The organism is Bacillus sp. P14.5 (assembly GCF_003316765.1).
Taxonomy (GTDB): domain Bacteria; phylum Bacillota; class Bacilli; order Bacillales; family Bacillaceae_B; genus Rossellomorea.
The window spans coordinates 57,672-115,342 of sequence record NZ_NIJF01000017.1 but is presented as its reverse complement, the minus strand read 5'-3'; the positions used below and the strand labels follow the sequence as shown (position 1 = coordinate 115,342).

The 57,671-nt window shown below is 43.7% G+C and carries 54 protein-coding genes, 2 pseudogenes and 1 riboswitch (2 of these 57 cut by a window edge); of the genes and pseudogenes, 21 read left to right on the top strand and 35 right to left on the bottom strand.

What is annotated here, in order from left to right; translation table 11 throughout:
- The 3 genes from hutI to B9Z54_RS02595 form a co-directional block, all read right to left on the bottom strand.
- Nucleotides 1–716, bottom strand: partial view of an imidazolonepropionase gene (gene hutI, locus B9Z54_RS02605; RefSeq protein ID WP_113926965.1) — the 5' portion only. Its footprint begins 550 nt before the window's first position; only the first 716 of its 1,266 coding nucleotides appear in the window; it begins with the start codon at nt 714–716; its stop codon lies off the left edge, out of view.
- Nucleotides 717–734: 18 nt separating this feature from the next.
- Complete coding sequence (hutU, locus tag B9Z54_RS02600; protein WP_481747770.1) at nt 735–2,396, bottom strand: urocanate hydratase; 1,662 nt, start codon at nt 2,394–2,396, stop codon at nt 735–737.
- 161 nt (nt 2,397–2,557) lie between these two features.
- Nucleotides 2,558–4,048 (bottom strand): helix-turn-helix domain-containing protein, encoded by a 1,491-nt coding sequence (locus tag B9Z54_RS02595; protein WP_113926963.1) that lies wholly within the window; start codon nt 4,046–4,048, stop codon nt 2,558–2,560.
- Between the two features lie 706 nt (nt 4,049–4,754).
- On the opposite strand from B9Z54_RS02595, the gene B9Z54_RS02590 reads away from it, so the two are divergent.
- Both B9Z54_RS02590 and B9Z54_RS02585 read left to right on the top strand, forming a co-directional pair.
- The gene (locus B9Z54_RS02590) at nt 4,755–5,738 is read left to right on the top strand and encodes a DUF4003 family protein (protein ID WP_113926962.1); all 984 of its coding nucleotides are present in this window, start codon (nt 4,755–4,757) and stop codon (nt 5,736–5,738) included.
- Between the two features lie 14 nt (nt 5,739–5,752).
- Nucleotides 5,753–5,950, top strand: a complete 198-nt coding sequence (locus tag B9Z54_RS02585) for a DUF3951 domain-containing protein (protein ID WP_113926998.1) — start codon at nt 5,753–5,755, stop codon at nt 5,948–5,950.
- 1,099 nt (nt 5,951–7,049) lie between these two features.
- Here B9Z54_RS02585 and B9Z54_RS02575 read toward each other — a convergent pair.
- The gene (locus B9Z54_RS02575) at nt 7,050–8,729 is read right to left on the bottom strand and encodes a sulfite exporter TauE/SafE family protein (protein WP_113926961.1); all 1,680 of its coding nucleotides are present in this window, start codon (nt 8,727–8,729) and stop codon (nt 7,050–7,052) included.
- Between the two features lie 444 nt (nt 8,730–9,173).
- On the bottom strand, nt 9,174–10,580 hold the full coding sequence (locus B9Z54_RS02570) for an MDR family MFS transporter (protein ID WP_113926960.1): 1,407 nt from the start codon (nt 10,578–10,580) through the stop codon (nt 9,174–9,176).
- Between the two features lie 234 nt (nt 10,581–10,814).
- Here B9Z54_RS02570 and B9Z54_RS02565 point away from each other — a divergent pair, with 234 nt between their 5' ends.
- Entirely contained in the window at nt 10,815–11,489 is a 675-nt protein-coding gene (locus tag B9Z54_RS02565; protein ID WP_113926959.1) for an NAD(P)H-dependent oxidoreductase, read from the top strand.
- A 199-nt stretch (nt 11,490–11,688) separates the two neighbouring features.
- A pseudogene (locus B9Z54_RS02560) lies at nt 11,689–11,901 on the top strand (KGG domain-containing protein); the annotation flags it as partial.
- Nucleotides 11,902–12,217: 316 nt separating this feature from the next.
- Here B9Z54_RS02560 and B9Z54_RS02550 read toward each other — a convergent pair.
- Both B9Z54_RS02550 and B9Z54_RS02545 read right to left on the bottom strand, forming a co-directional pair.
- Nucleotides 12,218–12,400, bottom strand: a complete 183-nt coding sequence (locus B9Z54_RS02550) for a Fe3+ hydroxamate ABC transporter substrate-binding protein (RefSeq protein WP_113926956.1) — start codon at nt 12,398–12,400, stop codon at nt 12,218–12,220.
- A gap of 16 nt (nt 12,401–12,416) precedes the next feature.
- Nucleotides 12,417–12,602 (bottom strand): hypothetical protein, encoded by a 186-nt coding sequence (locus tag B9Z54_RS02545; protein WP_113926955.1) that lies wholly within the window; start codon nt 12,600–12,602, stop codon nt 12,417–12,419.
- Nucleotides 12,603–12,779: 177 nt separating this feature from the next.
- Between B9Z54_RS02545 and B9Z54_RS02540 the strand changes: the two genes are divergently transcribed.
- The gene (locus tag B9Z54_RS02540) at nt 12,780–14,228 is read left to right on the top strand and encodes an MDR family MFS transporter (RefSeq protein ID WP_113926954.1); all 1,449 of its coding nucleotides are present in this window, start codon (nt 12,780–12,782) and stop codon (nt 14,226–14,228) included.
- A 65-nt stretch (nt 14,229–14,293) separates the two neighbouring features.
- Here the strand turns inward: B9Z54_RS02540 and argH are convergent.
- From argH to B9Z54_RS02510, 6 genes and pseudogenes are all read right to left on the bottom strand, one after another.
- Nucleotides 14,294–15,675: pseudogene (gene argH, locus B9Z54_RS02535) on the bottom strand (argininosuccinate lyase).
- Nucleotides 15,676–15,710: 35 nt separating this feature from the next.
- Entirely contained in the window at nt 15,711–16,949 is a 1,239-nt protein-coding gene (locus B9Z54_RS02530; RefSeq protein ID WP_113926953.1) for an argininosuccinate synthase, read from the bottom strand.
- Between the two features lie 785 nt (nt 16,950–17,734).
- Nucleotides 17,735–18,745, bottom strand: a complete 1,011-nt coding sequence (locus B9Z54_RS02525) for a FecCD family ABC transporter permease (RefSeq protein ID WP_113926952.1) — start codon at nt 18,743–18,745, stop codon at nt 17,735–17,737.
- On the bottom strand, nt 18,742–19,749 hold the full coding sequence (locus B9Z54_RS02520) for a FecCD family ABC transporter permease (RefSeq protein WP_113926951.1): 1,008 nt from the start codon (nt 19,747–19,749) through the stop codon (nt 18,742–18,744). The genes B9Z54_RS02525 and B9Z54_RS02520 overlap by 4 nt, the downstream gene beginning before the upstream one ends.
- 207 nt (nt 19,750–19,956) lie before the next feature.
- Nucleotides 19,957–20,877, bottom strand: coding sequence for an iron-hydroxamate ABC transporter substrate-binding protein (locus B9Z54_RS02515; protein ID WP_113926950.1), 921 nt, complete (start codon nt 20,875–20,877; stop codon nt 19,957–19,959).
- Nucleotides 20,828–21,673, bottom strand: coding sequence for an ABC transporter ATP-binding protein (locus tag B9Z54_RS02510; protein WP_113926949.1), 846 nt, complete (start codon nt 21,671–21,673; stop codon nt 20,828–20,830). Before B9Z54_RS02510 ends, B9Z54_RS02515 begins: the two co-directional genes overlap by 50 nt.
- Nucleotides 21,674–21,823: 150 nt before the next feature.
- On the opposite strand from B9Z54_RS02510, the gene B9Z54_RS02505 reads away from it, so the two are divergent.
- Complete coding sequence (locus B9Z54_RS02505; protein ID WP_113926948.1) at nt 21,824–22,873, top strand: NAD(P)/FAD-dependent oxidoreductase; 1,050 nt, start codon at nt 21,824–21,826, stop codon at nt 22,871–22,873.
- Between the two features lie 183 nt (nt 22,874–23,056).
- On the opposite strand, the gene B9Z54_RS02500 is transcribed toward B9Z54_RS02505, so the two are convergent.
- The 3 genes from B9Z54_RS02500 to B9Z54_RS02490 are packed head-to-tail and all read right to left on the bottom strand — an operon-like array spanning nt 23,057 to nt 26,848.
- Nucleotides 23,057–24,094: a ribonucleotide-diphosphate reductase subunit beta gene (locus B9Z54_RS02500; RefSeq protein ID WP_113926947.1), complete on the bottom strand. Its 1,038-nt coding sequence runs from the start codon at nt 24,092–24,094 to the stop codon at nt 23,057–23,059.
- 24 nt (nt 24,095–24,118) lie between these two features.
- Nucleotides 24,119–26,359, bottom strand: coding sequence for a ribonucleoside-diphosphate reductase subunit alpha (locus B9Z54_RS02495; RefSeq protein ID WP_113926946.1), 2,241 nt, complete (start codon nt 26,357–26,359; stop codon nt 24,119–24,121).
- A gap of 21 nt (nt 26,360–26,380) precedes the next feature.
- Nucleotides 26,381–26,848, bottom strand: a complete 468-nt coding sequence (locus B9Z54_RS02490) for an acyl-CoA thioesterase (RefSeq protein ID WP_113926945.1) — start codon at nt 26,846–26,848, stop codon at nt 26,381–26,383.
- A 157-nt stretch (nt 26,849–27,005) separates the two neighbouring features.
- Nucleotides 27,006–27,189, bottom strand: a riboswitch (cobalamin riboswitch).
- Between the two features lie 235 nt (nt 27,190–27,424).
- Here B9Z54_RS02490 and B9Z54_RS02485 point away from each other — a divergent pair.
- Nucleotides 27,425–28,180 carry a uracil-DNA glycosylase family protein gene (locus B9Z54_RS02485; protein WP_113926944.1) on the top strand — a complete coding sequence of 252 codons (756 nt, stop codon included), beginning with the start codon at nt 27,425–27,427 and terminating at the stop codon, nt 28,178–28,180.
- Between the two features lie 397 nt (nt 28,181–28,577).
- Here B9Z54_RS02485 and B9Z54_RS02480 read toward each other — a convergent pair whose 3' ends face one another.
- The 3 genes from B9Z54_RS02480 to B9Z54_RS02465 form a co-directional block, all read right to left on the bottom strand.
- Nucleotides 28,578–28,961 (bottom strand): hypothetical protein, encoded by a 384-nt coding sequence (locus B9Z54_RS02480; RefSeq protein ID WP_481747769.1) that lies wholly within the window; start codon nt 28,959–28,961, stop codon nt 28,578–28,580.
- Between the two features lie 27 nt (nt 28,962–28,988).
- Nucleotides 28,989–29,198 (bottom strand): helix-turn-helix transcriptional regulator, encoded by a 210-nt coding sequence (locus B9Z54_RS02475; protein WP_113926997.1) that lies wholly within the window; start codon nt 29,196–29,198, stop codon nt 28,989–28,991.
- A gap of 715 nt (nt 29,199–29,913) precedes the next feature.
- Nucleotides 29,914–30,438 (bottom strand): helix-turn-helix domain-containing protein, encoded by a 525-nt coding sequence (locus tag B9Z54_RS02465; protein ID WP_113926942.1) that lies wholly within the window; start codon nt 30,436–30,438, stop codon nt 29,914–29,916.
- Between the two features lie 158 nt (nt 30,439–30,596).
- Between B9Z54_RS02465 and B9Z54_RS02460 the strand changes: the two genes are divergently transcribed.
- Nucleotides 30,597–31,640: an ATP-binding protein gene (locus tag B9Z54_RS02460; RefSeq protein WP_113926941.1), complete on the top strand. Its 1,044-nt coding sequence runs from the start codon at nt 30,597–30,599 to the stop codon at nt 31,638–31,640.
- Nucleotides 31,641–31,684: 44 nt separating this feature from the next.
- Here the strand turns inward: B9Z54_RS02460 and B9Z54_RS02455 are convergent, their stop codons facing one another.
- The 6 genes from B9Z54_RS02455 to B9Z54_RS02430 form a co-directional block, all read right to left on the bottom strand.
- The gene (locus B9Z54_RS02455) at nt 31,685–32,641 is read right to left on the bottom strand and encodes a calcium/sodium antiporter (protein WP_113926940.1); all 957 of its coding nucleotides are present in this window, start codon (nt 32,639–32,641) and stop codon (nt 31,685–31,687) included.
- Nucleotides 32,642–32,783: 142 nt separating this feature from the next.
- A complete protein-coding gene (locus tag B9Z54_RS02450; protein ID WP_113926939.1) occupies nt 32,784–33,092 on the bottom strand; it encodes an antibiotic biosynthesis monooxygenase family protein in 309 nt (102 codons plus the stop codon).
- Nucleotides 33,092–34,048: a siderophore ABC transporter substrate-binding protein gene (locus B9Z54_RS02445; protein ID WP_113926938.1), complete on the bottom strand. Its 957-nt coding sequence runs from the start codon at nt 34,046–34,048 to the stop codon at nt 33,092–33,094. Before B9Z54_RS02445 ends, B9Z54_RS02450 begins: the two co-directional genes overlap by 1 nt.
- Nucleotides 34,049–34,209: 161 nt before the next feature.
- Nucleotides 34,210–34,968 (bottom strand): iron ABC transporter ATP-binding protein, encoded by a 759-nt coding sequence (locus B9Z54_RS02440; RefSeq protein ID WP_113926937.1) that lies wholly within the window; start codon nt 34,966–34,968, stop codon nt 34,210–34,212.
- Nucleotides 34,965–35,918, bottom strand: a complete 954-nt coding sequence (locus B9Z54_RS02435; protein WP_113926936.1) for an iron chelate uptake ABC transporter family permease subunit — start codon at nt 35,916–35,918, stop codon at nt 34,965–34,967. The genes B9Z54_RS02440 and B9Z54_RS02435 overlap by 4 nt, the downstream gene beginning before the upstream one ends.
- Nucleotides 35,911–36,861 carry an ABC transporter permease gene (locus B9Z54_RS02430; protein ID WP_113926935.1) on the bottom strand — a complete coding sequence of 317 codons (951 nt, stop codon included), beginning with the start codon at nt 36,859–36,861 and terminating at the stop codon, nt 35,911–35,913. Before B9Z54_RS02430 ends, B9Z54_RS02435 begins: the two co-directional genes overlap by 8 nt.
- Nucleotides 36,862–37,499: 638 nt before the next feature.
- On the opposite strand from B9Z54_RS02430, the gene B9Z54_RS02425 reads away from it, so the two are divergent.
- Nucleotides 37,500–37,943, top strand: a complete 444-nt coding sequence (locus tag B9Z54_RS02425) for a S1 domain-containing RNA-binding protein (protein WP_113926934.1) — start codon at nt 37,500–37,502, stop codon at nt 37,941–37,943.
- A gap of 134 nt (nt 37,944–38,077) precedes the next feature.
- Nucleotides 38,078–38,245, top strand: a complete 168-nt coding sequence (locus B9Z54_RS25140; RefSeq protein WP_187444335.1) for a hypothetical protein — start codon at nt 38,078–38,080, stop codon at nt 38,243–38,245.
- Between the two features lie 546 nt (nt 38,246–38,791).
- On the opposite strand, the gene B9Z54_RS02420 is transcribed toward B9Z54_RS25140, so the two are convergent.
- Nucleotides 38,792–39,322 (bottom strand): helix-turn-helix domain-containing protein, encoded by a 531-nt coding sequence (locus B9Z54_RS02420; protein WP_113926933.1) that lies wholly within the window; start codon nt 39,320–39,322, stop codon nt 38,792–38,794.
- A gap of 228 nt (nt 39,323–39,550) precedes the next feature.
- Here B9Z54_RS02420 and B9Z54_RS02415 point away from each other — a divergent pair, with 228 nt between their 5' ends.
- The 3 genes from B9Z54_RS02415 (at nt 39,551) to B9Z54_RS02405 (ending at nt 42,093) form a co-directional block, all read left to right on the top strand.
- Nucleotides 39,551–39,952, top strand: coding sequence for an anti-sigma regulatory factor (locus B9Z54_RS02415; protein WP_113926932.1), 402 nt, complete (start codon nt 39,551–39,553; stop codon nt 39,950–39,952).
- Between the two features lie 205 nt (nt 39,953–40,157).
- Nucleotides 40,158–41,264 (top strand): aminopeptidase, encoded by a 1,107-nt coding sequence (locus tag B9Z54_RS02410; RefSeq protein ID WP_113926931.1) that lies wholly within the window; start codon nt 40,158–40,160, stop codon nt 41,262–41,264.
- Nucleotides 41,265–41,541: 277 nt separating this feature from the next.
- Nucleotides 41,542–42,093, top strand: coding sequence for a flavodoxin family protein (locus tag B9Z54_RS02405; protein ID WP_113926930.1), 552 nt, complete (start codon nt 41,542–41,544; stop codon nt 42,091–42,093).
- A gap of 171 nt (nt 42,094–42,264) precedes the next feature.
- Here B9Z54_RS02405 and B9Z54_RS24605 read toward each other — a convergent pair whose 3' ends face one another.
- Nucleotides 42,265–42,405 (bottom strand): hypothetical protein, encoded by a 141-nt coding sequence (locus tag B9Z54_RS24605; protein ID WP_162785058.1) that lies wholly within the window; start codon nt 42,403–42,405, stop codon nt 42,265–42,267.
- 181 nt (nt 42,406–42,586) lie between these two features.
- Here B9Z54_RS24605 and B9Z54_RS02400 point away from each other — a divergent pair, with 181 nt between their 5' ends.
- From B9Z54_RS02400 to B9Z54_RS02390, 3 genes are all read left to right on the top strand, one after another.
- Entirely contained in the window at nt 42,587–43,060 is a 474-nt protein-coding gene (locus B9Z54_RS02400) for a DUF2243 domain-containing protein (RefSeq protein WP_113926929.1), read from the top strand.
- Nucleotides 43,050–43,850 (top strand): cytochrome c oxidase assembly protein, encoded by an 801-nt coding sequence (locus B9Z54_RS02395; protein WP_240189766.1) that lies wholly within the window; start codon nt 43,050–43,052, stop codon nt 43,848–43,850. The genes B9Z54_RS02400 and B9Z54_RS02395 overlap by 11 nt, the downstream gene beginning before the upstream one ends.
- 77 nt (nt 43,851–43,927) lie before the next feature.
- Nucleotides 43,928–44,476, top strand: coding sequence for a YhcN/YlaJ family sporulation lipoprotein (locus tag B9Z54_RS02390; RefSeq protein WP_113926928.1), 549 nt, complete (start codon nt 43,928–43,930; stop codon nt 44,474–44,476).
- A 249-nt stretch (nt 44,477–44,725) separates the two neighbouring features.
- Here the strand turns inward: B9Z54_RS02390 and B9Z54_RS02385 are convergent, their stop codons facing one another.
- The 3 genes from B9Z54_RS02385 to B9Z54_RS02375 form a co-directional block, all read right to left on the bottom strand.
- Nucleotides 44,726–46,438 (bottom strand): ABC transporter ATP-binding protein, encoded by a 1,713-nt coding sequence (locus B9Z54_RS02385; protein WP_205207653.1) that lies wholly within the window; start codon nt 46,436–46,438, stop codon nt 44,726–44,728.
- A gap of 191 nt (nt 46,439–46,629) precedes the next feature.
- Nucleotides 46,630–47,568 (bottom strand): TRM11 family SAM-dependent methyltransferase, encoded by a 939-nt coding sequence (locus B9Z54_RS02380; protein WP_113926926.1) that lies wholly within the window; start codon nt 47,566–47,568, stop codon nt 46,630–46,632.
- A gap of 341 nt (nt 47,569–47,909) precedes the next feature.
- Nucleotides 47,910–48,110, bottom strand: coding sequence for a cold-shock protein (locus B9Z54_RS02375; protein WP_113926925.1), 201 nt, complete (start codon nt 48,108–48,110; stop codon nt 47,910–47,912).
- A gap of 579 nt (nt 48,111–48,689) precedes the next feature.
- On the opposite strand from B9Z54_RS02375, the gene B9Z54_RS02370 reads away from it, so the two are divergent.
- Nucleotides 48,690–48,908 (top strand): YuzF family protein, encoded by a 219-nt coding sequence (locus tag B9Z54_RS02370; protein ID WP_113926924.1) that lies wholly within the window; start codon nt 48,690–48,692, stop codon nt 48,906–48,908.
- 11 nt (nt 48,909–48,919) lie between these two features.
- Nucleotides 48,920–49,816, top strand: a complete 897-nt coding sequence (locus tag B9Z54_RS02365) for a manganese catalase family protein (protein WP_113926923.1) — start codon at nt 48,920–48,922, stop codon at nt 49,814–49,816.
- A 585-nt stretch (nt 49,817–50,401) separates the two neighbouring features.
- Here the strand turns inward: B9Z54_RS02365 and B9Z54_RS02360 are convergent.
- Nucleotides 50,402–52,645 carry a bifunctional diguanylate cyclase/phosphodiesterase gene (locus tag B9Z54_RS02360; protein WP_240189765.1) on the bottom strand — a complete coding sequence of 748 codons (2,244 nt, stop codon included), beginning with the start codon at nt 52,643–52,645 and terminating at the stop codon, nt 50,402–50,404.
- Nucleotides 52,646–52,826: 181 nt separating this feature from the next.
- Here B9Z54_RS02360 and B9Z54_RS25135 point away from each other — a divergent pair, with 181 nt between their 5' ends.
- The gene (locus B9Z54_RS25135; protein ID WP_205207652.1) at nt 52,827–53,000 is read left to right on the top strand and encodes a hypothetical protein; all 174 of its coding nucleotides are present in this window, start codon (nt 52,827–52,829) and stop codon (nt 52,998–53,000) included.
- A gap of 190 nt (nt 53,001–53,190) precedes the next feature.
- On the opposite strand, the gene B9Z54_RS02355 is transcribed toward B9Z54_RS25135, so the two are convergent.
- Complete coding sequence (locus tag B9Z54_RS02355) at nt 53,191–53,832, bottom strand: vWA domain-containing protein (protein ID WP_240189764.1); 642 nt, start codon at nt 53,830–53,832, stop codon at nt 53,191–53,193.
- Nucleotides 53,833–53,874: 42 nt separating this feature from the next.
- On the opposite strand from B9Z54_RS02355, the gene B9Z54_RS02350 reads away from it, so the two are divergent.
- Entirely contained in the window at nt 53,875–54,375 is a 501-nt protein-coding gene (locus B9Z54_RS02350; RefSeq protein ID WP_113926921.1) for an aspartyl-phosphate phosphatase Spo0E family protein, read from the top strand.
- Nucleotides 54,376–54,532: 157 nt separating this feature from the next.
- Here B9Z54_RS02350 and B9Z54_RS02345 read toward each other — a convergent pair whose 3' ends face one another.
- Nucleotides 54,533–55,495, bottom strand: a complete 963-nt coding sequence (locus B9Z54_RS02345; RefSeq protein ID WP_113926920.1) for an ATP-grasp domain-containing protein — start codon at nt 55,493–55,495, stop codon at nt 54,533–54,535.
- Nucleotides 55,488–56,552: an LLM class flavin-dependent oxidoreductase gene (locus B9Z54_RS02340; RefSeq protein ID WP_113926919.1), complete on the bottom strand. Its 1,065-nt coding sequence runs from the start codon at nt 56,550–56,552 to the stop codon at nt 55,488–55,490. Before B9Z54_RS02340 ends, B9Z54_RS02345 begins: the two co-directional genes overlap by 8 nt.
- Nucleotides 56,553–56,893: 341 nt before the next feature.
- Between B9Z54_RS02340 and B9Z54_RS25130 the strand changes: the two genes are divergently transcribed.
- Nucleotides 56,894–57,067 carry a hypothetical protein gene (locus B9Z54_RS25130; protein WP_187444332.1) on the top strand — a complete coding sequence of 58 codons (174 nt, stop codon included), beginning with the start codon at nt 56,894–56,896 and terminating at the stop codon, nt 57,065–57,067.
- Nucleotides 57,068–57,236: 169 nt separating this feature from the next.
- Here B9Z54_RS25130 and B9Z54_RS02335 read toward each other — a convergent pair whose 3' ends face one another.
- A protein-coding gene (locus B9Z54_RS02335; RefSeq protein WP_113926918.1) for a DedA family protein crosses the window boundary here: on the bottom strand, nt 57,237–57,671 show its 3' portion. The gene runs 171 nt beyond the window's last position; 435 of the gene's 606 nt are visible here — the last part of the coding sequence; the start codon falls outside the window, past its right edge; the stop codon is at nt 57,237–57,239.

Sequence of the window (57,671 nt, the reverse complement as noted above, 5' to 3'; positions counted from 1 at the left end):
TTAGACTGTTCAGGGGTAAAAACCCCGCGCTCGCAAAACACATCATTAAACTCCGCAAGCCCCATCTTTGCCACTTTTGGAATCATGTCTTTGATGACATGGTTTACAAAGCGGTCAGGATCATCTTTAAAATCAGCTGGAACTGCATGCGCTCCCATAAAAGTACTCACTATATCGATTGGGTGTTTTTCATTAAGCGCTTTAGCAACTTCAAGTTGCTTTAACTCATCTTCTGTCGTTAAACCGTATCCACTTTTCGCTTCTACCGTTGTCACCCCTTGAAGCATAAAACGGTTCAACCGCTCATAGCTCTCACTAAACAGCTGTTCATGAGTAGCTCTCCTGGTAGCCGATGTAGTCGCATGAATTCCGCCGCCTGCGTTCATGATTTCCATATAGGACGCACCCTTGAGTCTCATATCAAACTCATTATCCCGCGTTCCTGCATGAACAAGGTGAGTATGCGGATCAACAAACCCCGGTGTAACCAGCTTTCCGGATGCGTCTATAGTTTCCGCAGTTTCAATTTGCCCTTTATATCTTTCTGCTAATTCTGCATCACTCCCCACAGAAACAATCTTGCCATCTTCAATCCAAACGCTTCCATTTTCAATAATTCCCAGTTGTTCCATTTCACCGCCAACCCTCGGAGCATCTTCTCCTTTTAACGTGACCAATTGACTGGCGTTACGTACAAAGACTGTCTTTTTGCTCATCGAATCCTCCTCAGTTACTTAGTCGATCATCGGCATTTTGATGCCCTTTTCTTTTGCTGTTTTTATCGCAAGATCATACCCCGCATCAGCATGCCGGACTACACCCATTCCAGGGTCCGTCGTTAGCACTCTTTCAAGCCGCTTTTCGGCTTCTTTCGTGCCATCTGCCACAATAACCATACCGGCATGAAGGGAATATCCCATCCCTACTCCCCCGCCATGGTGAACTGAAACCCAGCTTGCTCCACCAACTGCATTGATGAGCGCATTCAGGATTGGCCAATCGGCAACAGCATCACTCCCATCCTTCATTCCTTCTGTTTCACGGTTAGGAGATGAAACTGATCCCGAATCAAGATGGTCTCGCCCTATAACAATAGGAGCTTTCAATTCCCCCCGGGCTACCATATCATTGATGATTTTGCCAAATTTCGCTCTCTCTCCATAACCCAGCCAGCAAATTCGTGATGGAAGGCCCTGGAATTGTATCTTTTCCTGTGCCATTTTAATCCAGTTGCAAAGGTGTTGGTTGTCGCTAAATTCACGCAAGATAACTTCATCCGTTTTGTAAATATCCTCAGGATCCCCTGATAATGCTACCCAGCGGAAAGGCCCTTTTCCTTCACAGAACTGTGGACGAATATAAGCAGGAACAAACCCAGGGAAGTCGAATGCATTCTCTTCGCCTTCATTTTTTGCAACCTGGCGGATATTGTTACCATAGTCAAACGTAATAGCTCCCTGCTTCTGCATCTCCAGCATTGCTTTAACATGTACAGCAATACTTTTTTGTGCTCTTGCTTCACACTCTTTCGGATCCTGTTTGCGTAATTCTGCTGCCTCTTCCAGTGTCAAATTGAGAGGAAGATAACCGTTCAAAGGATCATGAGCGGACGTTTGGTCTGTCAACACGTCTGGTATGAATCCCCTTGAAATCATTCTCGGCAGAAGCTCTGCGGCATTTCCTAAAAGGCCGATTGACAGGGCTTTTCCCTCCCGTTTAGCTTCCATCGCTGTATTGATCGCTTCATCTAAAGTGCCTGCATAAGTATCCAAATACTTTGTATCCAATCTCTTTTGAATCCGGGTGCGATCGACTTCAATACAAATGCTGACACCACCGTTCAACGTAACTGCCAACGGCTGCGCGCCCCCCATACCGCCAAGTCCTGCAGTCACAGTGATTGTTCCTTTTAAGCTCCCATTAAAGTGCTGACGTGCAAGCTCCCCGAAAGTTTCATAAGTTCCTTGTACAATGCCCTGGCTTCCGATATAAATCCAGCTTCCAGCTGTCATCTGGCCATACATCATCAGACCTTTTTTGTCCAGTTCATTAAAATGATCCCAGTTTGCCCAAGCAGGTACCAGGTTAGAGTTCGCGATTAGTATCCGGGGTGCATCTTCATGGCTTTTGAATACCCCTACCGGCTTTCCTGATTGAACAAGCAGGGTTTCATCTGATTCTAAGTTATGAAGTGTCTTGACGATCGCATCATAAGACTCCCAGTTTCGGGCTGCCTTTCCAATCCCTCCATAAACAACCAAATCTTCCGGCCGTTCTGCCACTTCTTCGTCAAGATTATTCATCAGCATTCTTAAGGCGGCTTCCTGAACCCATCCTTTAGCATGTAAATCAGTGCCTGTATAATTTTTGATTGTGCGCTTGTTATTTTCTTTAATTGTCACGGTTTTCACCTCATTTAAATTTTCTGACAGTTCAAGTATACCGAAGCAGCACATGTAAAAATAGGACACATGTTTTGGAAAAGAAGGAGTATTTTTATGTTTTATCCTCTCTGTAATAAAGCGCTTACATAAAAACGGATAATTATTTTAGATTCTTATAAATTCTTACTGTTTTTATAAGATCTTGGTGATATTCCTACCATTTCCTTAAAGATTCGACTAAAATAATTCGCATTCCGATATCCGGTTTTGTGGGCTATTTCCTGAATTGATAAATCACTTGACAAAAGGTATCCTTCAGCAGCCTTAATACGTATCTCGGTTAGTATCTGCCTGAATGAACTTCCCTTTTTAGTGGTGAATAACGAGCTTAAATAAGCCGGACTTCGATCAACATAGGCTGCTACCTTATTAAGGGACAGATCTTTGTCAGCAAAATTATTTTCCATGAAAAGGACTGCCCTCTCTGTAACATCGAAAATCTTATTATTCTGATGTTCTTTGGAGCCTTTAATTACTTCATTAATAAAAAGTATAAAATCCTGTACTATCCGATACAAAACGGGAGTATATAGAATCGTTTCAAAAATACGATGATAATGGTCCTCCAGTTTTTCATACTGCAAATAGTGAGACTTCATGAATCTGCGGACTTGAGCCAGTATGCTGGATAACCTTGTTCTAAGAAGTCCCGGATCAGGGTATGGCATCTCAAACGACAGAAATTCATTATACATCCATTCCTTAATGCGTTCGTAGCTGCCCTCATTTAGCATTTCAATCCAATCCTTCTGTTCATCTGAAGTTAAAAAAGGGTCAATCATTTGCCAGCTTATTTCTTCCCGTATCAATGTAAGCTGTCGATAGCCTTTAAAGAAGTGGATCTGCAGCAACTGTTTGGCATACACATAACTTTCATGCGGGGTTTGGTTACTTTTGGGTATGTACAGGACACCAGCAATCGGTTCATGAGATTGATTCTCCCACTGCTTCAGCAACCTTTGTCTCACTTGAATGACATACTCCTTTTTCCTCACATCATTCTGAACATCAAAAACACAGGCAACCATGTCACTTAGAGGAAATATAGTTGGATTGTGCTGAAAGGGATATACTTCAATAAAGTTCTGCAGCCTGACCAGATCATTCACATTTTCTGTTTGGATCAAAAGGACAGCATACGGCCCGCCGGCTGTTTCTTCATTAATAAATAAAGACTGGTAGGTAAGACCTGACTGAACCGGCACATTAGGAGCAGAATTTTTCTCCTGACCTTTAACGATTTGTCGATGGCAATGTTGGAGCGTTCTTTTGATTTCATCTGGTGAAAGAGGCTTTACCCACAGGTCAAATGCATTCAATTCAATTGCCTGCATCGCCCTTTCAAAGGTAGCTTCTGCAGTGGCTACAATCACTTCCCCAGAGTAAAGTTGAATTGCCTTTTTCACCCTCTCCCACTGTTCTAAAGGAATCATATCAATTTCAATGCATACAGCATCAGGAAGCTCCTGCTCAGCCAAATGGATTGTTTCTTCAACAGATTCCGCTAGAAGCACTTTTTTATATGGCAAGGAATAAGAAGAAATAAGCCAGTTAATCCCATTTCGCTCATTCTGATCCCGATCCGCAATCAATAATTTAACCATTGCCTTTACTCCTTTTATTAAGATATTAAGAGAAACCCATGGAAATGTTTCCGGATTGTATAGATTACTCTTTTATTTTACAGTACCAAAGGGATGAGATTTCACATGATGTTATTTTGTATTTTAAGAGATGGATTGTTTTCTGAGGCATAATCAATTTGGTTAGCTATCTTCTATTATTATATCATTAGACGTTTCCCCTACAGGATATACTCCTAAGCAAAGGGAACACAGGACAAGTCATTCTTTGATGGATATTAACCAGAAAACGAACATGGGCCTCAATCAAATGTTTGATTATGGCCTATGTTCGTTTTCTAAATAGCAACTATGTTATTTGAACGTGCCAAGGGTCTGGCACCGTTTTTTCTATCTTCACTTTTGGACATACTCATAACACCCCGGGTGTCCGGCCAATCCCCCAAACCTTCGATAAATTTCGGGACGTCACTGTGACCTTACCATTTATTTCTTGCCTGAAAGGGATGAGTTTCTGCGAACCGGCTTTTTTGAAGGGTTTCACCTTTTGCTTTTTTACAGAAAACCCTTCATACAGTATTTATTCACGTTTTACCTTCGATTCAAACCATTCCCGCATCTCCTGCTTGCATCAAGGGAATTTACCAATCTATTTCCTATTAAAAGGGAACTTCTCTAGCATTGAACCGTATATAAACTACTAAGAATTTATAAGGAAGTGTTATGTATGAGTGATGCGATGAGGAAGATTGACAGATATAAAGACATCTATTCAAAGTTAAAAAGCAATTTACGCTGGAAGGTATCCGACAATAGAACACTCATGATGGCTGCTTCATTATATGTAACAAGCCAGCGTGAGTTCAATATTGACCGATTTCAAAGGCTGGGTGATTTCATAAAAAATGAGGTCGGTATATTCTCAACATTGAAATCTCAGCTTCGCTTTACCATTGCCGCTATGCTGGATACCCGCTTTGACAATCCCGAATCTGCATTTGCCGATTTCAGTGAGAGCTATGAAATCCTCATAAAAGAAGGATTCACAAGGGGTGTTTACAGTTATATCGCAGCCGTCGTCTTATGTGTACATGAAAGCAAGGAAGAAGCTGCTTCGCTGGCTATGGATATTTATAGAAAAATGCGTGAAGAACATTTTTTCCTGACAGGACAGAGCGATTATCCTTTGGCAATGCTTCTGGCTGAACGAAATCAGGAAATCGATTCACTCATTGTTAGGATTGAGGATTTCTACAATACACTTGATCAGGCAGGATTTCGAAAAGGCAACGATCTTCAAAGCATGAGCCATATTCTGTCTCTTCACGAAAATCCCGATCAAAAGCAATTGATTGCCCGCTGTACGCACCTTTTTGACGGCATGCGGCAATTGGACATTAGGCCAAAGGCCAGCTTGTACCCGCAGCTGGCAGTGCTTTCTTTCTTATCAGACAGCGAAAATCACCTTATGGCCGTAAAAGAAATCTGGGAAACATTAAATGCTGAAAAACTGTTCAAATGGCATAAGGATATCAATTTCATGATGGCCGTCAGCTTTTATATTGCGGATAAAATTGAACACTCATCCATGGTTGAAACCAGCTTGTATACGACCATGGAGACCCTTATCCAAGCACAACAGGCAGCTTCGGTCGCTGCTATATCCGGTGCTGCAGCTGCTGCTGGCGCTGCAGGCGGAGGCTCCGATTGAATCCTGCCGCCATCATGGCCGTCTTTTTCCCTGCAGCCATCATCGTGCTTGTATCCATTGGTTTCTATAAAGTTTTTTTAAAGAAAAAAAGTCTCTCCCTTTTCTACACACCGTTTGACCAGGTAACCGGGCAGACCGAAGTTGAATTTCATGAAGAACAAGAGATGCCAGCCGAGGATGAAGATCAGGGGGATGGACGCACACAAGCGTAAGCGGCCTGCTTAGCCCCGACAGGCAAATGTTCCTAAGAGAAAAAAAGGCGCTCTTTCTTTTTATTCTCTGAGGGTTATTTGATCCCGAGGGACTTTGTCCGTTCCGGTGGGTACGGACCCTTGGCCGCTGAAGCTGGACGGCGACAAAAGCACAAGCGGCCTGGTCAGCCCCGACAGGCGACTGTTCCTCAGAGAAAAAAATGCACTCTTTCTTTTATTCTCTGAGGGTTATTTGACCCCGAGGGGCTTTGTCCGTTCCGGTGGGTACGGACCCTTGGCCGCTGAAGCTGGACGGCAACAAAAGCGTAAGCGGTCTGGTATTATTAAAGGATGTATGAGCAAAAAACCCTCACCAAACCTTTTTAGAATCAAGGTTTGGTGAGGGTTTTAAATGTTATGGAGTGGATTGCAGCGGCAGTATGATATATTTGCCGGATTAGCGGGCAAGTGAGCCCCTTTAAGTTTGATAAATCTTTTTAAGCAGGGTGATTACTCCATAAACACTATGTTAGATCCGGAACAAACCTTCTGAAACAGGGTGATTACTCCATAAACACCATGCTAGATCCGCAAAAAGCCCTCTGAAGCAGGGTGATTACTCCATAAACACCATGCTAGATCCCGTTAAATTCCTCTGAAGCAGGGTAATTAGCCGATAAACACCATGCTAAATCCGGAAAAATCCCCTGAAGCAGGGTGATCACTCGATAAACACTATGCTAAATCCGGAAAAAACCATCTGAAGCAGGGTGATTACTTCATAAACACTATGCTAGATCCGCAAAAAGCCTTCTGAAGCAGGGTGATTACTTCATAAACACCATGCTAAATCCGGAAAATTCTTCTGAAGCAGGGTGATTAGCCGATAAACACCATGCTAGATCCGCAAAAACCCCCCTAAAGCAGGGTGATTACTCCATAAACACTATGCTAAATCCGCAAAAAGCCCCTGAAGCAGGGGGATTAGCCAGCAAACCCCTTCAGGCAAAGCCGAAGCCCCATATATAAACAGGAATATTCAAGACAACCGTAACAAAAGCCAGGTACCACCCAAAACCATTTTGCTGGCTCTGTTCATTGGTAGTACCTGGCACCCGAATTACTCCAGCCCCTCTATCTCCATTTCCCGAACAGGCAGGAAGCTTTCCCCTGTGTCAAGATAAGTGACGATTACGTTGTCGTTTTCTTTCAGGTAGATGCTCATCGGGTTGTTTTCCGAGGAAACGGTGTAGCTGTTTCCGCTATCCAGCAGGAAGAAAACCGTTGTGTAGTCTCCTGTTTTTTCTTTATATACCCGTGAGACAGTTCCGCTGACCTGTTTTTCTTCTGCCTCTCCGCTTCCGTTGACGCTTCCGCCTCCCCGCTGCAGGGCTGTTTTATACAGCTTAAGAGCCTGGTTCGGCGTGTTGGCATAGACGGAGATTTCCGGATTAGCGGCTGAAACGATAAAGTAATTCTGGAGGAAGCCATTGGCGTCCAGCACCGGTGTCAGCCAGCTCGCTTCACCATAGAAATTATACAGGATCGGCATTTCCCCGCCCCATTTCTTTTCAATGAATTTCTTCTCGATAATCTGGAGATTCCCTTGTGAGTCCATGTACGATTTTTCCAGATTGCCTGTGTAGAAGGTTGCCTCCCCCGTCCTCGAGTTCGTTAAGGAATAGCCAAGCATGCTGTCTACGCCTTCTTTTGGTGAGGTGAAATCTGTAAAGTAAAACATTTCTCCGTTTTCATCGAAAATCGGGCTGACGTTTGCCTCTGTTCCTTCATCTGATGGAAGCTTTACATCGGATTTTCCGAACAGACTGTTCCAGAAGCCTTTGACATAGTTTCCGTAATAACTGTTCTGCAGACTGACGGCTTCAGGCGATACAGCGCCATCGATGAACTCAGGTGCATCGTCCAGTTTATACGATTTCACATTTCCATTTTGCGGATCGACAATGACGATGCCATCCGCCTCGAAGCCGTTCCTGGCAGAGATGAATTTCCCATAAGTGCGGACATAATACGGCTTGCCGTTTTCATCCACTTCCAGCTGCACATCGCCGTTAAATATCTGCTTCGGATAGTTCATCCGGATATGGCGCTCGATGTTCTTATGAAAGTAGGAAGACCGTGTATAGACCATCTTTTCCTTCACAAACTTTGGATTTGCTGATGAATCTGTTGCGCTGATGGTGAAATAACCAGGTGTTTCGTCTCCCTTGAACCATTTGAAAAACCCTGAAAATTCCACTGGGGCGATGTAGACATATTCGCCGTTCACTTTTTGAATCTGCAGGTTTCCGAGCTCATAATAGCTTGTGTTTGGCACCTGTCCAAAGGCCTTCTTCATTTTATTGCGGGCGAATTTCGGCGGCACGCTGGCCGGTGTCTTTTGCTCATCGAATGCTTCGATTTCCGTTTTCACATCCATTTTGGCTGACTCGAATTTTTCATCCGCATTGAAAAGGAATGCAGTCAGCAGGTAGGCGCCTGCCAGCAGGGTTACTAAAAACACAGAGCTCTTAATCAACCGCTCCTTCCCTGCAGCCAAAAAGGCTCCTGCACCTGAAGCAATAATCAGAAAAATCCACATAGATGAAAAGTTACGATCCAGATTGCTTAGGTAATAAAATACGAATGTTGCTGCAACCGTGATGAGAAGTACCGCTGCCATTCCTGCGGCATTAAAACGGCTTTTCTCCTTCTTCCCGGCCCTTCCGCCCTGAAGCGGCACCAGCAGCACCGTTATGATCACACCCACTATAATTGAAAATAAAAAAATGCTTCCCATATGTTATATGTTTCTCCTTCCAGGAGTTAAGTTATTTTGCTTATTATATATACGGTTGAAGCAGAGTTTTAGTTTCATTTATTTTGATGGCCTCAATTTTGAGCTTGGCTATGGCTGAAGTACTCTCCTTCTGAAGCCTGATGAAAAACCATCCTGGCGAATGTTAATTTCAAGCGTGTTTCTGGCTACACTAGTGGTAGAAAGGAGAGATGAAGCATGAAACGAAAGATGAAGAATTTTTTTAAGAAGACAGAAGATATCGAAGTAAAACGAATCATGGATACAATCACCGACAGGCGAGCCAGTTTATATAATCGGATGTTTTAATAGAAAATCATTGTAATCAAGTAACCCAAAAGCAATATGGATACTGAAAAAACGAGTGCAAAACCATAGGGTTCACACTCGCAAATTCGACATATATCGGTGCGTGACTGTCACACATTACTCCTCCGCAGGGGTCGTTTTCCTCAAAAAGAATGACAGGATGATGCCTATTCCTGCCACGGCTCCGGCAGCGATGAAGGAAACGTTGACACCGTGTACCAGCCCCTCCATTCCGTATTCTGAAGGGTTGAGAGCACTGTTTGTCATGATGGTGACCAGCAGGGCTGTCCCTACAGAACCTGAAATCTGCCTCATGGTGTTATTCATAGCAGTACCATGCGGAATCAGGCTCGGCGGCAGTTGATTAAGACCGGCTGTGGTGACAGGCATCATCACCAGAGCAACACCGAACATCCTTACTGCGTTGACAACTGCCATGTATGTAAAGGACGTTTCAGTCGTCAAGTTGGTAAAGAAAAAGGTTGAAACTGTCACAATGGTCAGTCCGACGATGGCGAGCATTTTGGCACCGAATTTATCAAAAATCCTGCCGCTGACAGGATTCATGATCCCCATGATCAACGCTCCCGGCAGGAGCATAAGTCCTGATTCAAAAGCGGAAAACTCTTGCATGTTCTGCATATAAATCGGCAGGATGGTCGCCCCTCCAATCATCGCGATAAACATGATCATGCCGATGATGGTTGCCAGAGTGAAAATCCCGAACTTGAACACCCTGAATTCAAGGATGGGCTGCTCCAGCTTGAATTGTCTTTTGATAAAAACATATAGAATGACACTTCCAAGCAGCAAGGAGAGGAGCACCTGGCCACTTCCCCAGCCCGTGGTACCAGCCGTACTGAAGCCATACAGAATCCCTCCAAATCCCAGCGTGGAAAGGATGATGGATAGTACATCCAGCTTTGGATTCGTTAGTTTCGTTACATTTTTCAATACAAAAAAAGCAATGATAAAATCAATGATAGCTATTGGCAGTACAACATAAAAGAGAACCCGCCAAGGATATTGATCGACAAGGTAACCGGACAATGTCGGTCCAATTGCCGGAGCGAAAGAAATGACCAATCCGAACAACCCCATCGCGGATCCACGCTTCTCAACTGGAAAGATGACAAAAAACACCGTCTGCATCAATGGAATCATAATTCCGGCACCCGACGCCTGCACAATTCGACCAATCATAAGAAAGAAAAAGGTGGGGGCGATTGCGCAAATGAATGTCCCTGCCGCAAATAACCCCATCGCAGTCAAAAACAACCGCCGTGTAGTATACCGGCCGATGAGAAAAGCTGTAATGGGGATCATCACTCCGTTCACTAGCATAAATACAGTCGTCAGCCATTGTGCTGTATTAGCGCTTAAATCAAGATCCCTCATGATGTGGGGCAGTGCCGTAGCCAAAAGAGTTTGATTTAAGATCGCTGCAAATGCACCTGAAATCAAAATGGCGACAATCGGCACAATTTTAAATTCCTGTTCCTCTCTAGTTTCGGGTTTCTCCATCGTCCTCCCCCTTTTGCTTACCTTCCGCAGTTAAACGTATATATAATTCCCCCAGCGTTATAAAAGAAAACGCTGTAAAGTTATTTCGAATGCCGTAATAATTTTAGCGTTTTTGAGTCCCGCTCGACAACCAATGTGCTTACCATTTTCGTATTCTGCCTGAGCTGATTTCCTGAATGGATATCACCCTCTGTGTTATTTTATTAAAGATTAATGACAAAAGGAGATGACAAAATGCAAAACAATGAGGAAAAGAAACAGCAGATTCTTGATGCCTTTCATTTCAGGCATGCGACAAAGCAATTTGACCCTGACAAGAAAATTTCTGAGGATGACTTCCGTTTCATCTTGGAAACCGGACGCCTTTCTCCCAGTTCATTTGGATTCGAGCCGTGGCGTTTTCTGGTCATACAGGATCCCGGCCTTCGTGAAAAAATTAAAAATGTTGCCTGGGGTGCCTACACCAAGCTTCCCGAAGCCAGCCACTTTGTCATCATCCTGGCAAGAACCAAAGAGGATACAAGATACGATTCTGACTATTTGAAAGACCAGCTGAAAAATGTTTCTAAGATTCCGGAAGAGTTTCTGGATAAATTCTTAGGCAGAATCGAGGAATTCCAAAGAGAAGACTTTAACCTTCTAGAGGGAGACAGCCCCCTTTACGATTGGGCCTCGAAACAAACCTATATCGCCCTGGCAAATATGATGACAGCTGCCGCCCAGATCGGGATTGATTCCTGTCCTATCGAGGGCTTTAATATCAAGAAAATGAATACCCTATTAGCTGAAGAAGGTCTTCTTGAGAGCGGACACTTCAGCATTTCCGTTATGGCGGCATTCGGTTACCGCACTGAAGACCCCCATCCTAAAACCAGAAGATCCTTTGATGATATTGTCAAATGGGTGTAACGAACAGGCCCGGCGCAGTAAACTAGTGCCGGGGTATTTCCGAAAACTAATTACCAATTAATCCCACCTTGTTTAAAGAGAAGAAGAGGGGGAAAAAAGAAGCAAAGGCAGAATTCAATCCCATGAATGCCTTTTGTAAATGCTGGTGTAATCGTCTTAGATGGAAAAAACTATTTTTAAAATTTAAGGAGGAGTTACAATGGCTACAAACAACAACAATAACAACCATGGCAAAATGTCAGTGGAACAAGCAGGCCGCAAAGGCGGAGAAGCTACTTCAAATAACCATGACAAGGAATTCTATCAGGAAATCGGCCAAAAGGGCGGAGAAGCTACTTCCCAGAATCACGACAAAGAATTCTACCAGGAAATCGGTGAAAAAGGCGGAGAAGCCAGAAGCCGTCAAAACAACAATAATAACAACAATAGCAGCAACAACAACAGCAGCCGCTAATACATGGAACAAAAAGAAGCCTGCACGAATTGTGCAGGCTTCTATAATGGAAAAAAACTATTAAAATTGTGTATAGCATTTTTGGCACTGCTGGCCGTGTCTCTGCCTTTTATTTTTTGTTTTGCACGCAGGGCATATGACAAACCCGGTATTTTTATCCAGCCCTTTATTTTGGTGAAAATAGTTATGCAGAGCTTTTGCAGCAAGCACCAGTGTAAAGGTAATGCATCCTCCCAAAAGAAGCAACATAGAAATCATCAAGATTCCGTTCACATTAAACCTCTCTTTTTCTGCCTTCTTTAAAGCACGACTGGCATATAAATTTCCCTTCGTTTTTCAGGTAGGCTTTGATCTCTGTCATGCCTTTTCGTTTCGGCCAGCGCATCTTGACATATACTTCTTCCTCTCCCTCGATCTCCCTTTCGCATACCGAACATTTAGCCTTTTCACCAAACATCTATCTCTCTCCTGTCTTAATAGGGGGTAACAATCGTATTCAGTATGACGGTATACCGATATTCACCAGTCGGTATGACTTCCTGTACCGTAACATCATGTGAACCTATTTCTTCCCTTTTATTTTCTACGATTTGCTGCAGAACCTCCGCCAAAGAATGATTCTCCTGCAAGGCAATATCCACAAACTGCTGATCCTTCATGAGTGCACTCCTTCTTTCCTATAAATTTTTAAAAAATTGTTGGTTTATTTATCTACCTTATATACGGCGGGCATCCCGATTGGTTTCAGGATTTTAGCTTTTCATCTCAATCACTTGAGAATTTCAGCTAAATGAACGATTATATAGAAGTGTATTTATAGATTTGGAGGAACTGTTATGGAAAAAAAGATAAATTCCAAGGCGATACTCGTCACGTTCATGATAGGTGCTTTCTTTGCCATCTTGAATGAAACCCTGCTGAATATCGCTCTTACAGAGTTAATGACCGTCTTCAGTGTGGATGCGCCGACGGTCCAATGGCTGGCTACAGGCTTTATGCTTGTCATGGGTGTGCTGATGCCGATATCCGCGCTTCTGATTCAGTGGTTCACGACACGACAGATGTTCATAGGGGTCATGTCGATATTCCTGCTCGGAACCATCATTGCCGCTTCGGCATTGAATTTTCCCATGTTGTTGACGGGCCGGATGATCCAAGCTGTCGGAACCGGACTACTGATTCCGGTCATCTTCAATGCCCTGCTTCTGCTGTATCGGCCTGAAGTCCGCGGAAAAATCATGGGTACGTTCGGGCTTGTCATTATGTTCGCACCGGCAATCGGCCCTACCTTATCTGGAGTGATTGTTGACTTACTCGGATGGCGCTGGTTGTTCATTACAGTGATTCCATTTGCCGTCTTCTCCATTTTGTTTGCGATTAAATATTTAGAGAATGTCGGGGAGGTCACAAGACCAAGTGTAGATATACTGTCGATCATCCTGTCTTCCATCGGAATCGGGGGCATTGTGTATGGATTCAGCAGTGCCGGTGAAGAGGGTGCCGGCTTTACATCTGTCAGGATCATCACCATTCTTTCTGTCAGTATCATCAGCATCATTGTGTTTACGTTAAGACAACTGAAACTTGATCAGCCCTTGCTCGATGTCCGGGTCTTCAAGTATAAAAGCTACGCACGCGGAATCATCATATTTGTCATTGTCGTCATGGCTATGTTTGCTTCAGAAATCGTGATGCCGATGTATCTGCAAGGACCGCTTGGATACTCCGCGAAATTGGCCGGCCTGCTATTGCTCCCCGGAGCATTGCTGAACGGCTTGATGTCGCCTGTCATGGGATCGCTTTTTGATAAGTATGGTCCAAGGAAACTGATCATCCCTGGTACCTTGACACTTTTGGGAGTCATGATTTTCTTCAGCAATATAAACCCTTCAGTTCCGATCTGGTCGTTCGTTCTGGCTTATATGCTGTTGATGCTTGCCATATCAGCCATTATGATGCCTGCCCAGACTAATGCGCTGAATGAATTGCCGAAAAACTTGTATCCGCATGGCACGGCGATTGCCAATACGCTGCAGCCGATCGGCGGGGCGCTGGGTGTTTCCATCTTTGTCAGCATCATGACACAGGGTGAGGCCAGCTACCTTGAAGGGAAAACAAATGTCACCGAGGAAGTAGCTAACCAGGCCATGACCTATGGTGTCCACCATGCTTATTGGTTCGCATTGGGGCTTGCTGCCCTTGCCTTTATCACTGCACTCTTTATCAGGAAGGCCGTAGCACCGGATTTTGATGATGAGAAGAGCCCGTCTGAAACAGGTGCTTGATTCTATTTGGCTAAGATAATGCAAAACGCCTCCATTCTTGAGTGGAGGCGTTTTGTTATTTAAATTTATAAATGCGGAATCAACTTTTCCTCTGCCAATTTGATCTGCTCCCTAACCTGTGAAGGCGAGGTGCCGCCATAGCTTTTTCTTGCGCCCACCACATGTTCCGGAGAGAGTACCGTATAAATATCCTCTGAGAACAACGGGCTGAACTGCTTGAATTCTTCCATATTCAGATTCAGGAGAAACTTATTCTCGTTAAGCGCATAAAGGACAATCTTTCCGATGATTTCATGGGCATCACGGAAGGCAACCCCTTTGGTGACGAGATAATCGGCTATATCGGTTGCGTTTGAAAAATCCTGGCTGACCGCTTCCCGCATAGCTTCCTTGTTAACCACCATTGTTTCAATCATCGGGCCAAGTAATCCCAGCGACCCTTCTAATGTATCAACAGTGTCGAACATTCCTTCTTTGTCTTCCTGCATGTCTTTGTTATAGGAGAGCGGCAGACCCTTCAAGACAGTCAGCAGGCTGATCAGGTTTCCATAAACTCTGCCGGTTTTGGCACGAAGAAGTTCAGGAACATCTGGGTTTTTCTTTTGCGGCATGATACTCGATCCCGTACAGAACGAATCATCCAGCTCTATGAATTGAAATTCCTGGCTCGACCAAATCACCATTTCCTCAGACAACCGGGAAATATGTGTCATGATCAACGAACCGATTGATAGGAATTCGACAATGAAGTCTCTGTCACTGACCGCATCCATGCTGTTGGGATATACATAATCAAACCCTAGAAGTTCAGCTGAACGCTCACGGTTAATTGGAAATGTGGTTCCTGCCATAGCCCCCGCTCCAAGGGGCGACCAATTAACCCGCTTCTGGCTGTCCCGCAATCGCTCCTTATCCCGCTGGAACATCCAGAAATAGGCCAACAGATGATGAGCGAATGAAACGGGCTGCGCTCTTTGTAAATGAGTATAGCCGGGAATGATGGTTTCAACATTGTCCTGTGCCTGAATGAGCAGTGCCTCCTGGACAGCATTGACGAGTTCGATTATATGCTTTGTTTTCCGGTTAAGATAAAGATGCATATCTGTTGCAACCTGATCGTTCCGGCTTCTGCCAGTATGAAGCTTTCCCCCTGCAGGACCGATTAAATCGATTAACTGTTTCTCAATATTCATGTGGATATCTTCATGTTCCACAGAATATTCCATAGTTCCGGTCTCTATTTTTTCTTTATCTGTATGAGCCCCTCACTAATCGACTTGACGTCATCAAGAGGAATGACTCCGCATTCACCCAGCATTTTGGCATGAGCGAGACTTCCTTCAATATCTTCAAGTGCGAGCTTTTGATCGAACGAAATGGATGCGGTGAATTCCTCCACCAATTTGTTAGTCTCCTTCGTAAATCGTCCGCCCCATAGTTTTGTCATTTTTTCATCTACCTCCTGATTCGAAAGCTGCTCTCCTATGACCCAGTGGAACTGTGTAAGACTGCACTGCCTATATCGGTTTCTTTATTTACCTGAGAGTAAACTTTTGTCGTTAATCCCCATAGTTTTATAAAGCCAACTGCCGCATTATGATCAAAGGCATCTCCTTTGGAATAGGTGGCAAGCTCTTCGTTATATAAGCTGTGTGCGGATTGGCGCCCTGTCACAAAGTGTGTCCCCTTATGAAGCTTGATGCGGATCTTCCCAGTGACGACTGATTGTGTTTCGTCAATAAATCCTTGAAGTGCTTTATTCAATGGTGAGTACCATAAGCCTTCATAAATCAGCTTTGCCATCTGTGCGTCAACCGTTGTTTTAAAAGCAGTGATCTCACGGGGCAGGGTCAGAAACTCCAGCTCTTTATGGGCATTTATCAGAATTAAAGCCGCAGGGTTCTCATAAACTTCACGCGATTTGATTCCCACGAGGCGGTTTTCAATGTGGTCAATCCTTCCGATTCCATGTTTGCCGCCAAGTTCATTCAAGGTTTCAATGAGCGGTACAAGCTCCATTTTTTCACCATTTAACGCTGTAGGAACTCCTTCCACAAAATCGATTTCAATATTTTCTGCCTGATCAGGTGTCAGCTCAATTGGATTCGTCCAGTCAAATGCTCCCTCAGGTGCTTCCGCCCATGGATCTTCAAGCACACCTGCCTCACATGCGCGGCCCCATATATTTGCGTCGATGGAGTATGGATTATCCAAGTTGACTGGAATCGGAATCCCTTTTTGCTGTGCATAATGAATCTCCTCATCCCGGGTCATCCCCCACTCCCTTACAGGAGCAATGACTTTCATTTCGGGCGCAAGAGCATTGATGGAAACTTCAAACCGCACCTGGTCATTTCCCTTTCCCGTACACCCATGGGCGACCGCTGCTGCTCCTTCCTGCTTCGCTACATCAACAAGCAATTTAGCAATCAGGGGACGTGACAAGGCTGAAGACAAAGGATATTTGCCTTCGTATAAACAGTTAGCTTTCAGTGCCGGCAGGATATATTCCTTAGCGAGCATTTCCTTTGCATCGACCATATACGCTTTCTCAGCTCCAACTTGAAGTGCCTTATCTTTTATAAAATCAAGGTTCTTCCCTTCACCGACATCAAGCCCCAAAGCGATGACATCATACCCATACTTTTCTTGTATCCATTTAATTGAAACCGAAGTATCCAGTCCTCCGGAATAAGCCAGTACAATCTTTTCCTTCTTCACGAACAGAACTCCCCTTCCACCAGTTATAATGAATTAAAATTAATTATACTGAATTTTTATACATAATCAACCGTTTTTTAAAGGATAGATAAAAAGTATCACAAAATTGGATATGCATTTTTTTGTATAATTATATCTTTATGGTTTTGTATATGCCGGCAAATGCCTAATGTACATACCTTAAAGAGCCCGAACTCCCTCATCACTTTAAGTCCTATTTCTGATCAGATCAGGTGGAATTTTTGTGTTCAATTGTTCTAAGTAATTCAATATACTTAGTTTTCCTTAACCGCTGTGTTATCTAGTCCAAATAGCCTTGTTGTCCTCTGCAAATCTTCCTATTATCTTTTTCAAAACCTGTTCGGTATCTTGTTTGTGACAAGGGTTGTTTTTTGAAAGGTTGTTGCTTTCGAATGGTATTTTATCCTCCTACTAATTTTAGGTAGAAGGATTGGAGCGGAAGGTGTACGATTTCCTGCGGGACTAGCGGGACAGGTGAGACCCCGCAGGCGAAGCCGAGGAGGCCAGGCGCCCGCCCCGCGGAGTCGTGCGCCTGGAGCGGAAATCCATTACTTTTATAACAACCACAACCTTTGAGCAAACAGCCATTTAAAAAAAGCACTGAAAACAGCTGAAAAAAGTGGAGAAATTCCTTTATTTTCTTCCATGATGGAAGATTTTTAATACCACGTTTTAGTCTCTTTTGAACCCCGGCATACCAATGGTTTTCAAGACCCTTAAAAAAAGAAGCAGAACCCCAAATGGATTCTGCTTCTTTTCTGCAACTATATTTTTTTCATCAGCAAATACATAAAATATGGTGCGCCAATCAAGGCTGTCATGATGCCTGCGGGGATGCCGTCAGGGTCGGTAAGATTGCGGCCGATGGTGTCGGCAAACATCAGCAGCCAGCCGCCGGAAAGAATGGCTACAGGAAGATACAATTGATGCCTCGGCCCTACCAAAGCTTTTGCGATATGAGGAGCCATGAGGCCGACAAATGCGATTCCTCCCGTTACGGAGACCGCTGCGGCCGCAAGCGCTACAGCTGCCAATAGAAGAATGAATCTTTCTTTTTCAAGAGACACTCCCACTCCCACTGCAACAGGCTCATTCAATCCCAGCAAGTTCAGCTTGTTCGCTTTATAAAGGGTGAAAGGGATCAGGATGACCAGCCAAGGCAGGATGGCCAATATAAACGGCCAATCCCCTCCCCAAATATTGCCGGCCAGCCATCTTGCGATAAAGTCGACTTTCTCGCGTTCCGCAGAAGATATCAGGACAATCATCGTTCCTGAGAGGGCCATTGAGAAGCCGACCCCGGTCAATACCAGGCGTATAGGCTGAAGGCCGGTCGTTCTCTTGTACGAAAACAAGTATATAAGGCCTGCGGTTAAAAAAGCCCCCGCGAAAGCGATCAATGGAATGGCATAGACAAATTTCCCAACTTCTATCGGAAAGAATAAAAAGAAGACAGCAATGGCAGCTCCGGCTCCGGAGTTAATCCCGATAATGCCGGGGTCAGCCAGATCGTTTCTTGTGATACTCTGCAGGATTGCCCCCGAGACTGCCAAAGCCATCCCTGCCAGCAGGGTAATGACGATACGCGGCAGCCTTACAGAAAACAGGACAAACTCTTCCTTGAACGTCCCCTGCCCAAGAAATGTGGGAAGCAGACGGCCATATGACAGAGTGGAGAAGCCCATCCCCATTCCAATGATAGCTGTGAAGATTATAAGAAGCACTAAGAACACCATAACACGGCGCTGTTTCTTGATTACAGAAGGATGAATCATGAGAATGCTCTGCCTCCTTTATTGACTATAAATATGAAAAAAGGCAGACCAAGAATGGAAATGATGGCTGCAACCGGCGTTTCATACGGCATATTGATTGTCCGTCCGAGAGTGTCAGCCCACAACATGAACGAAGCTCCGATCAGTGCTGACATCGGCAGAATGAAGCGATAGTCCGTCCCGATAAAAGCGCGGACGATATGCGGAATCATCAGTCCAATGAAAGCAAGGTTCCCTACAAGCGCCACGGATGCGCCAGCCAGGAGAGTCGTGACCACAAACAGAATCCCTTTCACGCGTGCAACGTTTTGTCCCAGCCCGACTGCCAATTCATCATTCAAGCTGAGAATTGTCAGCTGTTTAGATAAAGCAAAGGCAATCAGCGTGCCCAAAGCAATAAACGGAACAATAATATTCAGCTGGGACCAGGTTGTCCCTATCAGACCCCCTGCCGTCCACATCGTCACATCTTTAGAAATTTTAAAATAAAGTCCGATTCCTTCTGCCACAGCATATAAGAACGCAGACACCGCAGCTCCTGCCAGCACAATCCGCAGGTGAGAAAAGCCGCCCTTTTTGGCAGCGCTCAAGCCAAAGACCAGAACAGCTCCCAGTGAGGCGCCAATGAAGCAGGCAATCATAATAATAAAATAGTTCGCATATGGAAGGAAGGCCAATGTAAAAGCAAGGGCTGCATTTGCCCCCGCAGTCAACCCAAGCAGTCCAGGGTCAGCAAGAGGATTACGGGTCAGCCCCTGCATGACTGCTCCTGAAACTCCAAGGGCAGCCCCCACCGCCACGGCGGCCACTTCCCTTGGAAGACGGATTTCGCGTATGATCGAGTTGGACTCATTCGTTTCCACAGCAAAGATTGCTGACCATACCTCTTTGATTCCTATATCAGCAGCTCCCAGCGCCATCGCCGCCGTAAAAGAAACCAGCAGTATGGCCGCTCCAATGATGAATTTGTATGTAAGTTTAATGGATTGAGATACATTTTTCATGGCTATCATCTCTTTTTATGTATTTGGATTGGTTTAATTTTTCAATAGTTTAAAGGCTTTATAGCTTTATTGTTTTTTACTTTTTACAGCGGAAGTCTGACTATTTCCTGCCCGGCCCGGGAAGTCGTCCGCCCGGAGCGGAAATCCATTTCGTCTAAAATCAAAAGAGGAATCCTTCCTGAGAAGAATTCCTCTTTCGTTTAGCAATTAAAATACCTCTTTGAACGTCTCCAATTGATATTCTAGTGTCAGAGGATCATTAAAGTAGAATTCCATCATATTCACTTCATAAACCTGATTGTTTTTAACAGCAGGAATGTTTTTATACGTATCGGTTTCCATGAATGAATTGTCCTGTTTCGGGTCTTTGCTCAGGATGACATAGTCGCCTGCATACTCAGGCAGGACTTCCAGGGATACTGCATAATAGCCAGGCTCCAGAGCGGATTCGATTACTTTTTCAGGCATTTTCAATTCCATTTCCTGATAAAGGATCTCTGTTCCGCGTCCCCAGTTATTACCGTAAACGTAAATTTGTTTACTGAAGTTTTCCAGAACCGAGACCGTTGCATCTTCGCCGATTTTGGCTTTGATTTCTTCTCCGGCTTCTTTCGCTCTTACTTTGAAATCATCAACCCACTTTTGTGCTTCTTCTTCTTTATTTAACAGTTTGCCGATTTCCACATGCTGAGTCAGATAGTCCACTTTTCCATATGTAAAAGTGACAGTCGGGGCAATTTCATTCAGCTTATCGATATTCTTGATGTTGGAAAGCCCGATGATCAGGTCCGGATCAAGCTCGATGATTTTCTCAAGGCTCTCATCAGTGACTTCCTCCACACCTTTTAACTTTTCATCAAAGCGCGGATTTAACTTCGACCAGGAATCAACCCCGACAAGGTCAACGTCTAGTGCCATGACATTACCGGCAAAAGAAGATAATACGATGACACGCTGAGGATCTGCCGGTACTTCAACAGGACCGTTCTCTGATTCATAAGTGATGGTTTCAGGTTCTTTTGTTTCTTTATCTTTAGTGTCTGCACTTGCATCATTTCCAGTATTATTTCCGCAAGCACTAAGAAGTAGCGCTAGCAAGAGCAGGAATGGCATAATTAACTTTTTCATAATGATCTTCTCCCTTTAATAAATGATAAGTCATGCACATCGGTTTGTTTGTACGCGGATCTCGTCCTATGACAGCATCAATTTGAAAAACCTGCTGCAGGACTTTATTCGTGACCACTTCTTCGCAGCTGCCTGCTTTAATGATATTTCCTTCTTTCAAAGCGATGATATGGTCGGCGAACCTTGCTGCCTGGTTGATATCATGCAGGACCATCACAATCGTCCGTCCCTGTTCCTCATTGAGCTTTTGCAGCAGTTCGAGGATTTCCAGCTGATGAGCCATGTCCAGATAGGTAGTCGGTTCATCCAGGAAGATCATTTCGGTTTCCTGGGCGATGGCCATCGCGATCCAAACCCTTTGGCGCTGGCCTCCTGACAAGGAATCCACCGGCAGATATTTATAATCCAGAGTTCCTGTCGTTTCTAATGCCCAATCAATCACTTCTATATCTCTTTTGGATAATCTCCCGAATCCGCTTTGATAAGGAAACCTTCCATATGAAACAAGCTCACCGACTGTCAAGCCGCCGGCACTTTCAGGATTCTGCGGAAGGATGGCCATTTTTCTCGCCAGGTTCTTCGTATCCTCCTTGGTAATGCTTTTGCCGTCCAGCACAATAGAGCCGCTTTGAAAACGGATGATTCTCGTTAACGCTTTCAAAAGGGTCGACTTTCCGCAGCCATTCGATCCGATAATCGTTGTGATTTTTTTATCCGGTATCTCAATCGACATATCTTTCACAATAAGCTTTTCACCGTAGCCTATATGTAATTGGTCAGTATGAAGGCGAACCATGTTAACCCTCCTGTAGTTTTAAAATTTCTCATTGATAATGATTATCAGTTTCGGTACAATGTAACTATAAATCTTTTAAAACTTTCTGTCAATCTCTTTTTGAGAAGGATTCTCACTTTTATAGAAATCACAGAATGAGGAGCGGTCGTCATGAAGGAAAATGAATGCTTTGACGTAACTATTATCGGCGGAGGGCCCGCCGGACTCTACTCGGCGTTTTACAGCGGCCTTAGAGGGATGAAGGCAAAAATTATTGAATTCCAGCCTCAACTCGGAGGCAAGATCCACGTATATCCTGAAAAAATGATATGGGATGTCGGCGGGCTGACGCCTACTCCTGGAGCAAAATTGATCGACCAGCTCGTCGAACAGGGCCTGACTTTCAACCCGGAAGTAGCACTTAATGAGAAAATCGTCTCCATTGCGCGTGACGAGGATGGACTCTTTCTATTAAAAGCTGCGTCGGGCAATGTCCATTATTCCAAGACGGTTATTGTCGCCGTTGGGAGCGGGATCCTCCAGCCGCAGAAATTGAATATTGAAGGCGCGGACCGATTTGAAATTTCTAATCTGCATTATACAGTGAAATCCCTGAAATATTTCAAAGACCGCACAGTGATCATTTCCGGAGGAGGCAATTCTGCAATCGATTGGGCTAATGAACTTACCCCGATTGCAAAGCAGGTTTACCTCACTTGCCGAAAAGGACAGTTGAGCGGACATGAAGCCCAAGTGGAACAACTGATGAACAGCTCTGCTCAGACCTTCTTGAATACTTCCATAACAAAGCTTCTTGCTAAACATGGGGAAGATGTCATTGACCGGGTTGAACTTCTCAATAATGTCACCCAGGCAACCTCCTCTCTCTCAATAGATGATGTCATTATCAATCATGGGTTTGACCAAGACGCCTCACTTCTGACTGACAGTGAACTTAACATCAAAATGATGGATAACTTTTATATAGAGGGAAGCACGATGTGTGAGTCCTCCATTCCCGGCATTTTTGCCGCTGGAGACATCATTAAGCATGAAGGAAAACTAAATCTGATCGCAGGGGCGTTCCAGGACGCGGCCAATGCTGTCAATAAAGCGAAGCAGTTCATTGAACCGGATGCTGGAGCCTTTGCGATGGTATCGTCGCATAATGAAGTGTTTAAAGACCGGAATAAGGAGCTTGTGCGGCAGCTGGTTAAATAAAATTAAAAGGCGTGTCCCTCTTTTGGGATACGCCTTTTTGTTTTGTGGTTGAGAGCCTGGCTCAGATCTACCTTTTTGAGCCTGGCTCAATTCCACCTTTTTGAGCCTGGCTCAGATTCACACTTTTGAGCCTGGCTCAGATTCACACTTTTGATCAAGGCTCAACTAATGACCCTAAGAAGCTTAAAGCTCATCAAATCCATTAGCATCGGACGTTTTGGTATATTGCCTGGATTTCTGCTCAAAGAAATCCGTTTTTCCCATGTCCACTTCCTGATAGGCGACGATCCATCTTATCGGATTGGTACGGTGTCCATCAAACGGCGCTTGAAACCCAAGTTGCTGAGATCTTTTGTTGGCCATGAACTTGATATAGGCTTCAATATCAGTCATGAGGAGCCCCTCTATTTTGTCGCCGATTATCTGTCTGCCCCATTCAATTTCCAGCTCTGCCGCCTGTCTAAAGGCTTTCATGCCAAATGTTTGGAGCTCTTTTGTGTCATGGTCAGGATTTTCATGGAGAAGCTCTTTGAAGATTTTTTCAAAAAGCCCTACATGCAGCTGTTCGTCTCTGTTAATGTAATTGATCATCGTGGAGGTTGCCACCATCTTCTGGTTACGCGCGAGATTATAGAAGAAGGCGAACCCTGAATAGAAAAACAGTCCCTCTAAAATAACGTCGTATACAATGGATTGGAGCAGGTTTTCGATATTTGGATTCTCCACAAATCCTTGGTAGCCGTTGGTGATGAAATCGTTTCTTTTCCGCAGTGTCGGTTCTGTTCTCCAGTAATCGAACACCTCGTCCTGTTTCTTTTTGGAAACGATGCTTGACAGCACATAGCTGTAAGAGTGATTATGGACAACCTCCTGCTGAGCCAGAATGATCATCAATGCATTGAGGCTGGAGTCGGTTAAGTAGTCGGCAACCTTTCCTGCGTAATCGGTTTGGATGCTGTCGAGCAGCGCAAGCAGACCGATCACCTTTAAGAATGTTTCCTGTTCCTGCTCAGTCAGATTCGGGAATTGCTTAATGTCTTTGGACATATTGATTTCAAAAGGCGTCCAAAAGTTTCCGAGCATTCTTTTATATTTTGGGTAAGCCCATGGATACCTGACATCGTCCCAATTCAATATATTTGAACTTCTTCCATTGATGAGACCCGTGGAAGCGTTCGGAGCCTCAGAATCTATCAGTATCCGCTTCTTTAATTTTACCATTCCATCCATCCTCTCTGTAATTTCTCAGCTATGGCAGCTTTCACAATCATCGATTTCTGCATTTGATGTTGAACGCACGTAATAAGTGGTTTTCAAACCTGATTTCCAGGCATCAAGATGGATATCAAGCAATGCTTTTGCTTTGATGTCATTCCTCACATAAAGGTTGAATGAGATTGATTGGTCTACGTGGCGCTGACGCTTCTCGTTCTGCTTAATGCTCCAATGCTGGTCAATGTTATAAGCCGTTTTGTAATACCAGGTTGTGTGAGGCGATAAATCCGGTGCGGTGACCGGTATCTTGTAATCTTTCTTTTCCTCTGAATATTCCAGCCGGAATATCGGGTCGATGCTGGCAGAAGAGCCGGCAATCAGTGAAGTGGATGAATTCGGTGCCACCGCCATGAGGTAGCCATTTCTGATGCCATGCTGCTTTACCTTCTCCTTAAGCTCCACCCATCTGGAAGAGTTGTATCCCCTTTTTTCAAAGTAACTGCCCGTTGACCATTCTGAACCAGAAAAATAAGGATATGCCCATTTCTCTTCTGCCAGTGAGCTGCTTGCTTTTATTGTAAAATAGGCAATGTCTTCATAGAGAGAATCACAATATTGGACCGCTTCCTCACTTTCCCACTTGATCCCTTCCTGAGCGAGAAGGTGATGCCATCCGTACGTTCCCAGTCCGATTCCCCGGTACCTTTCGTTGGTGAGTTCAGCCTGAAGGACCGGAATGTTATTGATATCGATGACATTATCGAGCATTCTCACCGCGATGGTGACCACTTTTTCAAGGACCCCATCCTTTACTGCCTTGGCCAGGGAAACCGATGATAGGTTACAGACGACATAGTCTCCTGGGTTTTTGTACGTAATAATCTTTCCATCCTCTACCCGTTCTTCTTCCATGACCGTCGGGCTCATATTCTGCGTGATTTCCGTGCAAAGGTTGCTGCAGTAAATCATTCCTTTGTGCTGATTCGCATTCATCCTGTTGACTGTATCTCTGTAAAACATGTATGGAGTTCCCGTTTCAAGCTGCGATATCATGATGGATTTGAAGAGGTCGATGGCAGGTACGGTTTCATGGGACAATTCAGGATGAAAGACGCATGCCCAATACTTTTCCCTGAAAGACCCTTCCCCTTGCTGTTCATCGTAAAAATCTTCAAGCGAAAAGCCCATGACTTTTCTTACTTCGTGGGGATCGAACAGGTACCATTCTCCCCTGTTTTCCACCTGCTCCATAAAAAGGTCAGGAAGGCAAACGCCCGTAAACAGATCATGGGTGCGCTGCCTTTCATCCCCATTGTTCAGCTTTGCGTCAAGAAATGGAAAGATATCTTTATGCCAGACATCCAGATAGACGGCAATCGCTCCCTGCCTCTGTCCCAGCTGATCTACGGATACCGCGGTATTATTAAGCTGCTTCATCCAGGGAATCACTCCTGAACTGACGCCCTTAAAGCCTTTTATGTCACTTCCCCGGCTTCTGATTTTACCCATGTAGATGCCGATTCCCCCGCCGTTCTTGCTCAAGGTTGATACATCGGTATTCGAATCATAAATGCTTCTCAGATCATCTTCCACGGTGTCGATGAAACAGCTTGAAAGCTGCCCGTAGCTTTTTCCGGCATTTGCCAAAGTAGGTGTGGCCACGGTCATATATAGATTGGAAAGCGCCCAATAGGCTTCCTTAACCAGGTCAAGACGCTTCTCTTTTGGTTCTTCCGCCAACAGAGTCATCGCGATGATCATAAACCGTTCCTGCGGCAGCTCGATAAAACGGCCATTGTGGGACTTGGCCAAATATCTTTCGGCCAGGGTGACAATTCCTATGTAAGTAAACAGCCTGTCCTTTTCAGGATCTATCACTCTCTCAAGAACACCAATCTCTTCCACAGAGTAGGTTTCGCGAAGTCGCTTACCATAGATTCCGAGGCTCTCCAGCCTCTCAATCAGGTTATAAAAAGAGCCATAGCCCTTATGGGGATCCGTCCCTCTTTCCTCTGAACTCTTCCGGTATAAGCTTCTTATATAGATATCTGCTGCAGCATAGGTCCAGTCCGGTTCACTGCTGCTGATTCGCTCAACCGCTACGAGAGTAAGCATATGTTCAAGTTGCTCGACCGTTAAATCAGGCTTCGCTTCAATGGTTTGAAGCACTTTTTCCTCAAATTGGCCGAAAGAGAGCGACTGGTGTCTGCTCTTTAACTCTTCCAAAAGCTTCTGTGCGTTAACTTTATGCTGATCTGCCATTATTTCCATCTGGTATTCCTCCCAATCATTCTATTGATTTCTGGTTTCAAGACGATGTTGTTTACGCTGCTGTGCGGTCTTGAGCAGCCGTTTCTCTTCTGCTGTTTGAGGTATCACTCCAGGAACAGGCGTCGGCCTGCCTTCTTTATCCTTTGCCACCATTGTGAGAATCGAAGTGGTCGTAAGAGTCTTTCTTCCTGACTCAAGATCCTCACTTTCCACTTTTACAAACACTTCCATTGAAGTTCTCCCAGTGGAAACAACACATGCTTCCAAAGTGAGAATATCTCCAACAACGGCTGAGGAGAGAAAATTCACAGTATCAATCGAGGCCGTCACCACGACTTTCCTGCTGTGCTTCATGGCAGAAATCGCGGCAATTTCATCGATATAAGACAGGACTGTGCCTCCAAAGATGGTGCCCATATGATTGGTGTCCGGAGGAAGCACCAGCCTGGTAACGATGGTTCTGGATACATGTGAAGATAAAGTTTCCATTTTTCTTGGCTCCTTTTTCTGAAATTCTTCCAAAAAGAATGGGAAATGAAAAAAACCCATCGCAAAGGATGGGTTTTAAAACGTTGATATATTAATAGAAAGTACAGTCGAATCTACCAATGTATCCTCGTTATACCTTCCCAATTCCCGAAGAAGATAAGACGCTATAAAAATGGCAGGTCTCCTGACTTGTGCTTCACTCTACTTTAAGTCCTTCCCGTCTTTTTTGAAGACAGTGGTCGTCACTTATTTCGTCAGCACTTACAGTTGCGGGGACAGTTCCGGATTTTCACCAGATTCCCTATTAAGTCTATATAGACACCATTTTTACCGGCATTACACAATATGTAGTTGTTATTTCCAAGTCGAGGCACATAATATTGTGCTCTCCTTCTAGATGATAAAGGAATCGGAGACAGAATACAATAGATTTGCATGATAAATTTTAGAAGGTTATAACGAGTTGGTTTCCATTCTTTTGCATGCGGCGTTTTTTCAAGAACACGCCCGTCTTTGAAACACTTACATTTTGGTTATACTGGAATGAGTATTTTCATTATGGAGGAGGTCTATTAATTGAAGCCGAAACTGCCTGCCTATCTTCCATCCATCGGTTCGTTATCCCTGCCCTTGAAGAAAGAAACCCTGTTGACCAGGGAGTTTCTCATAGAGAAATCCGGAAATATCGAAATGTATTATGCACCGCATAATGAATACATAAATAGAGAAGCGAAAATCGTGCTGGCTGGAATTACCCCCGGCTGGAAGCAAATGTTATCGGCTTACGAAGAAGTTCTTAAAGGGATTGAAATGGGGAAAGCTACAGAAATCATCCTGCAGAATACAAAAAAAGCAGCCGGATTCTCAGGGCCCATCAGAAAAAACCTGACTGAAATGCTAGATCAATGCGGTCTGCCGGAAGCCCTTGGCATCGAAAATTCCCTGACACTTTTTCAAGAGAACCGCCACCTTTTACACACCACTTCTATTATTAAATATCCTGTGTTTATCTCAGGAAAGAATTATACGGGGCATCATCCTGCAATCGATCAATCCTCCCTCCTCTCCCGGTATGCTTATCAAGAGTTTGCAGAAGAACTGAAGCATATCGAGACTCAAGCTTTGGTCATTCCACTGGGAGTAACAGTAGAAAGGGTTTGCCGGAAGCTTCTTGAGAAGGAGGCTGCTCCAGTCCATTCTTTCTTGTTCGGATTTCCGCATCCTTCGGGAGCAAACGGCCACAGGTTAAAGCAGTTTCATCAAAATAAAGAGGAGATGAGGAACCTCATCGAGGACTGGCGAGGAAGAAAGTCTAAAGGCACCTGCAACTAGTAAGCGGCCGGTAGTGAAAATCTAAAATAAAGAGGCTGGGACAAAAGTAGAAAACTAATTGATGCAAGTAGAAATCATCGAAAATAAAACCGCATGAGATTAAGGTAATATACTTGATTTCATGCGATTCATTTTTGTTATTAGGCTCTTACCTTAAAGATGTTATTTTTTAGATTAGGTTATCCGCCAGTTCCTGATCGCAGGCGGATTGGAGCGGAAGGTGTGCGACCTCCTGCGGGACTAGCGGGACAGGTGAGACCCCGCAGGCAAAGCCGAGGAGGCTCAGCGCCCGCCCCGCGGAGTCGTGCACCTGGAGCGGAAATCCTTTCTTTATACTCAGACACATTTTTTTGAAAAGAGCTTTTTATAAGGTTTTGTCCCAGCCTCTTTCACAGGATCAGTACCGCTTTGATAAGAATACAAATGATAAAAACACTGTTGAAATGGTCAATGTCGCCAGCAGGCTGACCGTCTGATAGCCGGTTAAATCAATCACATTCAATTGAAGGAGCGGCATCAGGATGATCATATAGCTTAAGATAAAAAAGTAGCTATAAAACATTCCCCTTTCCCTGATTCTCTTCGTACGTTCATCATTCTCTTTAAATTGCGGATATAAATAAGAAAGACAGAAGCACATAACCGTCGTGCTTACAATAACCAGTTCGTGGCCGACAAAGAACGCTCCTGTTGAGATACTCGCATAACCCATCAACAAACCGAAAAGCAAAAAGAGAATGCCATTAAAAAAGAAAAACCTTCTGCCTGTTTTACTGCTCATCTGCATATTAATCTCTCACTCCCATTATTAAAAACCTACTTTTTTCTTCCTCCACCAAAAAACTTCTTCTACAATTGTGTTAAAACATCGGGCTATTTGAATCGCCAGGGGCAGTGAAGGATTGTAACGCCCCTTCTCAATCGAGATAATCGTCTGCCTGGACACGCCGAGTTTCCCAGCCATTTGCTCCTGAGATATTTTGTTTTCCTGCCTTAATTCCTTCATGCGATTTTTCATAATTGCTGACATCCCTCTCTCTCCCCCATCTTAACGTAAAGGACCCTTTACTGTAAAGTGTCCTTTACAGTAGTGTTCTGCTTGTTTATTTACAGGATGACCTAATCACTCAGTAAGAAATAAATCATCCCTCCTGATTAACATTTTCCTGAAGAGGATAAGTCACCGCAGCCTAATAGCGAAGGAAGGTTACCCTTGACTTGAATCCCAATGGAGAAAACAAAGAAGGCGAGTTGAAAGTGTATGTATAATGTGTCTAAAATCAGAATCCAAAAACCGGCAAGTGAAATTTTCGAAGCTTTTGTTAACCCTGTTTTAATCGGGAATTTCTGGTTTTCATCAAGTTCTGAAAGATGGAAAGGTTATCACTTTAAGATATGAAGAATGACGCCCAGGGAGATATAGAGGTACTTGATTATCTTTGTTTGGGCTGAAAACCATATAGTAACAATCAGTTTTATGAAGGAAGAGAGTGGCGGCACAATCGTGGAAGTCAATGAAGAAGGATTTAATTAAAATAACGAAAACCTTATCAGCCAATTACTGGACAATAAGGAGGTATGGGTATATATGCTTACATGCTTGAAGGGATACATGGAGTTTGGCGTCAACCTTACAGCTTCATTAGTTAAGTGAGACTCAAAATTACAAGCGGACTATAATATCCATTGTCATTTCCCTTGTTTCTCCAGCAGTCCTCCTTCGCAGTTGCAAGCTATTCCAGTTCTGTGGAGGAGGTCGCCACGCCAATGATCTGATCGTCATCATTCCTCAGCGGCTGTGCGAAGACATCATAGGACAGGGATCCATTTGATAACGGAAAATCTATCTTCCTGCGCACAGAAGCCTTCAGGTCCAGTACATCCTGCTTTAACTTTTCCAAAGACCGTGTGCCTTCATTATCATCGATTTCTGTATCTGTTTTTCCTATGACCTTCTCAGGTTCAAAATCAGGGTGAGGATTATAAATCCAGGTATATTTGAGTGAGGTATCGCAGTGAGCCAGAATCATGGGTGAATTATTTAAGGAGAAGTAAAAAGGATTTTCATCCATTGAAAAGGCAGAATAATGAAATTCCAGGATATTTGCTATTTTCTTGGCGACATCTTCACCAGGCTTTCGCTCCCCATTTTCAATTTGTGCATAATAAGAGCGGTCAATAAAAGCCTGTTCAGCGACCTGTTTTTGAGTATAATTTCTCTCTTTTCTCAATGTAATCAACCAAGATCTTTTGGGCATATAGCAAACAACCTTTCCATTCATTCAATAATGTGGCTATTAAGCCACACTTTAGATTATGTATTTATACTAATTTATAGTCACGTGGCATTTTTGCCACAATCAACCGGCATTCCCATCTCTTCCATACATGGTAAAATATAGTCGGAGGGGATTTAATGAGCAAGCTCTTCGATTTTTCCCTAGTTAACGATAAAAGTACAGATGCAAAAGTTATACTGAACTCCGGAAGTATAGTATATGCAAACCGGGCTTTCATGCGCCTTCTTGGACTTCAAGAAGAAGTAATCGGTGAAAACATTCTTACGTTTTTTCATCACCCGTTCAGAGAGCTGGGACTATCTCATTTGTTTAAGATAAAGAATGGCGAGATGTCATCTTTCACCCAGCATAAAATGGCTCGTTTTGACAACCAATTAGTCGACGTCGAAGTCATAACTGCTCCTTTCATCCATGACGGTGATATTTTGGTCCAGGCAGTCATCCGGGACTTATCTTCTGTTAAAAAGAATGAAGAACTACTTCGGCAGTCCGAAAAGCTTTCTCTTGTAGGAGAACTGGCTTCCGGAATTGTCCATGAAATCCGCAATCCGCTTACTGCAATGAAAGGCTTCCTTCAATTGATGAGAAGCTACCCCCAAACCGAATACATCGAAATAGTCCTGGAGGAACTGAAGCAGATAGAAGAGATAACCAATGAATTATTATACTTTTCCAGACCCCAAGAAGCTCATTTCAGCCAATTAAATATAGTGGATATCGTCAGAGAAGCCGTCAATTTTTCAAGTGCACAAGCGTTCAAGAGGAACATTAACATCGAGTTAGAAACGCTTGAAACTTACATCGGGATAACTGGAAGCAAGACACAGCTAAAGCAGGTCCTCCTTAATATACTAATAAACGGGACTGAAGCTATTAAGAACAATGGCAGAATCAGCATACTTATAAAAAAAGACAGTCGAAATGTATACATCTACATAAGAGATAACGGCAGCGGTATATCAAAAGATCATTTAAGCAAAATCGGACAGCCATTTTTCACCAGCAAAGAAAAGGGAAATGGTCTTGGATTGATGGTCTCCTTCAATATCATCAAGAAACATAATGGCGCTATTCATATTGATAGTGAAGAAGGCCAAGGAACCACTTTTATGATCACACTGCCCCTGGCCTCTGAAAAAGCCCTCCCTCATACACCTTAAGGGAGGGTGATTTCTTTAATCCAGCGGCCATTAATTCCACTTCTTCAATTCCGGATGATTATATATACGGCATATGCCAAGTAAGCAATAACAAGGAAAGACCCTTCCCCTTTTCCGACTTTAAAGCTTGTTCTTGAGAAGATGAGCAGAACTCCTGTTAGGATGATCATCAGTACTACATCGATGAATATTTTGCTGTCGACTGCTAAAGGAGAAATGACCGATGCAGCACCCAAGACAAATAAGATATTAAAAATATTGCTGCCCACAATGTTACCAATCGCTATATCAGCTTGCTTTTTGATAGCTGCTGTTATGGAGGTTATCAGTTCAGGCAGGGAAGTCCCTACAGCGACAATCGTCAACCCCACCAGTGTCTCACTCATACCGAACGACAGCGCGATGTCTGTCGCGTTATTGACTACGATATCTCCCCCAAAAATGATTGCAGCAAGACCGGCAATAGTCAGCAGAGTATTCTTCCCCCATGAAACCGGTTCTGAAGCCGTCTCTGTCTCCTTAATCCCGTCTCTACTTTTCCTTGCAACCTCAAAAATATAGTAGAGAAAAATCGAAAAGAATAACAGCAGGATGAACCCGTCTCCTCTGCTGATGAAATTTTCATTCAGAAATTGCAGGCTGATATCACTAATGACAACCAGCAAAGTGATACTCGCGACAAGGGTGAAAGGAATCTCTTTCCGAATTGTTTCATTTTCTACTTTCAACGGGTTGATCAATGCCGTCAATCCCACAACTAGCGTTATATTGAAAATGTTGCTCCCGACGACATTCCCCAAAGCCACTCCAGCACTTCCATCCAGAGCAGCAGCTATACTGACGGTGGCTTCAGGAGAACTTGTTCCAAACGCCACGATGGTCAACCCGATTAATAATGGCGACACTTTAAGTGCCTGGGCAATCTTTGAGGAACCCTCGACAAAGAAATCCGCTCCTTTGATTAATAAAGCGAAACCGATGATTAGAAAAATATACGTCATTACCTTTCTCCTTTCAGAATAATCATTTACTATCAGTTTACCCCTGCTCCATAAAATATCACATTTACTTTCAATAGGAAGAGCCTGCCCTGTAAAGGCAGGCTCTTCCTATTGAATTATATTCCAATGAAAATGCCGGTAATCATTTTTCTGACCTGACATAATATACATTTTGTCCGGAATCAATAATGTGGTCCGGTTTTGGCTTTCCTGCGTTCGCTTTGTGGCCAGCGATATGCTCCGGACTCTTCTCCCAGTTTTTCCACGCCTCTTCTGACTCCCACTGCACCAGGACCAGGACTTCTTCATCTCCGCGGCGGACTTTCTTCTCAAGTACTTTGAAGTCAATGAATCCAGGCTGTTTTTCAATGAGGCCTTCACCAGAGAAACGTTCTATGACCTTAGAAGCCGCACCTTCTTTTACAACAATCCTCTTAACTTGATAAAACATTACAGTCCAGCCTCTACGTCTTCAACCATTTGCTTCACAGATTGAAGTCCGCCGCCGGAAAGGTACCAGTGGCCGCCGTTCAAATAATTGATTTTTCCATTTTTATAAGCGTCTGTTTTTTGAACAAGTTCATTCTCGAAAGAATCTTTCACACTTGCATTTGGATCAAATGCAGCATCACGATCGATCACGAATAGTGTGGCAGGGTTCTTTTCCACAATGTATTCAAAAGTTACGTTTTGTCCATGTGTTGATTTTTCGATGCCTTCAACAGCTGCTTTGAAGCCGAATACATCGTGAATGATACCAAAACGTGATTCCGGTCCATAAGCACTTACTTCACCTTCATTGCCCATGACGATCAATGCTTTATCTTCTGTTGCTTCCGCTTTTTCTTTAATAGAATCGATTTTCGCCTGAACTTCTTCAAGTTCTGTTTTTACTTCTTCTTCTTTATCAAAGATCTGCCCAATCGTCTCCATGTTTTTAGTGAATGATTCCATGTAGTTAGAGTAATCAAGGCCCATGTAAACGGTTGGAGCGATTTCAGCATATTCATCATACATTTCTGATTGACGTGCTGAAATGAAGATGACGTCCGGCTTCATCGCATGGATGGCTTCAAAATCCGCTTCTTTCAAACTTCCTACGTTTGTATACTCTTCGCCCGCATACTTCTCAAGGTATGGCGGGATTGTAGCTTGAGGAACACCCGCTACTTCAACACCTAGCTCATCCAATGTATCCAGAACACCAAAATCGAAAACAACTACTTTTTCAGGATTTTTCTCAAGTACTGCTTCACCCAGTTCATGTTTGATCGTCAGTTCAGAAGAAGCTTCTTCTCCCTCACCATTTGCACTTTTGACATTTGATGCAGTCTCTTCTTTTGAACCGCAGGCAGCAAGCACCAGCAGTACTGAAAGCATGATTGTTAACAATGACCATTTTTTCATAATATCCATCTCCTTAGGTTTGATTAAATTTTTTAGTAAGTGTTAATAAACGGTGTTGTGTTTAAACGGGTATTTGATTTTCGTTCCAGACGCACGACTCCGCGGGGCGGACGCTGATCCTCCTCGTCTAATAGAAATCAGCAGCTATTTATACTGCAACATCATTTAAAATAAACACAAATCCTGCAGTCGTTCATTTCCTGTATCGGGATATCCATTCCGTAAATTTCTTTCAGGGCTTCGGTCTGGATGATCGATTCGGTCGGCCCTTCTTTGACAACCTTTCCATCCTTCATGGCTACAATTCTGTCGGAATAGATGGAGGCAAAATTGATATCGTGCAGGACGACGACAACTGTTTTCCCCAGTTCATCCACGAGCTTCCGCAGCATCTTCATGATTTGGACAGAGTGCTTCATATCCAGATTATTCAGCGGTTCATCCAGCAGGATGTAGTCGGTATCCTGTGCAATGACCATGGCGATGAATGCCCTTTGCCTTTGCCCTCCCGACAACTCATCCATGAACCGATTCTCTAATTCACGAAGATTCATGTAGTCAATTGCCTGATCTACAAATTTTTCATCCTCTTGTGTCAGACGCCCTTTAGAGTATGGAAACCTGCCGAACGAGACAAGCTCCTTCACTGTGAGCCTCACATTCATGAAATTGGACTGTTTGAGGATCGAAACCCTTTTGGCCAGATCGTTGGACTTCATTTTGTTCACGTTGTCATTATCAACTAGAACTTCACCGCTGTCACTGTCCATCAGGCGGCTGACCATCGATAACAGGGTAGACTTTCCTGCACCATTTGGACCGATAAAAGAAGTAATATTACCCCGTTTGATGATGACGTTGACATCTTCAACGACTTTTTTCTTCCCATATGATTTCGAAAGACCTTTTATGCTTATCATGACGATCTGCTCTCCTTCAGTAATAAGTAGATAAAGTAAATTCCGCCTATAAAGTTCACAATGACACTTAGTGTCGTAGAGAAGGTAAAGATCCTTTCCACAACCCACTGCCCCCCCACCAGGGCAATGATGCTGATGAGAATTGCACCCGTTACCAGGGAAGTGTGTTTGTAGGTGTTAAAGAACTGGTAGGATAAATTCGCGACAATCAAGCCAAAAAAGGTGATCGGACCCACGAGTGCAGTCGAGATCGCAATGAGCACTGCTGAGATGACGAGCATCCTTTTAACCAGCTTGTCATAAGGAACTCCCAGATTCACTGCAGTTTCCCTTCCAAGGGAGACAACATCCAACTCGCTCATTGACCGCCACCCTATTGCAGTGGTGATTCCAACCAGCAGCAGGGACAGCCAAACCAGTTCCTCACTTACATTATTGAAACTGGCAAACATTTTATCTTGTATACTGAAGAATTCGTTGGGATCGATCAACACTTGCATAAAGGTGGAGATCGATCCAAAGAAAGTCCCCAGGATGATTCCTACCAGCAGCAGAAAGTAGATCGGCTGTTTCCTTTTATGGAAGAACAGTTGATATAACAGCAGGGCAAAAAGGATCATGACCGCTGTCGAGATGAAAAAGTTCACCTGTTTATTGATGACCATGACACTTCCCGAGCCCAGGAAGAAAATGATGACCGTCTGAATCAGCATGTAAAGTGAATCAAGTCCCATAATGCTCGGAGTCAGGATCCGGTTATGGGTAATCGTTTGGAACACAACCGTTGAATAAGCAATTGCGGCGGCAGTCAGTACCATGGCAAGCAGCTTGATCCCCCGCCTCGGCAGGGCATAATCATAGCTGCCATTCAACTCATAAAACAGATAGAGTCCGCAAAGTGACAGGGCCACAACAATCAATATAGTAAACTTCCAGAAATGATTACGCATATGCCTTCCTCCTAAATAACAAGAACAGGAAGATGGCGCTTCCAATCACCCCGACCATTAAACTGATCGTGATTTCATATGGAAAGATGATGATACGGCCCAATATGTCGCAGACGAGCAGGAAGACCGCTCCCAGCATGGCTGTATGCGGCAATGTCCTCTGTAAGTGGTCTCCCTTATAGATGGAGACGATATTCGGTATGATCAATCCGACGAACGGAATCATCCCTACCGTAAGAACCACGGATACTGTGATGAGAGCCACCAGGACAAGACCCGAATTCACGACACTTCGGTAGCCCACACCCAGATTCTTTGAAAAATCCTCTCCCATACCCGCGACGGTAAACCGGTTAGCATAGAAATAAGCAATGATCATAATGGGGATACTTATGTATAGCAGTTCATACCGGCCCTTCATTATCAGCGAGAAATCTCCTTGAAGCCATGCTGCCATGTTCTGAATCACATTGGATTTGTAAGCAAAGAATGTCGTTATGGAGGAAAGGATATTCCCAAACATCAGCCCTACAAGCGGAATAAAAACGGCATCCTTGAATTTGATCCGGTCAAGTATTTGCATAAATAAAAATGTGCCGGCAAGCGCAAATACAAAAGCGACGATCATCTTCTCAATCATGGAAGCATTCACGAACAAGATCATTGAAACCAGAATACCTAGTCGTGTGGCATCCAGCGTCCCGGCCGTTGTCGGTGAAACAAATTTATTCCTGCTCAAGCTTTGCATGATCAATCCAGCAATACTCATCCCGGCTCCCGCAAGAATGATTGCAGCCAATCTTGGCAGCCTGCTGATGAGGAATATTTGTGTTTCTTCAGAATGGATATCCAGCAAATCCATTGGCGTTATGCTGCTCACTCCTATAAATAATGACAGAAGCGACAGCAAGATGAGTGCAGTCAGAAGGTATCTCTGTTTCATGGTAAATCCCCGAAACTTTCATTGAATTTGGGATACCTGATACTGATATTGAAAATCATTATCATTTAACCCAAACCTATAATACTTCTAATTGATAATCATTGTCAATGTCTAATTGAAAATAATTATCACTATTTTTACAAATAGTTCCTTGGTTGGATAATCCAACTTTCTTCTTAACATAGATTCCCTTTCTCCCCTAACCTCATAATTAACGGAGCCGTCCAGGTTATCTCACAGACCGAATCGGATTCAGTTCAAGCACCACGTCAACAATTTCAAAACTTGATCAGACCTGTAAGTCCCTATTCCCCTTGTGTGCCAATAGAATTTCACACCATGTCAGTCGATAATATCTTTATTGCCCAATTATTCTCAGACAGGTTACAATACATCCAAAGTTTTCGGTCCTTCCCAATCCAGTAAAGCTTGTGGCTTAAATGGAATCTTCCTCCTTATATAGAGGTCCCTGGTAAATAAGTGTTAATCATAATCTCAGCCTGCTCTAAGCGGCTGGCCAATCGGGGGAAGGCTAAAAATTTCACCATCTAATCACATAGCCATGAAACACCATTAGATATTATGTGATATATTTGTTATAATAAAGTGTTGTTACAATTATTAAGGGGGAACTTTTTTTGGCAATCGAAATAGGCAGCAAGGTTAAAGGTAAAGTAACTGGTATCACTAATTTTGGGGCATTCGTGGAATTACCCGAAGGCTCAACCGGTCTCGTGCATATCAGTGAGGTGGCGGACAGCTATGTTAAAGATGTTAACGATCATCTTAAAGTAGGCGATGAAGTTGAGGTTAAGGTAATTAGTGAGAATGCGGGCAAAATTGCCTTGTCAATCAAAAAAGCGGTGGATAAACCAGAAGGATCAACTTTCACTAAACGACCTCCGCGCCAAGGAAGAGACGGCAGACCAAATAAAGATTTCCGCTCAAAAGGAAACTTCAAGCCTAAAGAATCTTTCGAAGATAAAATGGCTAAATTCCTCAAATCCAGCGAAGAAAATCTTACGTCACTGAAGCGCAATACGGAAACGAAACGCGGCGGCAGAGGCGGAAGACGCGGTTAATCTTCATTTGATGCACCACAGAATAGACAGAGGCAAGCATAATCGGCTTGCCTTCTTTATTTCTCCTCTTATCGATTTTCAACAGTAAACTTGCCAATGGCTATCAATACCAATAAACACGAAAGGATGAGATCATGGGTAAATGTCTATTCAACGTAGGGGATGAAGTCAACATTAAATCATCTAATGAATCTGTCACCATCATCAAATCACAATATGTTAAAAACATGAAAAGATACTCATACATCGTAAAAGAGTATCCCACTACTTTCTTCTTTGAAGAAGAATTGGTTAAACAATAAGAGACAAACATCCCCGCTGCTGCTGCATCGGGGTTTTTTTCTCTTTTCTTCATGTTTAGATTTTTATAGCAGCTTCTTTTCGCAAAGCTGTTTCCGCAAAAAAATGTTGCTGTCTTAAAAGTAATGGATTTCCGCTCCTTCTACGAAAATGGTGGATGAGGATAAAATAGCCTTTCGCAAAGATTGTTGCTGGGTATTAAGATTCAGTAAGGTGACTCCACATTTCATCCGAAATATTCATGCAATCAAGAAAGAAAAGAGCTTCCTCAATTAAAAGGGAAATGCTTAAGAAGCGGGATAATATTACACGGGCCACGAAGGAAACCTAACTATGAAAAACAGACTTTTCGGGTCACTCAAACCGCGCTCGAAGGACACCTAACATCGTAAAACGGACTCCTGGACGCCTGCAGCTAAGATCCCCCTGCCCCCCTCCCCCCTTTAACTCAATCCCAACACAAAAAAGCTTGTACTTAGAGTTCAGCTAATGATCTCTGAGTACAAGCTTTATATGCAGGGGTTCCAGGAAAACGTCAGGCACACTTCCTATTCAGATGTAATATCCATGGAAACGGTAACCACCCCGTTAATTTCTTCTCTTCCATTATGTAATGGTTCACCGAATACAACATAGGTCCTTTCACCGTTCGGCTGCTCGAAAACGATGGTTCTCTTCAGGGGACGGCCTTCCTTGATGATGAGCCTCTTTAACTCGATAAGCTCTTCAATGCCCTTTGCCAAGCCAAGTTCTTCATCTGTTTTGCCTATAGCTACTTCTGATGAGAAAGCAGCATGAGGATGATGAAACCACGTATACCTGAGGTTCAGGTCACAGTGAGCTATGATGACCGGTGCGTTTCTCAAAGCCAGTCCAAACGGTTCGCTTCCTTTTGCGATGAAAAAACGGGAGGGGTCAATATCGAACGTTTCGGCTATTTTGGCAGCCACTTCAAAGCTTGGGTTGCGTACCCCATTCTCTATTTGAGAATAATAAGCTCTGTTGATGTATGATTCAGAGGCCACTTTTTCCTGGGTCAGCCCCTTCGCTTCTCTTAATTGTTTGAGCCATTCTCTCATTTTGCTCACCCCACTAAAACTTTCTCCAAAAAAGACACATTTAGAAAGTGGCTAGTTTGCTACATAGGTTTAATGGAAGATTCCTTATGTTAACCTTAGTTTAATATACTGTTCGTGCTCACACAATACGACTCTTTTCACCAAAAAATAGTAGTTTATCCCTTTTTACACTGTGGTTTCCAAAAGCTCATTGACTCAATCATTTGATTTATACTTAGGAGGGATAAAATGGAAGCGTTGGCAACGATAGTTATCATGGATGTAAAAGATATTGCGGCAGCCAGAAATTTTGCGCGGAGCTTTGCAAAAGAATTTGGTTTCAGCACAGTTGATCAGACAAGGATTATCACGGTTGTCAGCGAATTGGCCAGAAACCTCTATTTATATGCCAACCAGGGGCAGATCATCCTCTATAAGCATCAAAATTGTACGCGAACCGGAATCAGGATCTATGCTGCTGATTCAGGGCCAGGAATCATTGATATTCAAAAAGTGATGGAAATCGGATACTCCACTTCCGGCGGCTTGGGTGCAGGTCTTCCTGGTGTAAGGAGAATCATGGACGAGTTCACTATAAGTTCTTCTTCAGAAGAAGGTACAAAAATCGATACAGTTAAATGGCTTCGTTAAACCCCTTACCACACTCCCTTTTATAATCCCTGAGGCAAGATCGACCGCCTCTGCTTTTCTTCGTCTAACGTAATAACAGAGTATTAATAAAATATATATTCCTTATGAGTTCATATGCTAGAATTGAAGAAGATCACAATTACTTTCGACAGACATCCAGCTCTAAAGCGGGTGTTCTGTTTATTCATTCAAGGGGGTTAGAAAAATGGACTCAAGGATACATACTCTCGCAAAAACAGTTGTCCGGTACTCCCTTAATGTCCAAGAGGGGCAGAAAGTACTGATTGAGGCTCTGGATGTCAGCGAGTACGATTTTATTGCTCCTTTCATGGATGAAATTTTCAAAGCAGGCGGACAGGTTTTTTTCGAACAAACTGATTATAGAATCAACCGCAAGATGATGCTCTCCGGAACCAAGGAACAATTTGAGGCGGATGCTGAACTTAAGCTGGGGCAGATGAAAGAAATGGATGCTGTCATCCTTATTTTAGGGGAAAATAATATCTCTGAGTTCGCTGATATCCCTTCTGAAAAAAAGAATATTTACCGCCAGGCCTATAAGCCTGTCAGCGATGAACAATTAAAAAAGAAGTGGGTGCTGTTCAATATCCCCACTAAAGCATACGCCCAGCTGGCAGAGATGAGTACGGAAGCCTACACCGATTTTCTTTACGAAACCTGCACAATGGATTACAGTAAAATGTCCACTGCAATGGATCCGCTAGTCAAGCTGATGAACGATACAGAAAAAGTAAGGATTTTAGCACCCGGCACAGACCTTTCCTTTTCCATAAAGGATATACCAGCCATCAAATGTGACGGCAAGATTAATCTTCCAGACGGGGAAGTCTTTACAGCCCCTGTCAAGGATTCTGTAAATGGCCAAATAACATTCAATACTAAATCCAACTATGCTGGACAAACATTTTCTAATATCAGGCTAACCTTCGAGAACGGCAAAATCACTGACTGCGAGAGTGATAATAACAAGAAACTGATCGAACTTCTCGATTCAGATGAGGGAGCCAGGTTCATCGGGGAATTCGCACTGGGGATCAATCCCCATATCAACCAGATCATGAATGACATCGGTTTTGATGAAAAAATCAACGGAAGCCTCCACCTTGCTCTTGGTGAAGCATATGATGCAGCCGATAATGGAAATAAGTCCTCCATCCATTGGGATATCGTCTTAATGATGAAGCCGGAATTTGGCGGCGGGGAAATCTTTTTTGACGATGTGCTCATCAGCAAAGACGGCCGGTTTGTCATCGACTCACTGGCTGGATTGAATGCCGAGGAATTGCTGTAAAACAGAAGTTCATTGGCATTTTTAAAATTTCTGCCCCGCGCAGACATTAAACTCTCAGAAATCTTAAAGAGGCTGGGACAAAACCTTATAAAAAGCTCTTTTCAAAAGAATGTGTCTGAGTATAAAGAAAGGATTTCCGCTCCAGGTGCACGACTCCGCCTACTATCAGGAACTGGCGGATAGACTATGTTATTTTTAAAAAGTATCCCGAACTATTGGAAACAGAATGGGCTTTTTGAAATATACTACATAAGAGCAGAAAGAGGAGTGTATGCTGATGAAGACTTTAGCTTTGTTGGGGAGCACCAGGAAGAACGGCAATTCGGAGTACCTGGCAAACAAGATTCTGGAGGGAACCGATCATACAATCGTATCTTTAGCAGATAAAAATATACAGCCGATCACCGATATGAGACATACAGAAGAAGGCTTCTCTCCGGTAAAGGATGATTATGAAGAATTGGTTCATTTGATGTTGGAGCATGACGTCCTGCTGTTTGCCACTCCCCTTTATTGGTATGGAATGAGCGGTCCGATGAAGAACTTTTTTGATAGGTGGTCCCAGTACCTTCGCGATGAGCGTTTTAATCTTAAGGAAGAGCTGGCAAAGAAAAAAGCATATGTTGTCATAACTGGCGGAAGCAGCGCAAATATTAAAGGACTGCCTTTGGTACAGCAGTTCAATTATATTTTTGAATTTGTTCATATGGAATTTACGGATTACCTGATTGGTGCCGGAGTAAGGCCGGGCGACATATTGAACGACCTTCCTTCCTTGAAAAAAGCAGAACGATGGAATAAGCAGTTCAGGGACGCAGAGTTTCTTTAGGATGGCTTTCCTGATGCCACCAGATTTTAAAAAATTAATAAGATAGCAAACAAATAGACGCAAGTCTCCATGGAGGGATTTGCGTCTATTTTTGGGCTTTTCTCCACATAGACATTCAATCAAAAAGCCTCAATTTTATAGTCCAAGCAATTTCAATTTTCATGGAAAAGCTTAGCCCCCAAACCAACTCTGGGCTTTTGCCCGTTCCTCTTCCTGGATCACATTTTCCTTATCGTCAAACGTCTTCCTCGGCCGCAATAAATTAGCGATGATTGAAAAGAACAATATCAATCCAAATGTCCACCATAACATGGGTCAGTCCTCCTTTTAGGTTTCCTACGGATGAACTTCTGTTTCAGTTGATGTAATTGTGTTTATTTTACCATAAATAAGGTAATTATTCTGTAAATTATAACATTTAGGGTGATGCCAGCCTTTAAATTCCTTTTATGTTGGACAAACTGTAAAAAGATAACTTTTGGAGGGAGTATTTATGAAACGGACTAATTTATCTCGAAACCTGATATCGGGGATCTTCTTTGGCTTGGGGCTGGCTGCGTTTGTGGATGAGACGGTATTTCACCAGCTTCTTCACTGGCACCACTTTTACGATAAATCGACTACCGCCATGGGGCTTGTTTCTGATGGATTGTTTCATGCCTTCAGCTGGTTCGCGACAATAGCTGGATTATTCATGTTGGCCGACCTTCGCCGCAAAGGTACATTCTGGTTAAAGAGATGGTGGGGCGGGATGCTCCTGGGAAGCGGCGGCTTTCAATTATACGATGGAACCATCCACCATAAAGTTTTGAGAATCCATCAAATCCGCTATGTGGATAACGTGTGGATATATGACTGGGTATGGAACATCATCGCCGCTGTCCTGTTATTGGCGGGAATTATAATCACAGCCAAGACACAGAAGGAAAACAAAGAGAAGAAAGGAGAACTGGCAAATGGCCAATGAACATATCCATCATGGGGGCATGGGCGCTGGAAGCTTAGCTGCTTTGATGGCAATTACTGCAGTGATGCTAGTTTACGTGTTTGCGGTTAAACGGTCCAACATGAAGTACAGCCGCTGGCCGGTTCATCGGATGTTTTTTTGGATTGCCGGATTGAGCTGCGCTGCTGCCTCTGTCATTGGGCCGATCGCTGAACGCGCACATTCCAGCTTTACTTATCATATGGCGGCCCACTTGCTGCTGGGTATGCTAGCTCCTCTTCTCATTGTTATCTCGGCTCCGCTTACTCTGGTTATGAGAACACTGAATGTCAGAATGGCAAGGCGTCTTTCATCTATATTAAAAAGCACTCCCGCAAGGCTTCTGACAGATCCTGTTACGGCTTCTCTGCTCAATATGGGCGGGTTATGGATTTTATATACGACCGGCCTGTACCAGGCAATGCATCATAATGGGTTTTTGCTTGTTCTCATCCATATTCATATTTTTCTCGCGGGATACCTTTTTACAGTTTCCATGGTTACTTTTGATCCCGCGCCTCACAAGGCTTCTTTTTATTATCGTTCTGTAGTCCTGGTCCTGGCCCTTGCGAGTCATGGAATTCTAGCTAAGTTTCTTTATGGAAATCCTCCTCCCGGGATAACGGCGGGAGACTCGGAGACCGGTGCCTTGTTGATGTATTACGGCGGAGATGCGATCGATATGGTCATCATTTTTCTTTTATGCTTGGAGTGGTACAAGAACCAAGCGCCACATAGGTTTGGGAAATCTAGCCCCGCCAGAAGTATATAACTTTTTTAAAATATGCATAGTTTTTCATTTTCCTGCAAAATCTATCCTTGAACAATATTAGATTTGGAGGGAAAATCATGAAACGTTTTAAAGGGTTAACAGTGGTTTTGGCCGGTTTGTTCCTGATGGCAGGCTGCGGCATGGCGAATGGAGGAAACGAGGCAGGCGAAGATAATAACAATCTCCAGCCTGAGAATGTCGGCTACAATAATGGAAATAACGCCAATGATATGAATGGCCCCTATAACAAAGATAATGGAATGTCCGGCGACAACATGAATAACGGCGAAGGAAGAATGGAGTCGTCTGAAAAGGCAGCTAAAAAAGTGAATGAGCTTAAAGAAGTCAAACAGGCGAATGTCATCATGACAGAGAACAATGCTTTTGTTGCCGTCATGCTTGAAGATAACTCTGAAGGTGAAGTAACAAAAGACGTCGAGAAGAAGGTTGCTAAAGCTGTAAGAGATACAGAGCAGAACATTGAGAACGTGTACGTTTCTTCCAACCCTGATTTTGTTGAAAGAATGAGGGGCTATGGAGACGACCTTCAAAACGGGAAACCTGTTGAAGGTTTGTTTGAGGAATTCGGTGAAATGACTAGAAGGATTTTTCCTAACGCACGATAAATCATAGAAAACCCTGTTTGAAATCGCTTTCGGCTATTAACAGGAGACGAAACACCGCAAGCCTGGTGACAGTCACGCCCCGGAATGTGTCGAATAATCTTGTTAAGGAAGCACCTTACCGTTGTATACGGCAGGTGCTTCTTTAATTGAGAGCGTGAAAAGGAACTGTCCCTCTTCGTCCTTTATAGCAATAAAGTGCCGCTAAACAAGAAAACTCTCTATCTGCCAGGATAGAGAGTTTCCAAGTTTCTAATGCTGATGGGCATGCAGTTTTGCGAATATCCCATCGTGATGGGACAGCAGTTCGGCATGTGAGCCGTCTTCTGCAATGCCATCTTCGGTGATGACCATGATACGGTCGGCCTTTTTGATCGTTGCCAAACGGTGGGCGATGATCAGCGTAGTTCTGTCTTTTGAAAGGTCATTCAATGCTTCCTGGATGATGGCTTCCGTTTCAGTATCAAGTGCGGAGGTTGCTTCGTCCAGAATGAGAATGGATGGATCTTTCAGGAACATCCGCGCAATCGCCAGCCTTTGTTTCTGCCCTCCGGAAAGCTTCAGTCCTCTTTCACCGATCTGGGTATCGTAGCCATCAGGAAGTGAAGCAACCAGTTCAGTCAGATGGGCTTTGCGGACAGCTTCTTCGATGTCTTTTTGTGAAGCGCCAAGTCTTCCATACGCAATATTCTCTCTCAGGGTTCCCGTAAACAAGAAAACGTCCTGCTGCACGATTCCTATATTCGCGCGAAGAGACTCCTTCGTCATATCACGGATATCAATGCCATCTACCGTAATCGCGCCTCCCTCGACATCATAAAAACGGGGAATCAATGAGCATATCGTCGTTTTCCCGGCACCTGAAGGACCGACGAATGCCACGGTTGTTCCCGCTTGAATGGAGAAGGACATATCATTGAGAATGGTGCGGTTATTTTCATAGCCAAAGTTGACATTCTTAAAGCGGATGTCTCCTTTTAGAGCAGGGACCTCCACTGCATCGGGCCTGTTTTCAATATCTGGCTCGGCATCCATCAGCTCGGCAAACCTCTTGAAGCCCGCCATCCCCTTCGGATACAATTCCAGCAGGGCACTGATTTTATCAATCGGTTTGAAAAGCACATTAAGGTAAAGAATGAACGCGACAAGCTCCCCATACGAAAGCTGATCAGAAAAACTTAGCCAGGCTCCATAAACCAAGATGACAAGCGTCATGACTCTCGTCGTTATATAAATGCCGGAAAGATTCCAGCTCATCACCTTGTACGCCTGCAGCTTCGACTTTCGAAAGAACAGATTATTTGTATTGAATCGCTCTTTTTCATATTCTTCATTGGTGAAAGATTGAACAACACGCGCTCCCGAAACACTGTCCTCCACACGGGCATTCACATCGGCAATATTGCCGTACATTTTCGTCCAGGCCGCATTCATTTTTATGTTGGAATAAGATATCAGCCAGACCAGGAAAGGAACAATAATGATTGCCACCAGCGCCAGCTTCACATTGATGGTGATCATGATCCAGAACGCCCCGATAAACGTCATGATGGCAATGAAGAAATCCTCCGGCCCATGGTGGGCAAGCTCCCCGATATCCATCAAGTCATTGGTGATCCGGCTCATGATATGTCCCGTTTTGGTATTATCAAAAAAGCGGAACGACTGTCTCTGAACATGGTTGAACAGTTCACGGCGCATATCCGTTTCAATATTGATCCCAAGCTTATGGCCCCAGTAGTTCACCACAAACTGCATACCGGAACTCATCACATACAGAGTCAATAGCCCCGCACTTACTGCCGTAATGGTAGCCCAGTTTCCATCCGGGAGGAGCTCATCAATAAAATAGGAAACGGCCAGCGGAAATCCAAGCTCGAGAAGCCCGACCAGCATCGCACAGAAAAAGTCTATGTAAAACAGCTTTTTATGAGGACGATAATAGCTGAAGAAACGCTTAATCACAGATGAACACCTCATTTTTATATTTTCAAAAATTCATACATTATGATTATACTTAATTTCGGGTGTCTAAGGAATTGTTTTTTCGGTAAAGTGGATGTCAGCTCTTTTGTTACTACGGAATAGCATCGCATGAGCATAACAGAAAGTTTATTCTTTTAAAAAGGCATCCGCCATTAAGCAGATGCTTCTCTTCACACACATAATAGTACTTCCCGCTGAAAATTTCCTTTAGTGACGACACAGCGGTCTGCTATTTTAAAGCCTGCTTGGGCAAGCACTTCGTCCACGTTTTCAATCGTGACCACCACTAACCGTTTGGTGAACCGGCGGGCACTTTGGAACATTTCCAGCTGGTCCTCTACTGTGATGACTGAACAAAGGTTATAGGGAAGATCGATAATCGCGGCATCATACTGGCCATCGACGTCTCTAATATCCCGTCTCTCCACTTCTCCCTGCAGTCCAAAGTACTCCATATTCTCCTTTACTCCCGGAATCACAAGGTGGTTGATATCACTGCCAGAAATGTCGATGCCCATTGAGAGCGCCTCGATCAGTACGGTTCCGATGCCGCAGCAAGGATCGATGACTTTCTTTCCAGCAGGATCAGGTACTGCTATATTGACGACCGACCTGGCGACCCGGGTGCCAAGTGCGGTGGAATAACTGTGGGGCTTCCACTGATGCTGCAGCCAAACGGCTTCATTTTTTACATATTCACCAAAAATCCAGCCTTCTTTATCTTCCATGACTCCGAAGACAAGCTGGGGATTGATCAAATCAGCTTCTCCCTTAAGTTCCAACCCAACTTTGCGTTCAATCTTTCGGCGCTCTTTAAAGCCAGTTTTTTCATTAATGAGAGAATCTGGTTCCTGGATAAAAACCACCTTGAAGGAGGTTTTTATCTCAGGCAATTCTTTTAGTCTGACAATTAGATCCTCAAGACTTTCCCCTTTGCAAAGCACACTTATTCTTTCTCTGATAAACGGGCTTCTGCTGGGATCAATTTTCACTGAACTTACCACAGGGCCGTACCCTGAATCAGCTTCCGGACCAAAGAATGCGCGCTTCTCCATTAAACACAGGTGTTCTTCATTTTTTTCCCAGGCATAATTGTATAGATACTTCATGGATTCCTCCTTATGTTCAATGATGCAGGTAGTAGCTTTAAGAGATATTAAAAGTTTTATATCGATTTTTCCCATAAACTATTTTCTATCGACCGGTTTTGGCATTCTATCGAACAGTTTGACTCTTTTATCAACCAACCTGCTCATTCTATCAAACGCTTATTCAAACTTATCAGCCACAATTGTCATTCTATAGACTGCCAGGCATTTTTTGACCATCTTACTCGGTGCAGCAGCCACTCCCCCGACCTAAGCCACTCGATTGACTTTGCAGGGAGATTTTAGGCAGATTTATGTTTATGGACATAAAAAAAGGACCCTCAAGAGAGTCCTTTCAGCAATTATGCTTTGTTAACGTTTGTAGCTTGAAGTCCGCGTTGACCTTGCTCTGTTTCGAAAGTTACTTTTTGACCTTCGTCAAGAGTTTTGAAACCGTCGCCTTGGATAGCTGAGAAATGTACGAATACATCTTCTCCGCCTTCGATTTCGATGAAGCCGAATCCTTTTTCTGCGTTAAACCATTTTACTGTACCTTGTTGCATGTGTATTTCCTCCTGTGTGGATATTGATCCACGATTTATTACTATTGTTGCTCAATTCATCAAGAGCGAGAAGTTCAAAACTTTCTAACTTAGCCTGACCGAACAAGAATAATTAACCTTATCATACCTTATAATTTCTCAAAAAGCAAACTTTATTTTTCCCATTCATAAAAAAAGCTCAAACACCTCCTTCAGCCCCGACCACCCGAGAAAAAAGGCGGTCTCTCCTTTTTTCTCAGGAGGTTATTTGGCCCCGAGGGGCTGGATTCAAAAACGCCACCCCAAAACTGTCCCTTTTAACGCTTTAAAGTGCGAAAGCTTCTCAAACTGCCTCTTGATGTCTAACCCATGTTCTTGTGTCATATAAATAATTGTTAAAGTTTTTATAAGGCTCTTTTCGTAAACTTTGTGGCTATTTAATACTAATTCTCCGGTATAACCTATTTAACATGAAAAGAAAAGAGCTGATTCTCCGATTAGAGTTAAACCCTTAGTACCCGGGGAAAAATCCGGCTTTTGGGATTTTTCAAAAGCAACAATGTTTGCGAATATAACCTTTTATAAAGGAGCGATGACAGCATGGATGAACAGCAAATTGCTTTTGTGAGCAATTATGATCCTTATGTTTATGAGACTTTGTCCGGGATTACCGGGAGTATGGTTGCCGTCCAGACGATCCGAGGTACCGTTTCCGGAAAGCTTTCTAATGTAATGCCGGATCATATTGTAGTCGAGTCGGGCGGATCTTCTTTCTATATCCGGACTCAGCAAATCGTTTGGGTCATTCCAAAAGGATAAGGAGGGGTTATATGTTCAAGCGCGAAAATAAGTTGTTGATCGACCTCCCCGTTCCGGAACATGGAGATCCAAATGCGGCTGCGGCTGTACAGGAGCTTTTAGGCGGAAAATTCGGGGAAATGTCGACACTGAATAATTATATGTACCAGTCGTTCAATTTCAGGAGAAAAGACAAATTAAAGCCTTTTTATGATCTGGTAGCCAGCATCACTGCCGAGGAATTCGGACATGTGGAGCTAGTATCGAATGCCATCAACCTGCTATCAAGGGGAAACACTTTTTACACCGGTGACCCCGATGTCACACCTTTGCGTGAAGGAAAGGACAGCCGGAATACCCTTCAATTCATTGCGTCCGCCCAAACGGCTTTAGCCGGCGATTCAATGGGCCGCCCCTGGACAGGTGACAATGTTTTCACCAGCGGCAATTTGGTGCTCGACCTTCTTCATAATTTCTTTTTGGAGGTCGGTGCACGCACACATAAAATGAGGGTTTACGAGATGACCGAAAATGAAACAGCCCGGGAGATGATTGGATACTTACTGGTGCGCGGCGGCACACATGTCCTTGCCTATGCGAAAGCGCTGGAGATTGTGACAGGTGTTGATGTTAAAAAGATGGTTCCGATCCCCAACCTTTCTAATCGAAAGTTCGACCATGCGCGGAAATTTGAAGACCAGGGAATCGGCAATATCCTTTACACGTGGAATGATGTCGGTGACTATGCGGATATCCGCCAGATTTGGAAAGGGAACAATCCCGAAAGCGGACAAAGGCTTGAGGTCAAAGAAGGATCGCCTAAAGGTGCACCGATTCCGAACCTTGAGGATCTGCCGGAAGAGTTTGCGCCCGGCATAGACCGTGATGATTATGAAAGGATTGCTAAACGGTTAATGGAAAACCTTTGAGGCTAACTGCAACAAAGGCAAAAAGAATGATAACGGTTTTAGTTTTTAATGCAAAAAAAGCTAATCGCCGATGCAATCAACTATGAAATAATATACATGTACGATGTAGATGTTCATAGGCGCCGAAAATTAAGTTAGATAGATAAGGGGAAAATCTCCCCTTATTTAGGAAAAAACACGAATATCAGCTTAAATAAAGGGAAAAATTCCCGCTATTAACTTGAAAAATGGGAGAAAAATAAATTTTTCTATGTTTAAGGGGAAAAATTCCCTTTAATATATCCAAAATCGTGTTGGATTTTGCATTTAAGGGGAAAATCTCCCCTTATTTTTTAATTGGTTGATTTATCAAATTAGGATAAGACTTCTAACCGATTGGACTTACTAGGTAAATGAAAGGGATTAAAATTAGCCAACATACTGTTAAAACAGTAAAACGCACTCTGAATTCATTGGGGAATTCAGAGTGCGTTTTCATATGTGGCTTAGACGTTTGCTCCTCCATGGTAAAGCCCTTACGGCAACGAAGCGGGTGCCATGCTTTAAAGCACTAAAAGCGACTCTCCCTTTTCATGCGCTGCTGCGTTAATCTGATGAAGGAAGCTGCTGCCGGGTTTTGATGTAGGCTTCGAGTTCAGCTGCTGGCAGCGGCTTGCTGTAGTAATAGCCCTGTCCGATATGGCAGGCGTTTTCCAGAAGGAAATCCACCTGTTTTGCCTCTTCCACCCCTTCGGCGATAATGGTAAAATCCATATTTTGTCCTAAATCAATGATTGTTTTTACAATCGATCCATTTTTAGAATGTTTTGAGTGGTCGATAATATCGTCCACAAAGGATTTGTCAATTTTAATATGATCGATCGGAAGAAACCGTAAGTTATTCAAGGAAGAGTAACCGGTTCCAAAATCATCGATGCTGATGGCCACTCCTAGTTCCTTCAAGCTGTGCAGTATATCGGATGAACGTTTAAAGTCCTGCATGATGCTTTCTGTGATCTCCAGCTCAAGGAGGCAGGGGTCCAGTTCGGTTTCGTTTAGGGCATTCTGTACAAAATCCACGAAGCCATCATCCAGGATCTGCCTCACTGAAATGTTGACTGCTACCGGAATGGAGCCGGCTCCTCTTATTTCCCATTCTTTGCTTTGTCTGCAGGCTTCTAAGAGAACCCATTTTCCAATCGGAACAATCAAGCCCGTCTCTTCAGCGAGAGGGATGAATTCTCCCGGTGAAACTATTCCCAGGTTAGGATGTTCCCAGCGAATCAGGGCTTCCACTCCAAGAATCATCCCGGTTTCAAGGTTCACCTTTGGCTGATAATGGAGGATGAACTGAGAGAGTTCCAGCGACTTCCTTAGCTCTTGTTCAAGCTCCATTTTTCTGAATGTATTTTGATTCAGACTTTCGTTGTAGAATTGAAAGTTATTTTTTCCCCGCTCTTTTGCCAAATACATCGCCGTATCCGCATGCTTGATCAAGGTCTCCTGGTCATTGCCGTCACCCGGGTACATGCTGATGCCGATGCTTGGTGTCACAAAGAATTCCTGTCGGGACACCTCGATAGGCTTTGCGAAACTTTGTAAAATAGACTGAGAGAGACGAGAAGCTTTTTCCCTGCTGGTGTTACTTAAAAGGATGATGAATTCATCCCCGCCCTGTCTGTACACCTCTCCTTCTTGGCCAATGACGGTTTTCAGACGTTTAGCTACTTCGACTAGCAGAAGGTCACCCGTTGAATGTCCTTTTGTATCATTGATTACTTTAAAGCGGTCAAGATCGAGAAACAGGACGGCAAAAGATGATGACACCTGGTTTTCAATCGAGTTATTCAGGCTCTGTTTGAACATATTGCGATTGGGCAGGCCTGTCAATGTGTCGTAATAAGCCATTTCCCGGATGATTTCTTCTGATTTCTTTCTCTGGGTAATATCCCTTCCCACCAATTGGATTGCTGACTTCCCTCCATATAAAATGGGCATCATTGACACTTCAACATCAATAACATCACCATCCATGCGGGCTGCTTTTATTTCAAATATCAGATTTTCCGATTCAGCAGGATCCCTGTACTGATTTGCAGATTCCCTTATCAATTGAATATCCTGCTCACCCGCAAAATCAGAAACATCCTTATTGATCAATTGAGCAGGATCTTCCATGCCCAGCACCCTGCTCCCCGCGGCATTCATATAGATGAATTTGCCATTGCGGATGACTGAGATGATATCCGGAGACATTTCAACGAGGCTGCGGTATTGGTCCTCACTTTCCTTTCTGTCCGTGATATCGAACAATACACTGGAAAAATAAATGAGATTTCCTTTATCGTCCAAGGTGGGGATTCCCCTGTCTTGGATCCAGCGCACATTTCCATCCGGCTTGATGATCCGGTAGGTACTGGTGCATGAACGACCCGCCTGAATCATTTCCTGTCTCGTCTCCTGGATGGACACATCATCAGGATGAATGACCTTTTTCCACAACAAATTATCTTTATAAAATTCCTCTTGCTTTCTTCCATATAATTTTTCAATCCCCGGAGTGATCAGCAGTTTGTCAGATTTCAAATCGTGCGACCAGATGGCGACATCAAGGGATTCAAAGATGTGGTTCAGCTTCTGATTGCTCTCCCTCACTTCTTTCGTCGCCTTGAAAATCCCTTTGAACATAAAATAGACCAATCCTAAGGTAGTAATGGTTAGTGCCACCTGCATGATCAAGTTCGGAAAACTTTCCACTGGAAAATACAATCCCAGGATCAATTGCAGGACCTGAATAAATATAACGATGATGACAATATTCTTAAATGAAGTGTTCGTTTGATAACCCACTATGTTGACTCCCATATGTAAAGTATTATGATGATAACCAATGCTTATCAATAATATCGACTAAAATCGAAAATTAATAAGGTGAAATCATGATAACATATTTCTTGCTGTTCACGGTTCTTACTTTATATACCGCTTTTTCCCATCACTTCTGCCTCCAAAGCCTCAAGGAATTCAAATGGTGAGTAACTTAACGAAGCTTGGGAGCGTGTTCTTCCTTATCACCTGGAAGATTTGTGAAGAACAGTTGACTAGAATGCGTACGAGGGATCTCCCGAATGTAAAGAAAACGCCTTTCCCGGCTTTGGGAAAGGCATTATTAGCAAATATTGGATTTTCTATTCCGATTGATTAATGGGTGTGAAATATTTTTTTACTGCATCAGCTCTCCTATTTTTAAAAGTGATGCTGTTTAAACGCTGTCTAACTTTTTCAGAGAGTATGTTAAAAATGCAGATTATCTTCCGTCAAAATGAAGTCTGTTAAAACTAAGATTCTGCTAAACGGCAGTCACTAGGAGCGTGCACATTTAGTGAGGAACCCATTCAGTTATTAATCCTCATTTCCGAAACTTCCTCACACATCCTTGAATACATCTTCTCCACTCCCTCTTCTGATGCATCAAAATCATAGGCATTCTCCGCAAGGATCCCAATGTTCTCTGCTTCCTTTGCAACATCGATATTGGCCCCCATGAAGATGAACTCCCAATTGTATATCTCCCGCTGATGACGGATCATTTCGTTTATTTTTTCATAGCTGAATTCCCGGCTTGCATTTTCCTGGCCGTCCGTTGTGATCGCAAATATAACTTTGCCGGGCCGTTCGCCTGCCGGTGTTTTTAATAGGCGGTGACCGACTTCGGCAATCGTTTTCCCAATGGCGTCAAGCATTGCCGTGCACCCTCTGACGTAATACTCCTTCTCCGTGAGCTTCACCGTTTCCGCCGGTTTCCCCTGCCAAAGCACTTCATATTCATCGTCAAAGAGAACTGTGGTGATAATTGCTTTTCCCTCCATGACCGCCTGCCTTTTAACGAATCCATTAAAGCCGCCTATTGTATCAATTTCTAGCCCAGCCATTGATCCGCTTCGATCCAGCAAAAATACCACTTCAGTTAAATTTTTGTTCATTTTATCCATCTCCTTCAGCTTCTTGATGATATAATCATACCTAATCAAATCCATATTTTGGTCGCCTGCAAAGCGACTTTTTAGGAGGGTGAGTTCATGCTTGATCCCCATTTTTTAAAAGAGCTGAAGGAATACATTCATTTTTATCAAGAGGGTCCGCCTCAGATTGATGTCTGTGAATCTGCCTATGAACTGGAATATAAGCTTGGTGCTCCCATTCCATATAGTGAATTAGAAGAATTCATCAGCACCAATGAGCAGCCTTCTTTCAGGCAGGAACTTTTAGAATTGATAGATGAAAAGGGATTTACTGACCCGGAGGTTTATAAAAAAGCCGGCATTGATCGAAAACACTTTTCAAAAATCAGGTCAAAGCCGGATTACCGTGTCGGCAGGAATACGGCGATTGCGCTGGCTTTGGCGTTAGAACTGGGGACTGATGAAGCCGAGGATTTGCTGTCAGCAGCTGGATACTCCCTTTCTTTCAGCGATACCTATGATCTGGTAATCCGTTTCTGCCTGGAGAAGGAGATCCATGACCTCGACTATGTGAACCAGGCACTCCATTCTCTCAGCCTGAAACCGCTGACTGGTTAAGGATTTAATGGATTAAAGCACTAAGAGAGACTGTCCCTCTTTGCGCGGTGACGCTTTTCAGTGCGAAAAGGGACTGTCCCTTTCCACACTCTAAAGCACTGCAGTGAATCTGCGCACAAAAATGCCTTTCCCAGCTTCTTGCGGGAAAGGCATTTTTTTAAATCGTGACCTTTTCATTTTGTTCAAGCTTCTGCAATTCCTGCGCCAGGAATACGGCTAGCTCCAGCATCCCGAATTTCTCGGCTTTTGCTTCGGCATCGGAATTGTAGTTGGTGTTGGTATTGATGTCATAGGTGTAGACATTGCCGTCTTTATCAAAGATGAATTCAATCCCGGCGATCTGTATATCGTTTGCCTCGAGAACCTTTTCATATTTTTCAAGTACAGGATGATGGAAATCGTCTAAAATTTGAAATTTCGGTTTCTCTTGCGGCGCCTCTTCGCCCACAGGACAGAATAAGTCTCCTATAGAGCACGCATCCGCCGGGCAGAGCTCGAACCCTTCCGACGTATCGACCCTGACGGCATAGAGGAACTTGCCTCCGATAAATTCACAGCGCGTAATGAAGCTTTCAGGCGCGGAAATGTACTCCTGGATCAAGGTGATTCCATCAACCGGCTCTTCAAAACCCGGGCCTTCCACATAATTTTTCAAAGACGCGATATTATGGAACAACTGCACACCCAGTCCTTTTCCGGCACGGTTGTGTTTGGTGATGAAGGGCTTTCCTTCAAAAGATTGAGCAGCTTTTAATATCTGCTCTTTCCCCACTGCCGCAATCGTCTTCGGCACTGCCAATCCTTGCTTGCTCAATTCCAGATACTGTTTTACCTTGCTGACTTCGAGTTGGAGTGCACGGCTGCCATTGAATACCTTCCTGCCATGTGCTTCAAGCCACGCCAGTACCTGCGCAGTATATTCTGGGGCATAACGGTTTCCCCGTGTATGGGAAGAGGCACTCATTCTGCTGTAAAAAATGCCTTCAGGGGGCTCTTGCGAAAGATCGAGAGTCCCTTCGCCCAAATGCCACTCTTCGTATGGAAGGTCCAGTTCTTCCAATCGTTTTGTCAGATGAACCGTCCACTCAGTGTTTTCATGAATCACATATATTTTACTCAACGGTAAGCACTCCCTCTGCTGATTTTCGTTTTTCCTCCACCAATGGCATGACCTGTTTAGCAAAACGTTCCATCTCTTCAAGCTGCGGTGAGAATTGAAGAAGCAGCAAATCCAGTCCGGCTTCCTCATATTTCAGGATCCTGTCGGCGATTTGTTCCGGCGTGCCGACAAGATTCGGGCGGAGGCCCCTGTTGGATACGGAGTAGTCCTGAAGCTGAATCTGCTGTTCAAGCTGGGACTTGCTTGTGAAATCCTTGAAGCCTGAATAAGCGTCGGATTCTTTTACTTCCGTAATTCTTTCGAGCTCATTCCTAGCTTCTTCTTCAGTATCACGGCAAATGACATAAGCCGCCATTCCAAACGAACTCAGCTCCGGGTTGTCCGTCTGTTCTCTCCTGGATTTCATATCCGCTACCTTCGCCTGAATTTCTTCAACCGTTCCGCCATGCATTACGTAGGCATCGCACTTTTCCACAATGGTGGACTTTCCTTTCTCACTTTCGCCCCCGGCATAGAGAATCGGATTCGGTCTCTGGACAGGCTTTGGAAAAAGCTTGGTTTCCTCCAGTTGATAAAAGTCGCCTTTATAGGAGAAGGAATCTTCGGTCCAAAGTCCTTTTAAGACATCAATGAATTCTCTTGTACGGTCATATCGTTCATCATGTTCCGTGAACACACCGCCGTATTGCCGCGCTTCTTCTGCCCACCATGCGGATACGATGTTCAAGGTGAAGCGTCCTCTGCTCAAATTGTCGATGTTCGCCGCCATTTTTGCTGCAACCGCAGGATTATGGAAGCCTGGACGGATCGCTGTCATGATTTCCAGTTTATCTGTCGAGGCAGCCAAGGCAGCTGTTGTGGTCCACGCTTCTAAGGAATCATGTTTCTGTCCTTTTATATCATTCAAATAAAGCTCCGCAATCAGCGTCGTGGAGTAACCCCACTCTTCCGCTGACTTAGCAACTTTCTCGGCATATTCATAAGTGGCCGGCATGCTTTCATCATCAACATTCCTCAGCCATCCACCAAAAATCGGAAGCCAAAACCCAAATTTCATAATACTTCTCTCCTTCACTCACCTAAACTCTACTATTCCAACCAATTATGTCGGCTTTAATGATGATAATATTGTAAATTGAAGGAATTGTCAATTAGTTTACCTGTATTTGGGTAAAAGTCATTCGAGAAGGCTCTTTTCGTAAACTTTGTTGCTATTTAATATATTTTTCGTAAGCTAATACCATAACTCACCGAAACCAACAATATATGCGAAAACAGCCTTCGACAAAAAACGGGTTGTGACTGTCACTAGAAGGAAAATCCCCTTGTTTGGGAGAATTTAATAAAGAAGTAAAGTATATAAATAATAGTTAAAGAGTGCTGAATGGAGGATGAAGAGTGTTTATAAGAAAAAGAAAGGAACGCAGAATAAGGAAGAAGTCAGAAGGTTCCTATACATTCTGGGATGCGGTTGGAGATGTACTTATCTGGATTCCCGAATTGATCGTACTGCCTTTCCGCATTCTATGGTACCTGATCAGGGGGATTGGGAGCATTTTTGACTGGACATGAAACGAAGCCCATTCTAAAAGGCGTGCAGCTCATTTATCTTGAGCAGCACGCCTTTTGCAGCAAATTTCCCTTTAATACTTTAAAGCACTAAGAGGGACTGTACCTTTTAGTACTTTAAAGCGTAAAAGAGCACCCTTATTTTTTATAGTTCTTTAATAGACTCTATATGCTACGAGAATTTCCTCTTAAAGAAGAAAACCAGAAATGCAATCCCCAGCACAGCTATGACAGCGTAAGCAATGTTCGAATAGATATCCATGTAATGAACAATCTGTTCCCACGATGCCCCTACCTTGGCACCCAAATTGACGAGAACAATATTCCAGATGAAAGTTCCGGCTGTAGTAAAAATCAAGAAAGGAACAAACTTCATATTCGACATCCCGGCAGGAATCGATATTAAGCTGCGAATCAGCGGCACAAAACGGCAGAGAAAAACAGACCAATATCCATACTTATCAAACCAGGCATCGGCCCTGTGGATATCCTTTTTCGTCAGCCGGAGGATATGCCCCCACTTGTCTACAATTTTCTCCATCCGTTCGACATCAAGCTGCAGCCCCAGCCCGTATAAAACAACCGCTCCGATGACAGAGCCGAGCGT

Coding starts and splice junctions, on each gene's coding strand:
- B9Z54_RS02500 (WP_113926947.1), bottom strand. CDS start 24,094: ATGGTAAAATTAAAGAAGCGGATACTGATAGATTCTGAGGCTCCGAAC.
- B9Z54_RS02515 (WP_113926950.1), bottom strand. CDS start 20,877: ATGAAAAAGTTAATTATGCCATTCCTGCTCTTGCTAGCGCTACTTCTT.
- B9Z54_RS02400 (WP_113926929.1), top strand. CDS start 42,587: ATGAAACGGACTAATTTATCTCGAAACCTGATATCGGGGATCTTCTTT.
- B9Z54_RS02390 (WP_113926928.1), top strand. CDS start 43,928: ATGAAACGTTTTAAAGGGTTAACAGTGGTTTTGGCCGGTTTGTTCCTG.
- B9Z54_RS02415 (WP_113926932.1), top strand. CDS start 39,551: ATGGAAGCGTTGGCAACGATAGTTATCATGGATGTAAAAGATATTGCG.
- B9Z54_RS24605 (WP_162785058.1), bottom strand. CDS start 42,405: ATGTTATGGTGGACATTTGGATTGATATTGTTCTTTTCAATCATCGCT.
- B9Z54_RS02380 (WP_113926926.1), bottom strand. CDS start 47,568: ATGAAGTATCTATACAATTATGCCTGGGAAAAAAATGAAGAACACCTG.
- B9Z54_RS02550 (WP_113926956.1), bottom strand. CDS start 12,400: ATGTTTGGTGAAAAGGCTAAATGTTCGGTATGCGAAAGGGAGATCGAG.
- B9Z54_RS02450 (WP_113926939.1), bottom strand. CDS start 33,092: ATGTTTTATCAAGTTAAGAGGATTGTTGTAAAAGAAGGTGCGGCTTCT.
- B9Z54_RS02405 (WP_113926930.1), top strand. CDS start 41,542: ATGAAGACTTTAGCTTTGTTGGGGAGCACCAGGAAGAACGGCAATTCG.
- B9Z54_RS02575 (WP_113926961.1), bottom strand. CDS start 8,729: ATGGGAAGCATTTTTTTATTTTCAATTATAGTGGGTGTGATCATAACG.
- B9Z54_RS02430 (WP_113926935.1), bottom strand. CDS start 36,861: ATGAAACAGAGATACCTTCTGACTGCACTCATCTTGCTGTCGCTTCTG.
- B9Z54_RS02375 (WP_113926925.1), bottom strand. CDS start 48,110: ATGCAACAAGGTACAGTAAAATGGTTTAACGCAGAAAAAGGATTCGGC.
- B9Z54_RS02590 (WP_113926962.1), top strand. CDS start 4,755: ATGAGTGATGCGATGAGGAAGATTGACAGATATAAAGACATCTATTCA.
- B9Z54_RS02410 (WP_113926931.1), top strand. CDS start 40,158: ATGGACTCAAGGATACATACTCTCGCAAAAACAGTTGTCCGGTACTCC.
- B9Z54_RS02455 (WP_113926940.1), bottom strand. CDS start 32,641: ATGACGTATATTTTTCTAATCATCGGTTTCGCTTTATTAATCAAAGGA.
- B9Z54_RS02440 (WP_113926937.1), bottom strand. CDS start 34,968: ATGATAAGCATAAAAGGTCTTTCGAAATCATATGGGAAGAAAAAAGTC.
- B9Z54_RS02420 (WP_113926933.1), bottom strand. CDS start 39,322: ATGAGAGAATGGCTCAAACAATTAAGAGAAGCGAAGGGGCTGACCCAG.
- B9Z54_RS02505 (WP_113926948.1), top strand. CDS start 21,824: ATGAAGGAAAATGAATGCTTTGACGTAACTATTATCGGCGGAGGGCCC.
- B9Z54_RS02495 (WP_113926946.1), bottom strand. CDS start 26,359: ATGGAAATAATGGCAGATCAGCATAAAGTTAACGCACAGAAGCTTTTG.
- B9Z54_RS02510 (WP_113926949.1), bottom strand. CDS start 21,673: ATGGTTCGCCTTCATACTGACCAATTACATATAGGCTACGGTGAAAAG.
- B9Z54_RS02445 (WP_113926938.1), bottom strand. CDS start 34,048: ATGAAAAAATGGTCATTGTTAACAATCATGCTTTCAGTACTGCTGGTG.
- B9Z54_RS02545 (WP_113926955.1), bottom strand. CDS start 12,602: ATGAAGGATCAGCAGTTTGTGGATATTGCCTTGCAGGAGAATCATTCT.
- B9Z54_RS02460 (WP_113926941.1), top strand. CDS start 30,597: ATGAGCAAGCTCTTCGATTTTTCCCTAGTTAACGATAAAAGTACAGAT.
- B9Z54_RS02490 (WP_113926945.1), bottom strand. CDS start 26,848: ATGGAAACTTTATCTTCACATGTATCCAGAACCATCGTTACCAGGCTG.
- B9Z54_RS02365 (WP_113926923.1), top strand. CDS start 48,920: ATGTTCAAGCGCGAAAATAAGTTGTTGATCGACCTCCCCGTTCCGGAA.
- B9Z54_RS02435 (WP_113926936.1), bottom strand. CDS start 35,918: ATGCGTAATCATTTCTGGAAGTTTACTATATTGATTGTTGTGGCCCTG.
- B9Z54_RS02475 (WP_113926997.1), bottom strand. CDS start 29,198: ATGAAAAATCGCATGAAGGAATTAAGGCAGGAAAACAAAATATCTCAG.
- B9Z54_RS02595 (WP_113926963.1), bottom strand. CDS start 4,048: ATGGTTAAATTATTGATTGCGGATCGGGATCAGAATGAGCGAAATGGG.
- B9Z54_RS02465 (WP_113926942.1), bottom strand. CDS start 30,438: ATGCCCAAAAGATCTTGGTTGATTACATTGAGAAAAGAGAGAAATTAT.
- B9Z54_RS02540 (WP_113926954.1), top strand. CDS start 12,780: ATGGAAAAAAAGATAAATTCCAAGGCGATACTCGTCACGTTCATGATA.
- B9Z54_RS02395 (WP_240189766.1), top strand. CDS start 43,050: ATGGCCAATGAACATATCCATCATGGGGGCATGGGCGCTGGAAGCTTA.
- B9Z54_RS02525 (WP_113926952.1), bottom strand. CDS start 18,745: ATGATTCATCCTTCTGTAATCAAGAAACAGCGCCGTGTTATGGTGTTC.
- B9Z54_RS02340 (WP_113926919.1), bottom strand. CDS start 56,552: ATGAAATTTGGGTTTTGGCTTCCGATTTTTGGTGGATGGCTGAGGAAT.
- B9Z54_RS02570 (WP_113926960.1), bottom strand. CDS start 10,580: ATGGAGAAACCCGAAACTAGAGAGGAACAGGAATTTAAAATTGTGCCG.
- B9Z54_RS02480 (WP_481747769.1), bottom strand. CDS start 28,961: ATGAGCAGTAAAACAGGCAGAAGGTTTTTCTTTTTTAATGGCATTCTC.
- B9Z54_RS02520 (WP_113926951.1), bottom strand. CDS start 19,749: ATGAAAAATGTATCTCAATCCATTAAACTTACATACAAATTCATCATT.
- B9Z54_RS02355 (WP_240189764.1), bottom strand. CDS start 53,832: ATGGATTTGATTAGGTATGATTATATCATCAAGAAGCTGAAGGAGATG.
- B9Z54_RS02370 (WP_113926924.1), top strand. CDS start 48,690: ATGGATGAACAGCAAATTGCTTTTGTGAGCAATTATGATCCTTATGTT.
- B9Z54_RS02585 (WP_113926998.1), top strand. CDS start 5,753: ATGGCCGTCTTTTTCCCTGCAGCCATCATCGTGCTTGTATCCATTGGT.
- B9Z54_RS02350 (WP_113926921.1), top strand. CDS start 53,875: ATGCTTGATCCCCATTTTTTAAAAGAGCTGAAGGAATACATTCATTTT.
- B9Z54_RS25140 (WP_187444335.1), top strand. CDS start 38,078: ATGGGTAAATGTCTATTCAACGTAGGGGATGAAGTCAACATTAAATCA.
- B9Z54_RS02565 (WP_113926959.1), top strand. CDS start 10,815: ATGCAAAACAATGAGGAAAAGAAACAGCAGATTCTTGATGCCTTTCAT.